Here is a 57671-nt window from a genome sequence, read left to right on the forward strand (position 1 = left end):
AAGCTATAACACCTTGCAAGTTAATACGATACCACTATCTGACGAAACATTTTCCCGGAATGTTGGGAACCTCCCTAGATAGCTGGTTTCCGGTGTCGGTAGTTATATCGTAAGATAACGGTTCCGGTTAGCTACCGCATTCAGTCGTTTCCGGGCAGGTACCTCCACAAAACGATACGTCAGTGAAGCCACTACCAGTACGAGCGCCACGAACACCAGACAGGTTATCAGATTGTCGATCCCATAGTGCACCCCCCTGAGCGCCGGCGGATTCTTCACATGCACCTTGCTGATTAAGTCAACCGCGAGAAACGTAAACACAATCGGAATATGAACCATATAAATGGAGAACGACCAGTCGCCGAGCCGCTGAAAAACACGGGTGTTCAGCAGCCTGGCCAGTCGTCCCTGATTGTAGGCCGTTCCGATAATGAGTAGCGGAAACGACCAGATCGTCAACGCATCCGGCACATTCAGATGCCAGCAGATTAACAGACCGGTTCCAATGGCCGCTAACACCATGCCGTTCCCCAGCAAACCATACATCCACCGTTCCCTGTAGGCATCAAGACAGATCATGCCCGTCAAAAAACCGCAGAAACAACGGATAAAGCTTTTCGGAAATGTAATCGCATCAAAATTATAAGGCAATGTCTTCAGCCACTCCTTATAATCGGGCATCGGGGGCTGGAGGTATGTCAGCAGGATATAGCCAGAAAGCGGTACAAGCAGCAAGGCAGCTTTTACGCGCAGGGAAGAGCGGCTGAACAGCGGCACCATAAACGGGAAAAGCAGGTACATCAGCCATTCTGACCCGATTGACCATGAGGGTGTATTCCACGTAGCGGTAATGGCCTGATTAAATCCGTTTAACAGGAGTAAATGCAACGGAACATCCGGGAGTGAAAAAACCATTTCTGCCCCTCCCTGTAGTTTTACGCCGGCATTCATGATCCATACGTACAGACCGAAAACCCACAGAAACGTCAGCAGATGGAGGGGGTAAATCCGGGCGAACCGGGCGCCCATGTACCGCATAAACGATGCCCTGATTACACTAGTCCTGAACCAGTCTCCGTAGACATACCCCATGACAAAACCGCTCAGGATAAAAAAGAAATCAACCATCAGATAGAGGTGACGGATCATTTCTGAATCGGCCGGATTAGTCAGCGGAGCCACAAAAATGTGAAAATGGAAAAACACAACAAGCAGGGCTGCAATGCCTCTGAGTGAGGTAAGGCCGGTCAGATATACAGGTTTCATTGTAAAAAATATTTAAACAACGTATTAGTATATACGTTCGGGCCACATACCTGCGGCCCGAACGTATGCGTGATTAGGTCACAGATCAGCTAAAACCCTAGCTTTAGGGCTTCTTTCACCAACCCGATGGAACTGCGGACGCCTGCTTTTCTAAACAGATTACGGCGATGGGTCTCGACAGTCGACACCGTAATGCCCAGTTCATCAGCAATCTGCACAGTAGTCATTTCCTTAAAAATCAGCCGCAAAACCTCCTGTTCGCGTCGGGTAAGTTTTAATTGTGTCATGGATAAAGCCAGAGAAGTAGCCTGACAAAGATGGTGGATCAGGAAAGCAAGTGCCCTAATGGTTTTACATGATATTGCCTCATGGAAAACCATGATTCTGCGGAGAAGCGGCTTCCATGAGGCACATATCAGGCGATGACGCCATGCATTCAGGCGGTTAACTGCGCCACAAAACGGGTATGATCCCAGTCTACTGTCAGAGCGGTAATGCGGTCCTGTTGGTCGAAGTGAAAGACAAAAATATGGTCGCTGTTAAATACCTTACCATGACTTGGCAGGCCCATAAACTCTTTTTGCTGCGTCCCGTAAATAGCCACCCGGCAGGTTACCGTATTGCCGTCCGCGGTAAGTGTGTCCACTGTATTGTCTACATCCGGGAAACAATCCATGATCAGTTCCCAGACTGTTTTACCAAACTCCCAGAACGTACCTTTGCCATTTTCGCCTAATGGCAGAAAGTGTACCGTGGCGTCAGCAGTTGCGAGGTTAATCATCCTAGCCGTATCCAGATCGCTGTAGGCTTCGAAAAAAGCGATACAGGCCCCTTTACGGGTGAGTTCGGAGACAGACTCCTTTTTTAGCGTTTCCATTTGTTTTTCTTTCGGTTTTCTGAGTTTCTGTTTTATTTTTTGCTGGTATCGATACGTTCATAAACTTCATGCAGGTTACCATCTTCACTCGCCTGCACATACCGGCCATCCGTCAGCGTAATCCGGTGGGCGCGCTTAAATCCTTTGCGGGAGCCGTCGGGTGCCCAGGACCAGAACTCGTTGACTTCAGTCAGCGTCTGCCCGTCGTATTGGTACCTCACCCCGCCTGCACCCACAAATGCTTTCGTTTTCGGATTGAAATAGGCAAACACCGCCATCGGATAGCTGAATAGTTTGATTACTTCCACATCCTTGTATTTCCCTTCGCCGAGTTTTGAGTTTTTCCAGACTCCTTCCTTCATTCGCCATACGCCTTCGAGGCCTTTGTTTTTCAGCGGATCTGTTGCCGTTATCCGCGTACTGACTTCATTAATCGGATAATCCCTGTATTTTTCAGAGTTCATCTTACCAAACTGATGGTATTCGGCCGGGGTTACTTTGTAATCAAATACAAACGTATTCCCCACCGCCGTTGAATCCCACGAATAGTAGTCAACGTGTTCGACATACCGGCCGTTTTTGAGTTCATACGTCCCACCGCATGCCCCGTTGAAGGAAGTATGGCCGTTGCGCTTATCATCGAAATAAGCCCCGAACCAGTATCCGTCCCTGAAGACCTTAATGACCGTAACGGAATCACGGGTTTTCCATTCGGTCATCGTCCCGTATTTATTCCGGACCTGCCGGAATGCACCGTTTAATGTACTGACTGGCTCATCGGCAGTGAGTGCCGCCAGCGTCAGACTCAGCATGACTAGTTGTTTTTTCATTGTACCGGCGATTAGTTACCCCAAAACTAACCGGCAGACCGGCGCCCTGATTGTAAAAATGCGACATTCGCCGCTCAGGTACGCAGGTAGTTGGCCAGCTCGGTATTCGCTTTCAGGTACAGCGACGGCGCTTTTCCGGTAAATTCAGTAAACTCTCTGATAAAATGGGACTGGTCGTAATAGCCACACCGGTAAATCAGGTCGTGCCAGTCCTGCACCTGCCACCGTTGCCCCGCCAGCAGTGAACAGAGATAACCAACCCGCCGGATACGGGCATAATATTTCGGGCTCACGCCAACACGCTGCAAAAACTTTCGCTCAAACTGGCGGCGGCTTAAAAACGACGCTTCGGCAATGGTATCCAGATTGACTATTCCCCGCTGCTGAACAATCAGGTTCGCGGTGTGATCAATCCGGTCCGGAGTAATATCTTTTTTTATCAGCTGAAACAGCAGGAATCGCTCAATAACCGCAATCCGTTCGTCGTAGCTGAGGGCAAGGCTGATCTGCTCCTGCAACTGCCTGCCCACCGGACCGAGTACATCATCAAGGCAAATCCGTTCGTCGGCAAATTCAATCATGGGTAACCCGAAAAGACTGCTGATGCCCGCCGGTTTAAACACAACACCGACCATATCGATGCTATCCGACAGGTAAAGCCGGTACTGCCGGGTAGACTGACCGGTAATAAAAGCAGCCGGTACTCCCTCAATGCGGTCGCTCAGCCTCGTCTTAACCGAGTAGGGCGTTCCCGGATTAAACACGATAGACCCGAATCCGGAAGGCGGAGACTCAATTTCCATCCCGGACAGTCCTTGCCCGGCACCGGAGAGCCGCTTATTTTCCCAGATATAATAACACTCAATAAACGGGTGCAGTAGCGGATGCGGGGTATATTTTTTGTAAAACATAAGCCATGCTGTTTGCTACAGTAAAGGTTTAGAAAACAGTTTGGTTTTTACATCATGGTAAACCATGATATTTCACTGACAATTTTGCCGGTTTTAGTAAAAAACAGTTGATTAGAGCTACTAATCTGTAAATCCGATGGCAAAGTACCTTCTCTGCGTTCTGACTGCCTGCCTGACGGCCTTAACCACAGTTGCCCAAAAACCAGCCACCCTCAAGTCAGACTCGCTGGCTATACGGACTTACCTGGCAACTGCCGCCACGTTTGGGCCCATGAAACGGGACTCTTGTTTACTGGCAATCAATAAAGGATTACAACTTGCTCTCAAAAATAAGCATAAGCGGCTGGAAGCAGTATGCTATCAGGCACTCGGCATGTACTCGGCTGCCTATGGGGTCCGCTTCGACAATCAGATGAAGGCACTCCGTATCTACGAGGAGCTGAACGATCTGAACGAAACCGGTAACGTAAACATCGCACTCTGGGACCTTGTCCGCCTGCAATCCAACAATAAATATCCCCCTGAGGTAGCACAATATGCCGAGCGGGCGCTCGACGCTTTTGAGCAGACTAAAAACCAGACGGGCATTATCCAGGCCACTAACAGCCTCGGTATTTACTACGCCATGACCAGCCAGCCCGCTAAGGCGCTGACTTATTTTGAAAAAGTCAGGGACATGATGGTCGCCCTTAAGCGGGATTCAAGCCAGATTTACAACATTGAGTATAACATGGCCAATCTGCTGTCGAAAACCAACCCGCAGGAATCCCTGCGGCGGCGGCTGATCATTTATGACTTTTTCAGGCGGCACCCGTCAACCAATACCGGCATCCACTTCAGCCTGCTCGAAGCGTTCTGCCAAACCTATAGCAACCAGCCCTATACCAATCCCGATGAAGTAATCCGGTATGCTACCGAAGGGCTGCAGTTCGGTGAAAAGCTCAACAACCTCGGCCGGCAGTTATCCTTCCACCGGCACCTGCAGTGGGCCTACAAAACCCGGCAGCATTTTGATAAGGCGCTGCGGCACGCCGAGCAGGCCCGTGCCCTGTCCGACTCGATTTCGAAACAGGAAGATGCGCGGCAAATTGCGGAAGTGCAGCAGAAATACGATAACGAAAAGAAACAGACCGAAATCGAGCGGCAGCGTCGGGAATTACTGGAGAAACAGGTACTGCTTGAACAGTCGTCACGACAAAAGGCACAATCGGATCATGATCTCCGGATGAACCGGCAGCTACTGGCTACACAGCGCGTTCAACAATTACTGAAGGAAACAAAACTGACGCAGCAGTCTCAGACCCAGCAGGCTAATATCCAGCGGCTTAAGCTTGAAAAACAACAGGCCGAAACAAACATGCAGCTAACCCGCGAAGAACAGAAAACCGCCCGCAATCAATTATGGGGGAGCGTTGCCGCAGGGCTGATTATTTTGTTACTGGCGGGGCTGCTATGGCGGAACCAGCTGCTGAACCAAAAGAATACGGAATTACAGGCAGCACTGGTCAGAGGGCAGTCCATTGAGCGGAAACGGGTGGCGGCAGACCTGCACGACAATCTGGGTTCGGCCTTGTCGGCCCTCCAGTGGAGTATTGAAGCCATCGACCACAATAAGCTGTCAACCCCTGAACAGGCAATCTGGAGCAGCCTGCAGCAGCAGGTCAGCAAGGCCTATGCCGATGTCCGGCTGCTATCCCATAATCTGCTGCCCGACGAACTGACGCTGCATGGCCTGTTCCCCGCCCTCCGGACACTGACAGACCGGCTTAACCGGAATCAGCACGTAGTATTTTCGCTGGAAGTACCCGGGGTATTACCGGTAATTCCGCCCTCTACGGCCTTTGAGCTTTACAGCATCTGTCTGGAACTCTGTACGAATATTCTCAAACATGCCGGTGCAACGGCGGCCACAATCCGGCTCGAACACACTGGACAACAGCAGCTGCGGCTCACCGTTCAGGACAACGGCGTGGGGCTGGCGGACCCTTCAGCAAAAGGCTTCGGTCTGAACAGCATTGACTCCCGCATTCAGGCACTGCATGCCGTCAGGGAGGTAGCAAGTGCCAGGCATCAGGGAACGACACATGTCATTACTGTACCGCTGAACCAGCCGGTGACTACGTAGACAGCCCGAACCGGACCGCGTACTTAACCATCCCGACCACATTTTTGACATTCAGTTTTTTCATCAGGTGCCGCCGGTGAGTTTCGACCGTAGGTACGCTGATAAACAGCTTATCGGCAATTTCATTCGTCGAACACTCATCGGCAATGAGCTTCAGCACATCCAGTTCGCGGTCAGTGAGGTAAGCCATCGGGTTTACATCGCCCGACAAATCCGCCTTCACGTTAGGGAAACCGCCGGTTATGTCCTCTGCAAAGTAGTGACGCCCCTCCATCAATTCGTTTATAGCGTGTTCCAGCTCCTTGCGGCCCGACCGTTTGAGCACATAGCCGTGCGCTCCGGCCTTTAAGGCATCAAACAAGGCGTGACTGTCTTCGACCATGGTCAGCAGCAACACTTTAACCGAAGGATGCATCTTTTTCAACTGAATCGTCAGTTCAATGCCATTGAAGTGTGGCATATTGAGGTCACAAATCACCATGTCTACCTTATGCTCCCGGAGAAAACCATCCACACGACGGCTGTCGTTCAGGCACCCGACAACCTCGACATGACGGAGGGTAGAGAACAGTAAGCTTAAACTATCTGTCACGATCTGGTGATCATCGACGAGGAGAAGTCGGGTATAATGTGGCTTCATAATCCGGACAGTTATGGTGATGCACGAACTTTCTTCCGTTAATATAAAGCATTATACCATGACGTAAGAATTGATTTTAATTAAAAGGTATAAAATGTTGTATCGTTGATATTATTGTAAACTACCATTGTTTTAATAGCGACATAGCAAGGTCAGCAGTGGTCTTGTCCGTACTGGCTGCATAAGTCTCTATAAATGCACGGACGTCTTCGCTTTTAAACCGGGCAAGAACGCTTAAATAGCATTGAATGAGGTACTGTTTGTCTGCTGATTCGTTACGGCACACCGCTATCAGGTCATTAACGGAAGCCTTATCATGTAACAAACCCAGTCCGATAGCAGCTTTCATTCTCAATAGCTCATGCTGACTATGCAGTTCTTTTTTATATACCGTCACATAGCGGGCCTTCGGAAAAGCATTATAGTAAGTAAGAGCACTTTCTTTCCAGTCCCAACCGAGGTACTCGTTATAGAGCCGGTCAAAAACCGTATGCAGGTTACCTACCTTATTCTCAATTGTCAGACGGGTGAGCTGAACTGTCCGGAGCGCCGGATCATTCAGTAAAACCGGTAACAGAGGTTTAAGTTTTGGGGTATGATTTCCGTATAAAGCCACTGCGGCAGCGCTTCGGATACTTTTATCATCATGTTTCAGCAGATTGAGGCAAATGGCTGTAGACCGTCGATCGGTTCTGTTCTCAAGCAACCTGACCAGTTGATTTAATATCCCGGCATCCGTAACTTTTTCCAGCGCCAGCTGAACATCAGGAAGCAGTTCATCACGCCTGAAATGTTCCGGAAACGGCTGATAAATTTCATAGTTGCCAAATTCAGCGTTAACTTTTTGTTCCGTTATGAGACGAAGTAATAGCCGGCTGTTTTCGGTTACCGACGAGTATAAAAGCGCTGTAACCAAGTCCCGGTTAAGTACAGTTTGCCGGTTAATATAATCGGTTAGAAGCTGGCGGTCTGCCGTAAATGAACTGGCAACAAGTGCTTGTAATGCCGATGATTTCGTCTTATTATCTTCCAGAAGTGGTTTCACGTATTCACCGATCGCGCTGATTTTCCGGTCCGCGATTACGTTTAATACAACGGGTTTTTCCGCATTCTCCCAGCGGTTAAAGGCATTCCATAATACAGTCTCAACGTCTTTATTGGACGGCGTAAACCGGAGGAGCTGCAGGGCACACATCCGCTCCGCCTGCTCATGGCTGTTGATATAACTGAATGCCGTTTGCCGAAGTGAATCAATCGGTTGCTGTAGGAGCATTGGCAGTATATACAGGAAAGCAGCCTGATGCTTTGGCAGCGTCAGTACCCGGAACGCGTCGTTTGTCGCCGGAATTTTCAGATACAGTACCGAACACACTAATGTCAGCTGACTGACATCATTCTGCTCCTGCGGCAGTTGTTTTTTCAGATAGGCATCATACGAATGATCATTCGCTGCAGCCAGCATGGCATAGCCAATGGAGCGCCTCCATGGATTATCCGCATACACCAACCTGATGATGTTGTTTACATACAAGGTATCCTCTTTGAATGAAGCCAGCGGATAATTCGAAAGGTTTTCACCGATTGAATTATTGGAGATGTTAAAATACGGACTCAGAATTTCGTGGTTTTCCTCGTAAAAACGGCGGATTGCGGAATCGCTAACTGTACTTTGTTCAACAAAACGGCGGAAATCAGTCCGGAACGTTTGTAGTGACTGCGCCTTTACCGAATATGACGCCAGTCCGGTAATGATAAAAAGGATGGTGCGGATATACATGTCTTTGTCTGTTGCCGGCGCTAAAATAGGCCGGGCAGCAGATAAAAATCTTAATCTATATCAAGAAATCTGAGTTTTAATCTGCGGGAACATTTTACGTGCTCCGCTCCCCGAATTCGTCCTTCCGCAACCCAAAAGGGCTATTCGGCAGAATTGATTGGCTTCAGGCGGTGGTTTGGTATACTTTTGTCCGTACATGCGTGAGTCAACCACATACCGTTTAACCCTCCGGCAAAGCGGCGCTCTGGCCCTTAGCCTGGCGCTGATTTTTGACCCGATCATCGTTTATGTCAATGCACCCGCACGCTCAGTGGCGTTCTTGCTATCAGCCTGGCAGTTTCTGGCAGTCGAATTCCTGTTTACGTTTCTGATCTTTTTTGCCTGGATTGTTTTTTCAGAATGGATTCTCGACGTGCTGGCAAGGCGATTCGGTGAAGACTTTCTGACCGGCTTTACGTTATCGGGACAATTCCTGCTGCTCACACTGGCCATCGGCGCCGCCCTGAGTTTCAACGCGGCAAAATCGGAAACACTCTTCAAGCACATTGGCCCGATGCTCTGGCCCCGCACCGACCGTCACGTAAACAAACCACGCCCCCGACCCGAACACGACGGCCGGTGGGATTATTTCGAACGGTCCAACAACGGCCTGGCAACGGTAATGATGCTGGCCATCTTTTATGTCTCGGCCAACCGCAGGGCTAACCGTCGCTTAAATGACATTCAGGTGCAAAAAGCCAGCCTTGAAAAAGAGGCCGTGCTGGCCCAGTTTACCGCGCTTAAAAATCAGGTCAGCCCCCATTTTCTGTTCAACAGCCTCAGCATTCTCTCGTCGCTGGTGCATGTTAACCCCGATTTATCCGAAAAATTTATTGACCAGCTGTCGCGCGCTTATCGCTACATTCTGGATCAGAAAGACAATGACCGGGTAAGCCTGAAAACAGAGCTGACATTTATCAAATCCTACCTGTTTCTGCTTAAAATCAGGTTTGAAGACAGTTTCGATGTACGTATTGAGCTCCCTGACGGCTTCGGCGATCAGTACAGCATTGCGCCCCTGACCTTGCAGCTGCTGGTCGAAAATGCCGTGAAACACAACCGCATGACACCCAAAGATCCGCTTCTCGTTACGATTACGACCGAAGACGGCTACCTGATTATCCGGAACCGGATGCAGCCCCGCGAACAACTGGAAACCTCAACCGGAGTCGGGTTACAGAATATCATCAACCGATACCGCCTGCTAACCGATCAGCCAGTACGGGTTAGCGAGCAGGAGGGCGCATTTGTTGTTAACATTCCGCTATTACCATGAATGTAGTCATTGTTGAAGATGAACGACTAACGTCACAGCGCCTGCAGAGTCTGTTGCTGAAATATGATCCGGCCATGCAGATTGCGGCGATCCTGCCGTCGGTCGAACTGGCCATCCCGTGGTTCAGGCAATACGAAGAAAGCGGCCGGCAACCGCTCGACCTTGTATTTATGGATATCCACCTACAGGACGGACTGGCATTCCGGATCATTGAGCAGTTGCAGCTTACTACCCCGATCATCTTCACAACGGCCTACGATGAATACATGATTCAGGCGTTTAAGGTCAACAGCATCGACTACCTGCTTAAACCGGTTGCCCCTGAAGACCTCTCCGCCGCCATTGACAAATTCAAGGCCTTCCGGGACCGGTTTACCAGAACGGCGGAATCAGCCGTACACTACCAGCAGCGGGAAATTGACGCGTTACTGCAACGGCTGGGCAGACTGGAAGAGACAACCTATAAAAACCGGTTTATGGTCACAATAGGGCCGAAAATATACAGTATTCAGACCGCTGATACGGCCTATTTCTACCTCGCCGACCGTGCCACCATGCTTGTCACCCATGAGGGCCTGTCGCTGCCGGTTGAATACAGCCTTGAAAAGCTTGGTCAGCTCCTGAACCCCGACGAATTTTTCCGGATTTCGCGCCAGTTTTTTGTCTCCCGCAAGGCGATTCAGTCCATTCTGGCTTATTCTGCCGGAAAACTTAAACTCGAACTGCTGCCAAAACCCCAGACTGACGTATTCGTCAGCGGCGAACGGGTAACCGATTTCAAGGAATGGCTCGGCAAATAGACGACAGGCATTCACACCCCTAAAAACCGGTTTCTACCGGTAAAACAAGGCATTCTGCATCTTTCATTTAGCCGGCTGACGTGATCCTCCCAATTTTGCAGCGTACACTAATGATCAAACACGCTGCATGAAAACTCTACCGGTCTCAACGTTTACGTCACTCCTTACCACTGTACTGATTGCAGGCAGTCTGTCCGTTTCCTATGCGCAGATGGGTCCGGGAGGCGGAGGGCCTCCGGGTTTCGGCGGTCAGCAGGAGCGACAGAAAAAGGAGTTTGTTCCCGGCGTTTCTGATGATACGCCGAAAGGCAACGCCAGAATTTCCGGTATAATCGTTGATTCGTCGGCAACCACCCCCGTTGAGTTTGCTTCTGTTGCCCTGATCAGCCAGAAAACCGGCAAACCGATTGACGGTACCGTTGCCGATGCCAAAGGAAAATTTACCCTCAGCAAGATTGCCGCCGGAGACTATCGCCTGCAATACACATTTATCGGATACAAAACGATCGAGTCGAAAGCCATCAAACTCGACAAAAATTCCGATCTGAACGTCGGCACCATAAAACTCCCGGCGGATATAAAAACCCTGAATGAGGTAACCGTCACCGGCCAGAAAGCACTAATCGAAGAGAAGGTTGACCGGCTGGTGTTCAATGCAGAAAAAGATATTGCCACCAAAGGCGGCGATGCCAGCGACGTTCTGAAACGGGTACCGATGCTGTCTGTTGACCTCGATGGCAATGTGAGTCTGCGGGGCAGCCAGAACATCCGCGTACTGATCAACAATAAACCCTCAACCATTGTGGCGGCCAGCGTTGCCGATGCCCTGAAGCAGCTACCGGCCGATATGATTAAAACGGTAGAGGTCATTACCAGCCCCTCAGCCAAATACGACGCAGAAGGCGCAGCCGGTATCATTAATATCGTCACCAAGAAAAATACGCTCCACGGCCTGACGCTGAACATCGACGCCGGGGTCGGTCTGCGGGCCTCCAATCTTGGTCTCAACGGGACGTACCGGCAGGGCAAACTGGGTATTACCCTCGGCGGTTTCGGCCGGGCGATGTACAACCGCCAGTCATCTTCGTTTATTCAGGAAACCATCGTGAATAACCAGCTCCTGAAATCGACCCAGGAAGGGTCGGCGTTTGACAAACCACTTTTCGGACAATATACGCTGGGTTTTGACTATGACCTGTCCAAAAATCAGTCGCTGTCGGCGAACGTACGGTTTGGCACCCGCAACTTTATCCAGTCACAGAATCAGCTGACAAACTCGTATATGAACGGGTTGCTGTCGAATACAACCAACCGCGATGTTGACCGGAAAGACCTGTCCAATTCAGTGGATGTGAATGTGGATTACATCCGGACGTTTAAGCCGCAGCAGGAGTGGTCAATTTCAACGCAGTACAGCCGGACGGGGCTGGTCAATAATTTCTATGCTGATCTGCTGAACGGCAGCAACGAGCTGACCGGCCGCCAGCGGAACCTCAACAATAACACCAACGGCGAACTGACCCTGCAAACCGACTACCAGACACCGGTCAAAACTAATCAGTTGCTGGAGTTCGGCGTGAAGGCTATCATGCGGCAGGTCGACAGCCGGTTTGAGTACCAGATTGCCAACGGTTCCGGCTCCCTGTATCTTGACCCGAAAAATCCGGCCGGTTCGCTGAATTATGAGCAGAATATCGGAGCCGGTTACCTCTCCTACACCTACGCGACTAAAAACAAGTACACGTTTAAAGTCGGGACGCGGTATGAACATACCGGCATTACGGCGAAAGCCAATGATACAAAACCGCTCGGCATTCCGGCATACAGCAATCTGGTTCCGAGTATCAACGTATCTAAATCGCTGAACAGCAGCACAACCCTGAAGGCGGCCTATAACCGCCGGATCCAGCGGCCGGGGCTGCAGCAGCTGAACCCGAACGTAAACGCAGCCAACCCGCAGCAGATTATGGTCGGTAACCCGACGCTGAGACCCGAACTCACCGATAACGCAGAACTAAGCCTGAGTACCAGCATCAAAAAGACCTACCTGAACGCCTCGGTATTCGGCCGGCTGACCAACAATGCCATTACGCAGATCCGGTCGGCAAACGATACGCTGGCCGGCGGCATCATCACCTCGTTTCAGAACATCGGCGTGCAGCGTACTATCGGCACAAATATCTTTTTTAATACCAACATTACCCCGAAATGGAGCCTGAACGGTGGCTTTGACGGCTATTATGTCTACATGCAGGGCACTACGGCCGGCACAAACGGGCAGTCGGTAATGATCTCCAATACGGGTTTCAGTCTCGGCGGCCGGATCATGAGTCAGCTGCAGATGAATAAAGGCTGGAGTGCGCAGGTATTCAGCTTCTTTCGCGGGCCTATGCCGCAGTTACAGGGCCGGATGGGCAGCTTTTATATGTACTCGGTCGGGATCCGTAAAGACGTGGCCAATAAACAGGGTAGTATCGGAATTGCTGCCGAAAATTTCCTCGGTGGCGGTGTAAAGATGCGGACAGAAATAGCCTCGCCGACCCTCTACCAGATGAACGTCATGCGGTTGTATAACCAGAATGTCAAGATCACGTTTACCTACCGTATTGGCAAAATGAGCTTTGAGCAACCAAAGAAAAAAGGTCGTTCGGTCAATAACGACGACGTTAAAGGCGGCGAAGGCGGTGGTGATAGCGGCGGCGGCCAGGCACCCGCAGGCGGCGGTCAAACCGGCGGAAACCGGCCTAAATAGTTTTATTTCCCTTTTTCTCCTATCTTGGACAAGTTAAACCAACTCTAATCACATGAAAAAGCTTGCATTAACTGTAGTAACACTGCTTAGCCTGACAACCGCATTTGCCCAAAACTGGACTGTTGACAAATCACACTCACGCGTTGGCTTCACAGTTACTCACTTGATGTTAACGGATGTTGACGGAAACTTTAAAACATTCGATGCCTCAATTACCTCAAGCAAACCCGATTTGTCGGATGCCGTAATTGAACTGTCGGCTGATATCAACAGCATTAACACGGATAATGAGCGCCGCGACGGTCACCTGAAAAGCCCTGATTTCTTCGACGCTGCTAAATTCCCGACGCTGACATTCAAGAGCAAGTCGTTCCAGAAAGTTGACGGTAAAAAGTACAAACTGACCGGCGACCTGACCATGCACGGCGTAACGAAGCCGGTAACCCTGGACGCCATTCTGACCGGCCCGGTAACGATGGACAGCCCGCGTGGCAAAACCGAGAAACTCGGCCTTAAGCTGAGCGGCACCATCAAGCGTACTGATTTCGGCGTGGGCAGCAGCAATACCAGCGTTGTCAGCGACGAAGTTGAAATCAAAGCGGCCGGCGAATTCGGCAAGGCTCAGCCTAAGTAATTTATTGCCCTGCAAATGCTTGTAAGCCGTCTCACACGAGACGGCTTTTTTTATTCGGACACCGATGAGGTTCCGCTTATTACAACAACCTGCCAGGGCTCAAGTGAAAGCTGTTTCCGCTTAACACTGACGTCTTTATCGCCTGAGTGCAGCAGAATCGCCGGCTCTTCTATCCAAGCCGGTAACTTCGCAGTAATCATTTTCCTTGACAGGTTAAAAAACGCCAGAATATGATACAGGCCGTGAATACACTGCCGGTGCAGTACAAAACCGACGTCGTCCAGTATCGAAAAACGGATGTCATCTTTGCGGACATTCTGCAACGCCGGTTCTTCCCGCCGCAAGGTTAGCAGGGCTTTATGCCAGGCCAATAGTTCCGCGTGTTTACCGCTGTGCCGGCAGTCCCAGTTCAGTACCGATTGCCGGTATACGTCTTCATCAAAAGGGTCTTTGTAGTCACTGTTCCCAAACGCAGCAAAGTCACTTTTCCGGCCTTCCTGTACCGCTTTAATCAGATCGGGGTCCGAATGATCAACGAAATAGTAAAAGGGAGCTTCATCGCCGTACTCTTCACCCATAAAAAGCATTGGCACATAGGGAGAGAGCAGCACCGCTGCCGCAGACAGCTTCTGTAGCTTGTTATTCACCAGTTTAGATAACCGTTCTCCGCCTACCCGGTTGCCTACCTGATCATGATTCAGGCTGAAGACGACAAATTTATCGGCATCCATACCTGCCGTTGACCGGCCAAACTTCCGCTTCCGGAACGACACAAACTCCCCGCTTACCACAAAGCCATCCGTATAGGCTTTGGCCAGTTGTTCGATGCGCCCGAAATCACGGTAGCGGTCGCGGCCGGCCGGGTCAACCAGCACATAGAGCGCATGATGAAAATCGTCGAGCCATTGTGCCGTAAACCCAAAGCCCCCCGTTTCCGGATGCTTCACTACCTTCGGGCTGTTCAGGTCAGATTCAGCAATCAGGTAGAGCGGGCGCCCCAGCGTTTGCCGAAGCTGCTCCGTTTCATCGTGAATCAGTTCCCAGATGTGGGTCGCACTGAAATCATAGACCTCATGGATCGCATCAAACCGGAGTCCGTCCAGATGAAAGGTCTCAAACCAGTACCGGACGTTGCTGACAAAATAGTCCCGCACCCCATCGGCCCAGGTACCGTCAAAATTCAGAGCGTTCCCCCAGGGCGTGCAGTATTTCTGCGTAAAGTAGGGGCCAAACTCACTAATGTAATTCCCCTCAGGCCCGAAATGATTATAGACCACATCCAGAATCACCGAAATGCCTTTGGCATGGCAGGCATCAATGAGGCGTTTAAACCCATCGGGGCCGCCATAGGAATGCTGGACCGCAAAGGGATAAACACCGTCATATCCCCAGTTCCGGTTGCCGGGAAACTGGGCGACCGGCATGATTTCGAGTGCGTTGATACCGGTTTCCTTAAGGTCGGCAAGGCGGGGAATAATCGCTTCAAAGGTGCCTTCGGGGGTAAACGTACCCACGTGCAGCTCGTAAATGATCAGGTCCCGGAATGCCTGCCCTCGCCAGCCGGCATCGCTCCAGTGATAGCCATCCTGATCGATAACCGCCGAAGGCCCGTGAACACCCTCGGGCTGATAGGCCGAAGCCGGATCAGGGAACTGCTTTCCGGGTGCAGGGCTTACCTTGTATAACGTCCCCGGCGGAATTTCATCCGCTTCGGCTTCAAAATACCCCCACTGCTGCTTTATAAGCGGTATCGTCCGCTTTTGGGAACCGGTAAGCTGAATAGCAACCGCTTCGGACTCAGGAGCCCAAACGCGGAACCGGCACCGGTTGTTTCCGAGATATGTTGCGCCTGGCTGTTTCATGAATGTTGATCTGCTTTTAGCCGGACAATGATGCCTTCATCACCGTTCAGGTTTATACGTCCGGAAACGACAATGCCTTCCAGCTCGGGATAGGTGGCCAGCTCAACGGTTCCCTGCAGCTGTTCATCGGCAAGCCGGATGTAGGCGGGCCGGTGGCTGAGGTTCAGTAAAATCAGAAACGCATCGGCCCCTCCGGCCTTCCGCATATAACCGATCACCTGTTTATCAGCATAAACCGGTGTATACTCACCTGTCATGAGCGCTGGTTCCTGCTGCCGCAACTGAATCAACCGGCGATACAGGGTGAGCATGGTGCCGGGATCGTTCTGTTGCGCGGAAACGTTTTCGCGGCTGTAATTCTGCGCGATCCGAAGCCAGGGTTTTGCCTCCGAAAAACCGGCATAAGCTGAGTTATCCCACTGCATCGGTGTCCGCGACGGATCACGGCTCAGGTTTTTGTCGGGCATGTTCAGCCCCTGCGGATCCTGCACCTCTTCGAACGGGATGGCCACATCGCGCATACAGATTTCGTCACCGTAGTAAATGGTGGGCGTTCCGCGTAGGGTCAGCAGCAGCATGGCCGCCACCCGTGCCTGCTCCTTGCCAACGCGGCTGGTAATGCGGGGCTGATCGTGATTACCCAGCACCCAGTTTGGCCAGCCACCGGCCGGCAACACCCCTTCGTACTGGTCAATAGCGGCCGCAATCTGTTGAGCATCCCAGGGCAGCTGTAATAATTGAAAATTAAACGGCAGATGAGCGCCCTTGCCGTCAATGCCATAGTAGGTAACCAGTTGCTGAATCGGCAGGTATATCTCCCCGATCATCATCCGTTCGGGATACTCGTCGAGGATGTGCCGCATCTTCATGACCAGTTCGTGCACTTCCGGCTGGTCGGTCGAATAAACGGGAAGCAGTTGCTCGTAGGTTGCCATATGGGGCTGGTAGTTCGGGTTAACAGGATTATCCCTGAACCGGGCGTCTTTGACCATATGCCACATGACATCGACCCGGAAGCCGTCTACGCCTTTATCAAGCCAGAAACGCATAACCGAAAACATGGCTTCCTGCACCGCCGGATTCCGCCAGTTCAGATCGGGTTGTTCCTTCAGAAACGCATGGTAATAATATTGCTGCGTTGGTTCGTCCCATTCCCAGCCAGACCCGCCGAAAACACTCAGCCAGTTATTCGGTAAGCTGCCGTCAGGTTTCGGGTCGCTCCAGATGTACCAATCCCGCTTCGGGTTATCGCGGGAGGATCTTGATTCAAGAAACCACGGATGCTGATCAGAGGTATGGTTAGGGACCAGATCAAGGATTAGTTTCATACCGCGCCGGTGTACTTCACCAATCAGGCGGTCAAAATCCTGCATGGTTCCGAATAAGGGATGAATCCCTTGATAATCGGATATATCATAGCCGAAATCGGCCATCGGTGACGGATAAACGGGCGATAACCAGACAGCCGTTATGCCGAGCCATTGCAGATAATCAAGCCGTTTAATGATGCCTGACAAATCACCGACACCATCCTGATTACTGTCCTGGTATGAGCGCGGATAAATCTGATAGATCACACCCTCCTGCCACCAGAGGTGTTTTGACAGAGTCGTTTCCATACGTTGCGTATAAAGTGATAATCCTGTTTCCCGTTATCAGGCCTGAAGGAGCTGATCAGCACGGTTTTTACGGCGGGTCGCGCCCGCCTGTAGCATAAGGACCGGAATACGGGAAAGAATCGGAATGGCCTTCAGCTCTTTAAGCAACGTAAAGCCTTCCAGACAGGAGCTGATAAAAATAAGGTAAGGTATCGTCTGCGGAGAACCGCTTTTGAGTTCATCTACCAGACCATAATCGAACCGGCGGAACATCAGTTTTGCCAGCGGATTCAATGTCAGCAGGCTGCCTTTCAGTTCGGCTTTGGTTTCCTGCTCCTGGTCCGTGATAACGAGGATGGTTTGCACGCTTTTCTTTGGTTTAGGAACAACACTACACCCCTAACCATTGTCAAGCGAAATGTATACAAAACAGGTAGTTTAAATGAGTATACGGCCCGCACCCTAGCCGGCGAGCTGGCGTTTCAGCACTCCGCCGATAAAGCTACCGATAAAGGTTAAGGCAATGGACCCGTAAAGTCCGAACAGAGCGAGCTCACGCTGGCCGCTGGCCTGAGGTTGGGTGACAAAAAACGTGTAGCAAATCCACAAGAAAGCAGCCTGACAAACGGCCAGTACCCAGCCCCGCCGCGGCTCAAAAAAACCGATGGCTGCCGCCGTAACTGCTGCCCACAGATAGGGTAAATGAATCACCGACGTTTGCTGGATGATGAACAGTAAGGCAGCCGCATTCAGTAATACCGCCACTACACCGAGACCGAGGCGGATATCGAAAAAAGATTTTCTACCGCGTTGACTTACATTCTTACCTGCTGCCTGCATTTGTTTTATCCGTGCTTCCTGTTGAAAATCAGCTTGTGCCTGGTCAGGCTGATGGAGGTGCTCATTGGCTACGCCGCGCCAGTGAAATGCATCCGCATACTCGCCCTGACCATGAAAAATTGCCTTGTCAAAATCCCGCCAGGCGGTCTGGTACTCCTGCCGCTCAAGATGCGCCATGCCCAGTGCAATGTGCACCTCAGGTATGGTCGCGTCAAAACTGGCAGCCTGCCTGAAGTCAGCCAGTGCGCCTTCGATATCGCCCAGAGCTGCCCTGCTTTTTCCGCGGTAAAGATAGGCAATTGGTGACCGGGGATGTGCCGCTACCTGTTCAGAAAAATAGGTCAGCGCTTCCGTTACTTTGCCCGAGGCCAGGAGCACAATACCCTCGTTCATGCGGTCCTGCTCTTTTTCCCAATCTGTCCGGAGGTCTGCATAATAATTCAGATAAATAATGAATCCGATCAGACCGAGCGTTGTGAGTACTTCTAACATGACTTTTTTATTAATACTGCGCGGCTAACGGCTTACTACCAATTCTCTTTTTGTAAACAAATTACGCGACACGCTGTACAAATGATACATCGGGATGAAATCGGAAAGTTCCTGCACAATCGATTGCACACATTTCTTTTTGCGGCCTGTATAAAATTTCCATTAGCTTTCCGGCCAGCCATTGCTTTTCATTCTGATCAGCCAATAAGCTGATGACCAGCACCTTACTTACAAATTTATCAAAGATGTTCTCCGGTAATCCTATTTTTAACACCTGGTAAATCAAAAAAACATATCGGATTATTATCAATTTGTAAACTTTTATTCTGCGTTAAAAGATTTATAGACAACTAAATTTCGAAAATCAGTTAGTTGGCAATCGACAAATTTCTAATTTTGACAGACTCAACATTGTTTTCGGTCTGCCATGGACTATAAAAAAGGCCCTTCATCCCATCACGACGATGCCTATTTATGGCAACAGCTCATTGCCGGAAATTATCAGGCTCTCGGGTTGATTTATCAGCAGCATTGTAGTGCATTAATTCAGTATGGCCGCAAATTAACCACCAATGATGATCTCGTTAAAGACAATGTTCAGGATTTGTTTGTTGAACTCTGGAACCGGCACGAACAATTGAACAAGGATGTTGAGCAGGTTAAACTATACCTGTTAGGAGCCCTCCGGCATAAGATTGCCCGGTCAGCTAAACTACAGGACCTGACTATTACCCTGGAAACGGCGGATGAAAGTAGTTACGCCGAACAGTCATACGAATCGGTACTTATTACGGCTGAGCAGGAAACCGAGCGGTCGAACCGGGTACGGGAGGCTATTTCGGACCTTGCTCCGCGTCAGCAGGAAATCATTCATCTCCGTTTTTATCAGAACCTGAATCACCGGCAAACGGCTGAAGTAATGAATATGCGGGAACAGTCGGTCCGGAATCTGCTGCATGTTACGCTTACCCAGCTCCGGAAAAAGCTTGATTTTGCCATCCAGATACCGCTGATCTGCCTGCTCAGCCTCTACTGCTAACTTTTTTTTCCTTTTCTACAGTACAAATTCCCTGAATTCAGCACTTCCCTACAGAGGCAGTCAAACTGGATTGTTCATGGATTATCAGCGTTACACCGTTCACGATTTTTTACAGGATGATTACTTTGTTCAGTGGGTACTGAACCCGACTGATTCAGGTGATCGGTACTGGCAACGGATACGCCGGAGTTTTCCTGAACTTGACGAAACCATGGCCGAAGCCATGGTCATTATCCAGCAGCTGCATGCGAATGAACATACGCCGGTTACTCAGGATACGGTTGATACACTCTGGGCGCAGATTGAGCAGCAGACGTCTCCGGATATGGCTGCAAAATCCGCCCGCTGGTATATCCCGATCGGGGTACTGACCGTGTTACTCGTTGTTTTTGCCGTTTGGGGCGCACGGCACGACCTGCTGCCGTTTCATTCAGGCACCAAAGAGTGGATTAGCCGGACCAACCTGACCGATAAACCGGTCTGGGTGAATTTGCCGGATAGTTCCTGGGTTTCGCTTCTGCCCGGCAGCCGGATCGAGTATGCCATTGACCCCGACTTCCCGGTTCGGGAGGTAACGTTGCATGGTCAGGCGTTTTTTGATGTAAAACGTAATCCGGACTGGCCGTTTCAGATTCTGACGGGTAAAACCCAAACCCAGGTTCTGGGGACCAGTTTCTGGATCAAAGAGCATACGGACCAAAAGTCAATCGAAGTTGATGTAGTATCGGGAAAAGTATCCGTCTCTAAAACGACAAAGCCGGTGCTGTCCCTGAAGGAACCGGCCATGGAGGATGTTGTTATTTTACCCAATCAGCGGGTTCTCTACGATGAAGCAGCCAACCGCCTTACTGTCAGTCTGGTTGACCATCCGGTACGGCTACAGACCGGCGCCGGCAAAGAAGAACTGCAGTTCCGCGATACGCCGCTCAGCCTCATTGCCCCGCATTTAAGCCGGTTATACGGCATTAGCGTAATAATCGCAAACCCGAAAGCAGGCCGGTGCATGTTTACCGGCGATGTGAATGGAATGGCTTTGTACGATATCCTTAACCTGGTTTGCCGGTCTATCGGCGCTGCCTATCACATTCAGGATACCCGGATTGTGATCAGCGGTAAAGGTTGCCGGTAAATTCGCTGGATCAGATAGTCTGTTTGATGAGCAAAATCGTATAGTAAATAGTCAATTATTCACTTAACCCGGTCTCTATGGTATAGAAAACACTATACACTACACAAACACAGAAAAGGCCGGTCGTGCGTCACCACGGCCAGCCTCAGGAATGCTGATTTCTCCGGAATCTATTATCTGCCAGGATAATAACAGGAATTTTTTTGTCCTATTTTTTACCGAAAAAACCGTGCAAATGTATGAAACTAATTTTAAATGGCTTAAGGCCGTTTCGCGCATTCAGTAGAATTTCCCTGCTCCTGACCCTGGTTCTGATGGTCATGCTGCAGCCGCTGTTTGCCCTCGACGGCTCTACTCAGAGTATTCTCAACCGCCGAATTTCCCTGAAAGTTGAAAACAAGGAACTCAAATCGGTACTGGACCAGATTGAAACCTCGGCTAATGTTAAGTTCGCCTATAGCCGGCAGGTTGTGAACCCCAACCAGCTGGTTTCGTTAACGGCTAATCAGCTGACGTTATCAGAGGCGCTGACCCGTCTGCTGAAACCAATCGCTTTAACGTTTGACATTGTTTCGGGCCGCATTCTATTGATGCCGGCTGAAACTGATAAAATCTCAACCAATAAATTCAGTCAGGCAGCAGACCGGCCGCTCGATATTACCGTTACCGGTAAGGTGAAAGACGCGCAGACAAACCTGCCGCTCCCGGGGGTTAACATTACCATCAAAGGGACAATGCGGGGTACAACTACTGATGCCAACGGCTTTTATAAGGTATCGGTCCCGAACAGCAGCGATGTCCTGATCTTTTCGTTTATCGGGTATACAACCAAAGAAGAAGCAGTCGGCAACCGTACGGAAATCAATATCAGTCTGGCGGATGATCAGAAACAGCTGGACGAGGTAATCGTTACGGCCCTCGGGGTGAAGCGGGAAGAACGCTCACTGGGTTATGCTGTACAGAAAGTAAGCGGCAATACCCTGCAAACCGTAAAAGGCGTAAACGTTGCTACGTCGCTGACCGGTAAAGTCTCCGGTCTGTGGATCAAAAACAGTACCGAATTTAACGAAGCCCCAAGCCTCTCGCTCCGTGGAGAAACCCCGTTGCTGGTTATTGACGGTGTTCCTTACGGCAACATGAGTCTGAGCAACATTCCGCAGGATGATATCGAAAGCATTGACGTACTGAAAGGCCCGACGGCAGCCGCCCTCTATGGTTCGCGTGGCGGCAGCGGTGCCGTTATTGTAACGACAAAACGCGGTGCCGGTTCAAAAGGCCTGACCGTAACGGTGAATTCCAACAACATGTTCAACGCCGGTTTCCTCATGCTGCCGAAAGTGCAGACAGGTTACAGTGCCGGTCTGGGTGGTGTTTACGATCCGACCGACTACGTTTGGGGTGCAAAACTCGACATCGGTCAGAAAGCCATGCAGTGGAATCCGCTGACGAAACAAATGGAATTGGCCGAACTGACCTCACGAGGTAAAAACAACTTCAACGACTTCCTGGTACCGGGCATGGTGTCAAACAACAACATCAGTTTGAGCCAGTCGGGTGAAAACGGCAGCGTCCGGGCGTCGATTACGCACATTTACAACAAGGGCCAATATCCGAACCTACAGGCGAATGCGCTGAATTTCAGCCTGAGCGGCGAAATGAAAGTGGGCGATAAATTCTCGCTCAACAGTCAGATCGGCTATAACCGCAAAACCGCCCCCCAAGTGTTTGGTTCAGGGTATTCGGCCCAGGGCTATATCTATAACATCCTGATGTGGATGGGTCCTGAATTTGACCTGAGCCAGTACAAAGATTACTGGCTGATTCCGAACGAACGGCAGAACTGGCACTACAAGGCATGGTACGACAACCCGTATCTGATGGCCTACGAAAAACTGAACGGGATTGAACAGAACAAAATGAACGCCAACATTACGGCCACATTTGCACTGTTCCCAGGTGCCAAAATGTTAATCCGACCGGGCTTTGACTGGTACCAGAACGACGAAACGAAGCGCAACCCGCCAAATATTCTCTCGACGCGTGGCTGGGATGCAGCCGGTCTGTACTCAATGGATAAGCGCACAGGTTACAGCTTCAACGGTGACGCCTTACTGACCTACAACCGGACGTTCGGGCCTCTGGCGATTGACGCCCTCGCCGGCGGAACCATCTACAGCTGGACCGATGCTGATTTATACAGTGCTACCCGCGGCGGGATTCTGATCCCCGGCTTTTACTCGCTGAATAACTCAGTTGAGCGTCCTAACGTAAGTACCTTCACCAACCGCAAACAGGTAAATAGTTTGTTTGGTAAGGCAACGCTTTCGTTCCAAAACCGGATCTTCCTCGATGTCACGGGCCGGAATGACTGGAGCTCGACCATGCCGAAGATCTCGCGCTCTTACTTCTACCCATCTGTCGGTGGAAGTATTGTAGTGAGTGAATTTGTAAACTCGCTGCCAAGCTGGCTGGATTTCGCAAAACTGCGTGGCTCCTGGACTATGTCGAAAAGCGATCTTGGCGTGTATGCCACGAACCAAACCTATACCACGGTTTTAGCCGACTGGGATAATCTGAACTCAGCAGCCTACCCGACAACGATTCGTGGTGGTGCGGTAAATCCGGAGACAAACCGTACGTGGGAAGTGGGTATGTCGGCCTATTTCCTGGGCAAACGCTTTAAGTTTGATGCCGCTTATTTCAACAAATACAATTATAACATCCAGCGAAGCGCCAGCATTTCGTCGGGTTCAGGTTTTACGACTACCCTCATCAATATCGACGAAACTTATGTTCGTCGCGGGGTTGAACTTAGTCTGGATGCCAACATCATGAAATCGGCTAACTTCCAGTGGGATGCGGTTGCCAACTATTCGTACAATCACCGCTATTTTAAATCGCTCGATCCGGTTTATTCAGCCAAAAATGCATGGACAGTGGCAGACGGACGGGTTGATACTTACACCGGCCGCATCTGGGTGACGGATCCCCAGGGTAGTGTCGTTCACCGCACTAACGGACTGCCCCTGCAAAGCGATTACAGCTATCTTTACGGCTACACTGATCCAAAATTCATCTGGGGTCTGTCGAATAACTTCCGGTATAAGGATTTCCGGATCGGTATCAGCTTCGATGGCCGGGTCGGCGGTGTGCTGAACAACTATTCTTCGTATAAAATGTGGGATACCGGTTCACATCCCGACTCAGATAACCAGTGGCGGTTTGACGAAGTGGTCAATAAAAATAAATCATACGTTGGCCAGGGTGTTGTCGTGAAATCAGGCGAAGTTAAGTACGACAGCTATGGTGCTATTACCAGCGATACCCGGACATTCGGCCCGAATGAAACCAAAGTTTCGTATCAGGACTACGCCCGTTTGTATGGCGACGGTACACGCGGTGTGACGAACGCTACATTCCTGAAGCTGCGCGAAATTTCAATCGGCTACACCATTCCGTCATCGTTTGCAAAACGGTTCGGGGCGCGGGCGGCATCGGTATCGTTTACCGGTCAGAATGTGTGGATGTGGGCTAAAGCCTTCCGTTTTGCCGATCCCGACAAGGCTGATGATACGCAGCTGACTTCGCCTTCGGTGCGCTATGTAGGCGCTAACCTGCAACTGACGTTTTAATTAACCGAAAACGACCTTCCAATGAACACGACGAAACGCTATATACTCCTCGGTTTGAGCATGCTGACACTGGGAAGCTGTTCTAATTTTGACGAGATTAACTCAAATCCGGATGCGGCGGTGAAGGCCACGGCTCCGATGCTGGCGACCACCCTGATCCTGAACATCACAGACAATACGATCAGCTCCGGCAAGTCTTTTCTGTCGCCCCACTTCCTCGACAAATCGGTGATTTACACTGAATTTGCCGAAGACCTGCAATATAACTACCTCGGCCGTGCCAGTTTTGACGGACTTCCGGTGCTGACAAACATCGAAAAGATGATTGCCTATTCACCGGCAGACGGGTATAAAAACGCATACACGGCACTCGGTAAATTTGTGAAAGCATGGAAATATTTTGACCTGACGATGCGCGTAGGAGATGTCCCCTACTCGGAGGCACTGAAAGGCGAAACGAATATCATCGCCCCGAAATACGATACGCAGAAACAGGTGATCGCCGGCATTCTGAATGATCTGGATGAAGCTGACAAGCTGTTTGCGGCGGGTACTAAATTTGACGGGGATCCGATCTACGGCGGGGATATTACAAAGTGGCGGAAAATGGTAAACACCTTTGAGCTGTATGTATTGCTCAACCTCTACAAAAAAACCGGCGAAGCTGATCTGAAGGTAGTTGACCGCTTTAAGGAAATTGTTGCCAGCCGCCCTGTTTTCCAGAGCAACGCCGATAATTTCCAGCTGGTGTATTCGGACAAAGCCGGTCAGCGGTATCCGTTCTACAAGCTTGGCAACCCGTCGGTGATTTATCCGATGATGTCTGAGGTGGTAGTGGGTAAACTGAAAAACCTGGACGACCGCCGGTTATTCTATTACGCTAACCCGTCGCCGGTGGCGGTGGCTGCCGGTAAAGCCATCAACGACTGGACGGCTTACAAAGGTACTGATCCGTCAATGATCTATTCGTCGATCACGACCATATTCGGGACCAAGGACTATTCACCGCTGAACAGCCGCTATACCGAATTACCGGGTTCAGAGCCGGTATGGCTGATGAGCTATTCGCAGCTGAAGTTCATGCTGGCGGAAGCAACCATCCGCGGGTGGATTTCAGGTACGACGGCGTCAACCTACTACACAGACGGAATCAAGGCCGCCATGCAGTTCACGGCCGCCAATACACCCGACAACTCGTTGTATCACCACAATATGAAGATTACTGACGACTACATTAACACCTACGTGGCGTCGGATAAGGTGAAGCTGACGGGTACAACTGAGCAACAGATCGAGCAGATTCTGACTCAGAACTACCTCGGGTCCTTTTTGCAGGCGCCGTACCTGATGTTCTTCGAAAACCGCCGGACCAACTATCCGGCCTTCCCGATCAATCCGGCGTCGAACAGCAACATTCCGGCCAATAAAATGCCGGTGCGCTGGTTGTATCCGCAGAAAGAACTCGATTACAACACGGTTAATGTAAAAGATGCTATCAACACTCAATTTGGTGGTAACGACGACGTTAACCAGCCGCTATGGATTCTGAAATAAAGAATCGCTGCCGATAGTACCAATACCTTTCGACAGTCGTATCTTTAATAATCCGGTTTCCCGCTCACCCCATCCGGTTGGTGAGCGGGAGCCCAAGAGGTGAGTACAACACAGATTTTGACGAAAAACCATTGGTTTCGCAGTAATGGATTCAAGAAGAGATTTTCTTAAAAAAGCAGCGCTACTGTCGACGAGCTTCAGCGAATCGATGCCTGCTGCTATCCAGAAAGCATTTTCCATCGACCCTAAGCCAGGCACCACGTTTATGGATGCCGAGCACGTGGTGATTCTGATGCAGGAAAACCGTTCGTTTGATCATGCCTATGGCACGCTGCAAGGCGTCCGGGGCTTTAACGATCCGCGGGCCATTGACCTGCCTAACAAGCGGAAGGTCTGGTTTCAGACCAATAAAGCCGGTCAGACGTTTGCGCCGTTCCGCCTCAACATGAAGGATACGAAAGCGACGTGGATGAGCGCCCTGCCCCATTCCTGGGAAAACCAGGTTGATGCCCGCAATGGCGGAAAGTATAACGGCTGGCTGGATGCCAAGCGGTCGGGCAATAAAACGTATTCCGAAATGCCGCTGACGATGGGGTATTATGACCGGGAAGATATTCCGTTTTATTATGCCCTCGCCGATGCCTTTACCATCTGCGACCAGAATTTCTGTTCGTCTCTGACCGGCACCACACCGAACCGTCTGTTTCTCTGGACCGGCACCGTCCGCGACCCCCGCGACCCGAAGGCGATGGCCAACGTCCGTAACGAAAACGTTACCTACGAGCGGGAAGCCAGCTGGACGACCTTTCCCGAACGCCTCGAAGACAACGGCATTTCGTGGAAAATCTATCAGAATGAGCTTAGCCTCGACACCGGCCTGACCGGCGATGAAGACGGCTGGCTGAGTAATTTTACCGATAACCCGATTGAGTGGTTTTCGCAGTATAAAGTCCGTTTCCACGGCAAATATTACCCGTACATCCAGCGACAGCAAAAGGAACTACCCGACAAAATCAAAGCAGCCGAAGCGCGGCTGGCCGCCCTGACGGAAGGGCAGCCCGAGTATGCCAAAGCCAAACGGGAGCTTGACACCCTGCGCTACTATGTAAAAATCGTGGAGCGCGATCTGGTAGACTATGCCCCTGAAAAATATAAAGACCTGCCGCAGCGGACCAAAAATCTGCACGAAAAGGCATTCTCCACCAACGTAAACGATCCGGATTACCGGTCTGTCACGACACAGACCTACCGGGACGGCGATACGGAACGGACAATGACCATTCCGAAAGGCGATGTCCTGCACCAGTTCCGGACCGATGTGCAAAGCAAGAAACTCCCGACCGTTTCGTGGATTGTGGCTCCGGAAAACTTCTCGGATCACCCTGGTGCTCCGTGGTATGGCGCCTGGTATATCTCGGAGGTCATGGACATTCTGACCAAAGACCCGGAGGTCTGGAAAAAAACGATCTTTATTCTGTGCTACGACGAAAACGACGGCTATTTCGACCACTTCCCGCCGTTTGTACCGGCCCACCCGAATCAGCCGGAGACGGGTCTGAACAGCAAGGGTCTGGACACAACACTTGAGTTTGTCACAACCGAGCAGGAATCGAAGCGCAGCAACGGCGGCCGGACGGGTCCGATCGGCCTCGGCTTCCGGGTGCCGCTGGTGATTGCTTCGCCGTGGAGCCGCGGCGGCTATGTGAACTCCGAAGTGTTTGACCATACGTCAATCCTTCAGTTCATGGAGCAGTTCCTGTCGAAAAAAACCGGCAAGACAATTAAAGAAACTAACATCAGCGACTGGCGGCGGACCGTCTGCGGTGATCTGACATCGGTGTTCAGGCCGTATAGCGGTGATAAGATGCCCCTGCCGTCACCGGTGCAGAAACAACCGTTTTATGAGGGTATCCACAAAGCGCAGTTTAAAAAACTGCCGGAGGGCTTTAAGCCATTGACCGAGCAGGATGTTGAGGCACTAAAAACGAAAACGGCCAATGCACCTTTTTACCAGGAAAAAGGCATCCGCCCGTCGAATGCCCTGCCATATGAGCTGTATTCGGACGCAAAACTAAAAGACGGTAAACTACAGCTTTCGCTGTCGGCAAAGAATAAAACGTTTGGTAAAAAGGCGGCAGGCTCTCCTTTCCACGTATACGAAGTGCACGACAATGATGTCAGCGTCCGGCATTATACCGTTGCCGCAGGTGATACACTCACGGATTCATTCAGCGCAGAGTATCCGATCCGTGTCTACGGACCTAACGGTTTCTTCCGCGAGTTCAGAGTGAATAAGGCCAAAAACCGGATTGATGTTTCGTGTCTGTATAACCGTGGCCTGCTCAATAACCTGAGCGGCGATATCACCCTGCAACTGGTTAATGCCGACGATGCGCGGAGTTATACGGTGCAGATTATTGATAACGGATACGGCGCTCCGACTAAAACCATCACCCTGGCAAAGGCCGGCACCAAAGGAGCTGAGCAGCTGGTTGAACTGGACCTTAAACGGTCACATAACTGGTATGACGTCAGCATTAAAATCGACGGTATCGACGACGTTGAATTCCGGTATGCCGGCCGCGTCGAAACCGGCAAAACCGGTTACACCGACCCACTCATCGGCCAGGGCCCCGAAACGTTGACGGTCCTCTCATAGGCCAATTGACAATCAGGGCGGGAATCGGTACATTTACCGGTTCCCGCTTTTCAAAACTTCGTCCGGCTGCGTATTTCAGCCAGGCACAGACCAATATGACAGAAGAAGTTTCGTTAAAAAAAGCATTAAACCCCATTCACATCTGGGCGATCGGCGTCGGGTTGGTTATCTCGGGAGAATACTTCGGCTGGAACTACGGCTGGGGAGTTGCCGGGACAGTAGGGCTGTTAATCGCCACGCTCCTGATTACCGTACTCTATTTTACCTTCATCTTCAGCTTTACCGAATTAACAACCGCCATCCCGAATGCAGGCGGCCCCTTTGCGTATGCCCTGAAAGCTTTCGGCCCCATCGGCGCGCTGATTGCCGGATACGCTACCCTGATTGAGTTTTTATTTGCCGCTCCGGCCATTGCCCTGGCCTTAGGCAGTTATATCCATTTTCTGTACCCGTCTGTGCCGATTCTGGTGGCGTCGATGGTATCCTATGCCCTCTTCACGGTCATTAACATGCTGGGGATTAAGGAAGCCGCCTGGTTTTCGCTCATCATGACGGTACTGGCCATTGTGGAGTTACTGCTGTTCATCGGCGTGGTTGCTCCCCATTTCAAAATGGAAACCTTCCTGAACAACCCGATGCCGTTTGGCTGGGGCGGGGTGTTTGCCGCCTTACCGTTTGCCATCTGGCTCTATGTCTGTCTGGAAGGTGTGGCCATGGTAGCCGAAGAGGTGAAAGACCAGAACAAGGCTATCGCCAAAGGCTATATTTCAGCGTTGTTCACCCTGATGGTGCTGGCCTTGGCCGTGATGGTCTGCGTTGGCGGCATTGCGCCCTGGGATCAGCTCGATAACCTCGACTATCCCCTGCCCGAATCCATCGGTATCGTTCTCGGGCGCACTAATCCGCTGACCAAGCTTTTTGCCAGTGTCGGGTTGTTTGGGCTGATTGCCTCCTTTCACGGCATTATTATCAGCTATTCACGACAGATGTATGCCCTGGCCCGTAGCGGGTATTTGCCGGCTCAGTTAGCATCTGTCAGTCGGGGACAGCAGGTGCCTTACCTTGCCCTGGTCGTTGGCGGGATTTTAGGTATGATTGCCCTGACGATGCTGGATACCAGCAAACTCGTGATTCTGTCGACGATTGGCGCGGTCGTAGTATATATTGTCAGTATGCTGGCCCTGTTTGCGCTGCGCCGGAATGAGCCGATGCTCAAGCGACCATTCAAGGCTCCGCTGTATCCTTATTTTCCGGCCATTGCCCTGATCACGGCAGTAATCGCGCTGGCAGCAATGATTTATTTTTACCCGTGGCTCAGTCTGCTGTTTTTCAGCGGCTTAGCGGGTATTGTGACCTTATTTTTCCTGTCGGGCCGCCACCGGACCATTGCCGGACGGCTTCATCTCGACACCAAAGGCAAACACTGATTCGTATGGCCTACCACTGTACCATCCGCGGATTTACCTACGTGTTTCATTCATTGAAACAGCTGTTGGCCAAAGCCAGCCCCCTGCGGTCGGGCGATATGCTGGCGGGGTTAGGCGCTGAAACGTACGAAGAACGGATAGCGGCCCAGATTGCCCTTGCGGATGTCAGACTAACGGATTTTCTTAACGAAGCTGTCATTCCTTACGAGGCCGACGAAGTTACCCGGCTGATTATTGACACTCACGACAAGGCCGGCTTTAGCCGGATCAGCCACTTTACTGTCGGGGAACTCCGCGACTGGCTCCTGAGCGACGAGGCCGACAATACCGTAATTGCCTCTATCCGGCAGGGACTTACCCCCGAAATGGTGGCGGCCGTATCCAAGCTGATGCGGAATCAGGACCTGATCTTGGTCGCCAAAAAATGCGAAGTCGTAACCCGCTTCCGGAACACCCTCGGGCTTAAAGGCCATTTGTCGGTCCGGTTACAGCCGAACCATCCCGTAGACGACATGCGCGGGATTGCGGCCAGTATGCTCGACGGGCTGATGTATGGCAGCGGCGACGCAACCATCGGCATCAATCCCGCTACCGACAGCCCTGCCATCACAGGCCGGTTGCTGCACATGATTGATGAGCTACGCGAACGATTTGAGATACCGACCCAGAGTTGTGTCCTGAGCCATATTACGACCACCATCGAGCTGATCAATCAGGGAATTCCGGTTGATCTGGTGTTTCAGTCAATTGCCGGTACGGAGAAGGCCAATGCCAGTTTCGGCGTTAGCCTCGCAACGCTCCGGGAAGGCTACGAAGCCGGTTTATCGCTTAACCGGGGTACCGTCGGTCAGAACCTGATGTATTTTGAAACGGGTCAGGGCAGCGCCTTATCGGCCAACGCTCACTACGGCGTTGATCAGCAAACATGCGAAGTGCGCGCCTATGCCGTAGCGCGGCAGTATAACCCACTGCTGGTCAATTCAGTAGTCGGTTTTATCGGACCGGAATACCTGTTCGACGGTAAACAGATTACCCGGGCAGGACTCGAGGACCATTTTTGCGGTAAATTGATGGGTCTGCCGATGGGTATGGACATTTGTTACACCAACCACGCCCAGGCCGATCAGGACGATATGGATAACCTGCTGACATTGCTCGGCGTGGCAGGTATTAACTTTATCATGGGTGTTCCGGGAGCCGATGACATCATGCTCAACTACCAGTCAACGTCGTTCCACGATGCATTGTATGTCCGGCGTGTGCTTGGCCTGCGACCTGCACCCGAATTTGAGCAATGGCTGATCCGCCAGAGCATCATGGATGAACACGGCAAACGGCTTTTTTCAGGAACCCAGAAACGCCTGTATGCAGGTCTGTTTGAAGCATGAGTGAACTACGGAAAACCTGGCTTGACCAGGATGACTGGGCATCGCTGAAGACGTATACAGATGCCCGTATAGCGCTGGGAAAAACCGGCGTGTCGATGCCCATGCGCGAATCACTGGCCTTTAAGCTGGCACATGCCCATGCAAAAGATGCCGTTTACTCGGCTTTGTACAAAGACTCTTTGAGGCAGGCACTGACTGACCTTGGACTGCCGGTCGTGGACGTTCATAGTCAGGCGCAGAACCGCGACCAGTATCTGCAGCGGCCGGACTACGGGCGCCGGCTTTCGGCAGACTCTGTAACACACCTCAGGCAGCTGGCAGCACCAGCCACCGATCTGTCCATAATTCTGGCCGATGGGTTATCGGCCGAAGCCATCAACCAGAATGCTGTTCCGGTAATTGACCTGTTGAGCCGAACAGCCGTGAAAGCCGGCTTTACGCTGGCGCCTGTTGTAATGGTGGAACAGGGACGGGTGGCCATTGCCGACGAAATCGGGAGTTTGCTCAACGCCCGGATGACCATCATGTTTATCGGCGAACGGCCGGGGCTCAGCTCTGCCGACAGCATGGGGGCTTACCTGACCTATGCACCGCAGGTTGGCCTGACGGACGAACGGCGTAACTGCATCTCGAATATCCGCCCGCAAGGATTGTCTACTGTGCTTGCCGTTGATAAAATCATGTATCTGGTGCAGGAAGCATTCCGGTTGCAACTGTCAGGGGTACAGTTGAAAGACAAGGATGACACAAATCGACAGCTCAGTTAAACATGGTCCGATTCAGGTATTGTTTCCTTTTACTCCTGTTTACCGTTTCGCCGTTGTTGCGGGTATCGGCTCAACAACCTTCAAAGCCAAAACCTAACATCATCGTGTTTATGGTTGATGATATGGGCTGGCAGGATACGTCTGTACCTTTCTGGAAAGAAGCCACCCCGCTCAACAAACGATTCCACACGCCCAATATGGAACGGATGGCCAGAGAGGGAATGAAGTTTACCAATGCCTATGCCACGCCCTTGTGTACCCCTTCCCGTGTTAGTCTGATGACGGGCCTTAATGCCACCCGCCACCGGATCACCAACTGGGTGTCGCCCAACGTGGATACCAATACTGATTACCCCGATCCGGATCTTCAATCCGTCGACTGGAACATTAACGGATATAGTCCGGTAGGCGGTGTCCGGCACACGGTTACCGCCAGGGCCCTGCCAGCCATTTTAGCCGGAAACGGCTATCAGACTATTCATTGCGGGAAGGCCCATTTCGGGTCTGCACAAACACCCGGGGCCGATCCGCTGAACCTTGGCTTTGCCGTTAACATTGCCGGCAGTGAAATCGGCCACCCTGCCAGCTATCTTGGGACCGACAATTATGACCGGCCCGTCAATGGCAAACGCAACCGGAATGCAGTGCCTGGACTGGAAAAATACCACGGTACAAACACGTTTTTGTCGGATGCGCTGACCACCGAAGCCCTCAAAGCCGTTGACGCTTCGGTGAAAAATCATCAGCCGTTTTTCCTGTATCTGGCGCACTATGCTGTACATACGCCGATTATGGCCGACAAACGGTTTGTCGATAAATACCTGAAAGCAGGTCTCCCGGTAACCGAAGCAAATTATGCGTCATTGGTCGAAGGTATGGATAAAAGTCTCGGGGATGTAATGGATTATCTGGACGCCCATCAGCTCTCGGAAAATACCCTGATCCTGTTCATGTCGGATAACGGTGGCCTGAGCACCGTACCTGCCAGGAGTGCCCCCGCCCATACCCACAATCTGCCGTTGCGGGCCGGAAAAGGCTCCGTGTATGAAGGCGGAATCCGTGAACCGATGCTGGCCCGCTGGCCGAAAACGATTAAAGCTGGTAGTCAGACGGAGGTTCCGGTGATCATCGAAGACTTTTTCCCTACGTTACTGGAGGTAGCCGGTATCCGGAATGCGGTTCCGCAGAAGGAGATTGACGGTCAATCTTTTGCTACTCTGTTCCGCAAACCAGCCGGAGCCCGGCAGCAGAAACGCGCCTTTATCTGGCATCATCCAAACCACTGGATTGCGGAGGATGGCCCTGCCATTTCGTGGGCAAGTGCCATGCGGCAGGGCGACTGGAAGCTGGTGTATCAGCACAAATCCGAAACGCTGGAACTCTATAATCTGGCAGATGACATCGGAGAGGCGAAAGACCTCATTTTTGCCAACCCGAAACAATCCGAAGCGCTCGTCCGTCGCTTTTCCGTCGAGCTTGCCCGTTTGCAGGCACAGTGGCCGGTAGTTAAACGCACGAATCAACCGGTGAAAACACCAGCCGAAGCCTGGGATCAGATGCTGGCGGGTAAAAAATAAACGATCACCAATACAACCCCTGCACGGTTTCAGGGGTCTGTACCGGTGACCTTAAACTACATCGTTATGATTCGCTTTATCCGTTTTACGGTTCCGGTTGCCTCTACTGCATTGCTGGCGGCAATCCTCTTGTCCTGCGAAAAAAATGACTGTTCAACTCCCGCCGGACAACTGACCGGCTCCGCCCTGAAACTACTGGACGACCGGTATATTGCATTAGACAACGGCGAAGACCTTGGCCGGTTCGGCGTCCGTGTTGCCACACAGTCCGATTATACCCGCCTGTTTAAAAACTGTTGTGCTGCCAAACCGGATACCATTGATTTTACAAAATACGACCTGCTTGGCCTTTCAACCGTGAATCACGGAAGCAGCAGCACCTATACACACGATGTAAAACGGGATGATGCCGCTAAGAAAATAGTCTACACAGTGACTGAAAACTATTGCAGCAAAGCCTCTCCGGTGGACGGCCGCGGCAATTTTGTGCTCGTCCAGAAAATCCCTGATTCGTATCAGATTGAGTTTGTCCGGAATCAGTAGCAGGTCTTAAATCATATAGCCGGGCAGGTCAATGAACAGTTTCATTGGTATGGACAACCCTGAACTCAGTTGAAAACAACACAGCATCGGCTCTGTCAGGATCGGCTTGTTGCCGGATAGTCAATTCCTTCCGCAGGGATTGATTTACCTGATTCAGCAACTCGGCAATAACAAATTCATGCAGGATTGAGGCCGGAATCCGGCCATCTGTATCTGCTTTTTTCAGACTGATTGTCGCTTTGATATGCATCTTATACAGAACATTCCCCCTCCGGCGAACTGGTAGCCAGAGGGGGAACGGGGCTTTTAGATTAACTCACTAACTGACTCACGAACAACCTGTGCCGCCTGAACCATGTTCATCAGGGCTTGTTTAGTCTCGGCCCAGCGGCGGGTTTTCAGGCCACAGTCCGGATTCACCCAGAGGTTCCGGGCGGGCAGTACCGCCGAAGCTTTCTGCAGCAGTTCTACCATTTCGGCGACCGCCGGCACACGCGGGCTGTGAATGTCATATACGCCCGGGCCGATTTCGTTCGGATAGTTATATTCCGCGAACACATCAAGCAACTCCATCTGCGAACGGGATGTCTCGATGGTAATCACGTCGGCATCCATCCGCGCAATGTGTTCAATGATGTCGTTAAACTCGGAATAACACATGTGCGTGTGAATCTGCGTATGATCCTGCACACCCGATGCCGACACGCGGAAGGCGTCAACCGCCCAGGTCAGGTAGGCTACCTGATTTTCGCGCCGCAACGGTAAGCCCTCCCGGATGGCTGGCTCGTCAATCTGAATAACATGGATACCGGCCGCTTCAAGGTCAACGACTTCATCGCGGATGGCTAATGCAATCTGTAGGCAGGTGTCGCGGCGGGGCTGATCATCGCGCACAAACGACCATTGCAGAATCGTAACCGGTCCGGTTAACATACCCTTCACCGGCTTTTGCGTAAGAGACTGTGCATAGGCCGACCAGCGCACGGTCATCGGGGCAGGGCGTTCCACATCGCCGAAAATAATCGGCGGCTTCACACAACGGGATCCATAGCTCTGCACCCAACCGTTTTCACTGAATACGAAACCCTCCAGCAATTCGCCGAAATACTCAACCATGTCGTTGCGCTCAAACTCGCCGTGGACCAGCACATCAAGCCCGATGGATTCCTGAAACCGGATGGCCGCTTCGGTCTCGGCTTCAATAAAGGTGTCGTAGTCAGCTGCCGGTATCTGTCCTTTTTTCCGTTTCGCCCGGTAACTGCGGACCGTATCCGTCTGCGGGAATGAGCCGATGGTTGTCGTCGGGTAAAACGGTAACTGAAGTGCCTGCTCCTGTAGCTGCTGACGAACGTTGAAACTGCTTTGACGCGCAGCATGCGCAGACGTAAGGGCAGCTACCCGATCCTTAACGGCCGGTTTATGGATAATGGCGGCTTGTTTACGGGCAGCAATAACCTGCTGATTCCGGCCAAGCGTTTCATTGGCAGTCTGGTCTTCCGGATGTCCGAAGAGGGTGACGAGGGTTGTGACTTCAGTTAGTTTCTGCTTTGCGAAAGCCAGCCATTGCCGGATTTCCGGATCAATCTCCGTTTCGGCGTCAAGGTCACATGGTACATGTAGCAGCGGGCACGAGGGTGCAATCAGGATGCGGTCGCTACCGAATGCATCCACAGCCCGCTGAATCAGGTGTTTCGAGTTAGTCAGGTCATTGACCCAGACATTGCGGCCATCAACTACCCCCAGCGACAGCTGTGTTTTTTTACCGGCAAAATCGGTTTGCAGGATGTCATCCAGCTGGTTCGGGCAACGCACCAGATCGAGGTGAATCGCGGCGACCGGCAGCGCCAGCACGGTGTTAAGGTTGGCACCGTAGCACTCAAAATAGCTGGCAAGCAGGAATTTAAGCGCCGGAAACTGTTCATGTAGCCGGCCATACACCAACTGGATGGCCGCTTGTTGTTTACTGGTCAAGTCAAGGGAAAGCACCGGCTCGTCGAACTGAATCCAGTTGGCGCCCAGTGCCTGTAGCCGGCTCAGTATCTGCTCATAAACCGGCAGTAACCGGTCAAGCAGATCGAGCCGGTCGAAGCCGGCTTCTTTTTCCTTACCCAGGAGCAGAAACGAAACCGGACCCAACAGAACCGGCTTAGCCGCTTCGCCGACAACGCCCCGGGCTTCGGTAAACGCATCGAATACCGTTTCCGATGTCAGCGTAAATGGCTGACCAGCCGTAAATTCCGGAACGAGATAATGGTAGTTGGTATCAAACCACTTGGTCATTTCCATGGCCTTAAGGTCAAAGCCCTGCTGCTGATAGCCGCGGGCCATGGCAAAATAAAGGTCGAGGGGGCCCGTTTGCGGCAGGTCTGCCAGTGGTTGGTAACGGGCGGGAATGGCCCCTACCGTCAGGCACATATTCAGTACCTGATCGTAGAACGAGAAGTCATTACAGGGAATCAGCGAAATCCCCGCTGCCTGTTGTGTAAGCCAGTTTGCCCGGCGGATTTCCCGGCCGGTCGCCTGAAGCTGGTTTACATCGATGTTGCCGGCCCAGAATTGTTCACAGGCCCGTTTGAGTTCGCGGTGGCTACCGATTCGTGGATAGCCAAGGTTTTGTGCGATCATGTGTTTTACTGAAAAAAGTGATTGATCGCGTTCGTTGCCGAACTCCATACGCCAACCCGATTCCGGTTTCATACGACATGACACACCTGTCCCGCTCCGCAGGGAGAAGAATAAAAAGAGGTCAATCGTGACGAGCCTGGTATCGTGTAGGCGTAATCAGCAAGGTTAAGGCAAGTCTCCTGGCTTGTGACGGTATCTGTCATCCTTCTCACTACTTCAGGGGTAGCAATGGACATTGAGGACAAACCCTTTTCGATGGTCACATACAGTAGCAACGTCTGCTCGTGATTTTCACACGATTCCTTTTTCATCTTCTGAACCTCTCAGAAGAACCGTTAACCCGTTTGACAGAAAGCAAAGAACGTTGGAACAAACTAACCGGTAAAATTTCAGAATGACAAATGCCCGCCAAACCGAGGCTTCCGGCTTAACGGGCATTTTTATTGATTTACAATCAGTTAAAACAGTAAAATAAAGTATCCCTTATTTTTTCTGTTGCGACAGGAAAGTAACTAAAGAAGCAAATTCATCGTACGACAGCGCATTGGCCAGTCCGGCAGGCATCATGGATGTTTCGAGCTCTTCGCGCTTGATAATATCCGATGCCTTGATGGTATAGACCTGACCGGTAATGTCGCGCAGCACCAGCCGACTGGCCGATTCTTCGGTCACGAAACCGGTATAGCTTTTCTTGCCTTTGGCCGTAATCATCACCGTGGCAAAACCCTGTGAAATCGACGCATTTGGTTTCAGCACCGATTCAGCAATCTGCTCACGGGTCATGATCGAACCGATCTGTCCCATAAACGGCCCTTTCATCGGCTCGTTGCGGCTGAGGCTATGGCAGGCAATACACCCTTGCTGGGTAAACAGGGTTTTACCCAGTTTTGCATCGCCCGGAAGTTTGGCTATGGCCAGCATCACATCTTCAATCGACGACTCACCGATCTGCCCTTTTTTGCTGCGGATTTTCTCAAGATCAATCTTCGTTTCTTCTTTCACGGCTGCCACTTCCTCAACACCGAATTCCGGAATATCAAGCCGCAGGCGGCTGTTCAGGTCAACGAAAAACTTCTTGTCGCCGGTCGCTTTTGACTCGTCCAGCAGGAACGACTTAATGGCCGGTGACGCTGACCACTCCACAGATTTATAGTACGGGCCATGGGTATCCGGACGGGTACTCCACCACCACGAACCGTCGTAATCCGCTTCTTTTTTGTAGAGTCGGGCCAGCGTGACCAGAATCTGCTGTTTCAGTTCAGGTTTTGCCGTTTTCTTATACGCTGCCATCAGGCCGTCAACGGCCTTCTGCTCGTGCATATAGCGCAATGCCCAGAGAGCCAGCGTACTGTTTGGTGAGTCAATGGCTTTTACACAGGCATCAACCGCGTTCAGGCTAACCAGCGAACGAACTGCCAGGTGCGGCAGAATGATGGCTGAGTTCGGCGTAGCATGCGGTCCTTCTGTACCCAACGCCGGGGCGGCAAATGACGATGGCACCTTTACCTGTAACAGGGCAGTTGTTGCTTCCTGTTTCCCGATCCGGCCAAGGCTGATAATTGCCGCCATCCGGACCTTATCGCTCGGGTCCTGCATGGCTTTCAGAAACAGGTCAACCGGCGCTTTCTCAGCAACGGCCTTGCGGTCGGTTAACGCCCGAAGCGCATAGGAGCGCATGCCTTCTTCCTGCAAAAGCGTCACCAGATTATTGATTCCTTCAGCACCCGTCAGTTGGGCGTAGGTATACATAGCAGCTACCCGTCCGGCCGGTGAGACTGACTTATCAGCCGCGATTTTCCAGGCCAGTTCGGTTACTTTTTTAGCATCACGGGTCAATAGCTCCTGCTGCGCTGCCAGACGCGCCGCCGCACTGCCCGATACCAGCCAGTTGCCCAGCTCCTTCAATGATTCTTTCTGCGGGTTCGGGAATGCTTTATAGGCCCACTTCTTCGGAACCACCCGGACCACAAACCCTTTTGACGGGTTGCCCGAATAACCGGCACCATCCCAGGCGGCGAGATAAACCCTGCCCGATGCATCGATGTCAACATCGGTAATCTGCGCCAGTTTAATAAACTCTTCTTCGTTCTGCGTATAGGTTGGGCCGTCGGCTGTAACGCGGTGAATATATAATTGATTGCGGCCCCAGTCGGCCATCATCGGTACGTTGTTGAACTGAGCGGGCCAGGTATCGTCGCTCATGTAGAGAGAGCCCGTTCCCGAACCACCCCCGACATCAACCAGCGCCGGTATAATTTCGTCTGTAAAATGCTTGAACAGAATCGGATAGCCATACTCACCCGACTGAATCTGGTGACTGAACCGGATGTTCCAGCCGCCCCCGTCGTTAGTATTGTCGCGGGTAAAGACGTTCATAAACGGATCAATGGCTACGTCATAAATATTACGCAAGCCATGGCTGAATACTTCCATCTCAGTACCATCGGGCCGGACCCGCAGGATACCGCCGCCGAGCATCGTCAGCTTTTTGCCACTGCGGTCAACGGCATTATGGAACCCGAAATCGCCGACAGCAATGTAAATCCAGCCGTCAATACCCATCCGGATACCATTTGTAGCGTGGTCAGTACCACGACTTTGCAGGAACTTCGGGTTACTGATGTGTTCAATCAGCGGACGGGACGGGCCATCTGCCACGCCGTCCTTGTTTTTATCATCAAATACGACCAGGTCCATGCCAGTAGCAATCCCGTTCTCCTTCGAAAACACGGTATGGAGTACATATACCTGATCGCCGCGGGTGATGATACCACGCGGATTATCGACCATGGCAAAGGTCGTATGCTGGTCAACTTTACCATCATTATTGGTATCTACCAGCCGGACAATAGCGCCCTGGCCGGGCTTTTTGCCCAATGAGCCAATCTTGTCGACACCCACGTATACCTCACCGGTGGGGGCAACCGCCAGACAGGCCGGGCTAGGGGTCAAATCGGCACTGGCAAAGTTTGTGACGGATAAATCAGCCGGCCAGGCAGCTGCGTTCCGTAATGAATCGGCCCTCTGTGCGCGCTGATAGGTTCCTGAACCGTTATTGGTATCGATGCTTTTCCAGGAGAGCAGCAGAAAAGCAGTTAAAATTGGTAGGGTAACTTTTATCATTTGACGTTGATCTGATACATGCGGAGTAAGGCAAACAGTATTGCAAGAAATAGTCATTCCACGTCCGAATATACTCATTCAACGGCCAGAATCAGCCAAATACCCGAAAACTCATTTATAAAAACAGATCAGCGGGTATGATTAACCTTCTTTCATGCCGGTTGTTTTGTGGGTAAATGAACGCTCAATCGGTATGGAGAACAAACTGAATCCTGTAAAAAAAGAAGTAGACGCCCTCCTTGGTGATGCTGTTAAACAAAAAACATTCCGGGAAGAACAGACGTTTGCGAATGACTTTCAGGCCAAGCTGGCTTTTCAGGCGGCAGCAGGCCGGTTGTTCGATGTAAACCGCTGGTCGACAATTTCTGTACTTACCGCTGATTTTGTGCTGTATAGTAGTAACGGAAAGCCAAAACCGGTTATGCATCCGCAATCCGGCGATTATATACGGATACAGTTGCCGGGGCCGGTACCCGAAAACTGGGTGCGTATTTTTGATGTAAATCAATCCGGCGACCATGCCGAATTTTCGGCTCATCCCTGTCAGCATCCGCTTTCCGACACGAAGGCCCAAACCGATCATTTTTTCAAACATTCTACCGTCAGCACATTCCGGATTGAACGGCTGGGCAATACCCTTATCGGTTCGCAGATTGGTAAAGATGAACAGATTAATAACCAGCAACCCGAAGCCGGTGACCGACAGGTTATCAATACGGTCATTGCTGAGGCGGGCTGGCTGTTTTATCAGTCTCTACAATGGAATGCCCTTTGCCGCTATTGGGTTAACGGATAAAAAAAGGCAGAAAGCGATGTGCTTTCTGCCTTGCTGTATGCGGCAAACCGGTCTGATTACTGTACGTTAATGGTACGGGTTGGCTCCACAAATTTCGGGGTGGCCAGCTTTACTTCCTTAACGGTTACGTCCTTGCCATTTGTCACTTCAACCGTGTATGTACCGTCGCTCAGCTCGCTCAGGTTGAATTTTGTCCAGATACGTTCTTCCTTGCCGTTTAATGACTGGGTCGCCAGTATTTTACCTGAATCATCCTTGATGCTTACTTTTACGGTACCGCCTGCTTGTTTCTCAACCATTACATTTACGGTCGATGTATTTTTTGATACGTACATCCCTACATTGTAGGCAGCCGGTGCTGCTTTTGCTGTTTTCAGATTGTCGTCAGCATGAGCAGCTGAAAAAGCAGTAAAGGTAGCAGCAATGGCCAGGGTGAAGATGTTAGTTAACGCTTTCATGAGAATGTTCTGTTTAGTAGTTGTTGTCTGTTTTTGTTGGCAACCGGCGTTCTGTGCCTGATTGTTGATTCAAAGATACAGGCTAAAACCAGTACCTTGCATTACAAACTACTTAAACGGTTCCCTGATTATATGAGCGGAAGCTATGTATGACGACTGAGCCAGCGGGCCGGATAACAAAAACGCCGGACACAATACGGACCGGCGTTTCTCAATTCTCTTTTCTCGTTTATGTAGAAATAATATCTACTGCTTTCAGAAGGCCATGAGATACTCAAGGTTTGCTGATTGCACCGGCAATCTCTTCCGGAAAAAGCGTATTTCAACTACCCATATGGGTAGTTTTTGCCTATCTGTTGGGGTAGTTTCCGGTTTTTTTTTGATTTTTTGCATTTTACGGCGAAAATAACTGTCATTTATCGTCCGCATACAGTATGGTGCTTAGGCCAGTACATTGTGCACATATGCCGGAATCTGCTACCAAAACAAAACCGTTTATAACTATTTTATCACAACCCGGTAACGCCGGACCAGTTTTTCTTGCGTCAATACTTCTTCTTTCCTGGAGGGAATACAATATTTACGAGCCAGATTTTATTCACATGATTGTAACCAGACTGACCAGTGATATTCTGGTTATAGTGATCTGCATCGCTGATACCGGATCTATTCTTCACAAGCCGTCCGGGTCAGAACGCTGAAATAGTAAATCAGGCAATACCTTTTGTGCTTTAACTACTACCAGCTGGCTAAACAGCAAATCACAATAAGAACACCTCACTACTGTACCATTTTATCCGTTCGCCGCTAGTCAGCTGATTTATTTTAATGTTCTGCAAAATTCTCTATAGAGAAATGGGTAATTTAGAGCCTTTTATCTGTTTCTATTTTAGACGGATTAGTTACGTTGTGTCCCGTTGGCTTACTTACAATCGATCCGAGGGTAATTAGACTGCTACATCATCCCGTGGCAGCTCAAACGATATAAATGACTTTGTTTTCTAGGTAATATGGAATGGCCGGTGATTTTATTACCGGTCTATTTTTGTACAATTTCCGGTTTTTCTTTCCATTTATAGGCCTGTTCAGGATACCAGCTAACGAATATCACTTGTTTCCTTTACCTAGACAATTGCGTTTATATACTGACTATCAAATACTTACTTTAAGTATATATAAATATTTCGTTGTAATACCTTTTATAATTCAAAACGGCTTGATTTTTGCTGGATTTCAATGTAGTATACATAATTGTGCATTACAAAGGCCTGGTCATTTTTGAGCCGGGCTTTTTGTTTTTAGCACTGCCGCACAGTATATAGCCGGATTTCCGCACATAGTTAGTCCCCCACTTTTCATGGTTCATGTGACTGACGAACGTGAAAATCACACCATTCCGGCCTGCTTCCGATAGCGGGCAGGCGGCATACCGAAGCGCCGTTTAAATAAGCGCGAAAAATAATAGATATCAGCTATACCCACCTGTTCGGCGATTACCTGAAGTGTTAAACCGGATGTCGTCATCAGAACCTGTGCCCGCTCCATCCGCTTATTGATGATATAATCGACCGGACGCACCCCAAGCACCGCCTGAAACTGGCGGGAAAAGTAATCAACGTGCATCCCCTGCAATGCAGCGAGTTCACCCACCGTAATTTTTTCGTGCAAATGCGTATTAATGTAGGTCAGTACTGTCCGGTATTGATTTGTTATCCGGGAATGTCCGGCACTACGCTGCTGATCAGGCAGTATAAACCGGCTTAGCAACTGGGTCAGAATAGCCTCTGTTTCCAGCAAACGCGCATCGGGCTTCGGGGAAAACGGCTGGTTAAAACTGAGCAGGTTCGCGCGGTTATCATAAACTTTCGGATCAATATTCCGCAGGGATGCATCCGGATTAATATCCAGCAACCGGCTGAACAGAGGCCCATCTACCGGAAAGGCCGCCGTTTCATAGCAAAAAGACAGCTGATTGAAAATCGAAATACCTGTGCTGGTATCGTCCAGAAACGTCAGGTAATATTGTTCCATTTCGGTTTCGCAGCGATAGCGGCTTAGCGTAAAGCTCGGAATCAGATAAAGAAAGCCGGGCTTGAGCAGAAAGGTCTGCTGCTGGTGATATACCATGGCTTCCCCCTCAATAATCAGGTACAGCCGTGCAAACGGACTGATCACCTGGTCGAATTTCCAGTTGGTTCCGACCCTGATACGCCCCGCATGCAATAAACTGAGGTGTATACGCTGTATAGTTTCCATATTTGTTTTGCCCAGGCCGTACCATGATTTTTCCCGCCAGTTGGTGCACATACCGTTAAAGTAGCAGGTTATTTTAATTCTGTCAAAATCGAAAAGTCGGATTTGTACAAATTCCGGCTGCTTTTATGCATTGTTAAGGCATAACGGATGCGCTATTTTTGTTCTATCTGATCTCAAAATAACCATACGATTAATCCGGCGTTATGACCCTGACTGACTTTACCGGCCAGTTTCATCCTTTACTAGTCCACCTGCCCATCGGAATCCTGTTTTTCGCCATGATACTGATGGTCTACGGACGAGTCCGCAACGTCGATGTTGCCGCAACCGTTTCGCTGGCCTGGTTACTGGGAGGTTTGTCAGCCCTGTTTTCATGCGTAACCGGCTGGCTGTTGTCCCGTTCCGGCGATTACGACATATCACTTGTTACAGTGCATCAATGGACGGGACTGGCTACCGCCGGTTTGAGTTTTCTGACCTATGCCCTGCCTCGTCACCGCTGGGTTCCGGCCATCGCTACCCTGATTTTTTTAACCATTGCCGGCCATTACGGAGGTACGCTGACACACGGTGAAGGGTTTTTGTCGTTTTCCGCTAAGCAATCAGACACTAACCCGGTTAATTCAGCAGACAGACCCGCTCCTGTAAACATGGCGCTCCTCTCCGATTCTGCCGGAAAAAACTCCCAACCTATTGTTAAACGCACGTTTTTTTACAGGGATCAGGTGGTGCCGGTGCTCGAAACCAATTGTTATAGCTGCCATTCAGCCAGGAAGAAAAAGGGTGGTTTACGGCTTGATTCCGAAGCCTTTATTAAACAGGGTGGTAAAAACGGAGCAGTGTTGGTAGCCGGAAACCCGCAGAAAAGCAAGCTGTTCAGCTACCTCCTGCTGCCACATGATGATGATATGCATATGCCACCGGCCGGTAAGCGGCAACTGTCAAACCAGCAGATTGCGATCCTGCACCAGTGGATCAAAACCGGCGCTTCGTTTAAGGAATCGGTTGAGATCATGCAGCCACAACAGCCAACTGAGGTTGAAGCCGTGGCCACACTCCCCCTCACGTTCCAGACCGTTCCTCCTGCATCCGACAGTTTACGGACCATACAGGCTGATCCCAATGCCGTCTCTGTTGAAACGACTATTCTCGCACGGCCCGTTGCTGCCCCTGATCAGGCGCTGCAACAGGCATTCCGGAAAGAGCAGATTATCCTGACTCCGATTCGGGAAGGCGCCGGGTACGTCGCGGCCAATTTTGTCAATGTGAAAAGCTACCAGCCCTCTATGCTGTCTGATCTTGGTCAGTTAAAAAATCAGCTGGTCAGGCTCCGGCTATCGAACCAGCCCGTTCAGGACGAAGACCTGAGTCAACTGGCCGGCTGCCGGAACATTAACCGGCTTAACCTTGATAAAACCCGGATTACCGATGCAGGACTGGATATTCTGAAGCAGTTACCAAACCTGGAGCAGCTGAATCTTTACGGAACGGCCGTTACCGACGCTGGCCTTGACAAACTGGCGGCCTTACCGGCGCTGAAAGTGCTGTACCTGTGGCAAACCAACACAACGCCCGCAGGCATCGAACGACTCAAACGGGCGAAGCCCGGCCTGAAAATTGACGACGGTCAACAGCAACTCGTTCTGTCTGACACAAACAAAACCCTGAAAACGCAACGCTAATGCCATGATCCGGTATATCCTTTTTTTACTAACCAGCGCGCCTTTCTGGTTACCCGCTCCTAAGACGATAGATGGCGTAAAAGTACCTGCCGATGTAGCGCTTGCTTATGATAAGTTACCCGCTGAACTGGATTACAATCAGCACGTTAAGCCGGTATTATCGGATAAATGTTTTGCCTGCCACGGGCCGGATAAGGCTAAACAAAAAGCAGGTCTTCGGCTGGATATAGCACAGCATGCTTACGGACAGTTGCCGGAAAGTCCGGGCAAAGTGGCGGTTAAACCCGGTAATCTGGCCAAAAGTGAGCTCGTTCACCGCATACTATCCGCAGACCCGACGTATCAGATGCCGACCCCGCAGTCTCACCTGACGTTAACGGCTGACGAAAAAGCAATCCTGCTGAAGTGGATTAAAACCGGTGCTGTTTATAAGCCACACTGGGCCTTTGTGAAACCGGATAAGAAAGCATTGCCGCCTGTCAGTCAAACCGGCTATAGCGCCACGGTAAATGAGATTGACCGGTTTATACTTAACCGGCTCGAACGCGAAGGTATTTCACCGGCTGCCGAAGCACCGCGTGACCTGCTGTTGCGGCGCTTATCGCTGGATCTGACCGGCCTCCCCCCTACCATTGCCGAAACGGACGCATTCAAAGCCGATCACACCCCCGATGCCTACGAAAAGCAGGTTGACCGTTTGTTAGCTTCGCCTCACTTCGGTGAACGGATGGCCACCGACTGGCTCGACCTGGCGCGTTTTGCCGATTCACACGGCTACACCGTTGACCGGCTTCGGGATATGTCCCCCTACCGCGACTGGGTGATCAATGCCTTTAACCGGAATATGCCTTATGACGCCTTTATTCATCAGCAACTGGCCGGTGACCTGATGAAAGGTCCGGACGGAGGAGCGCCAACCCGTGACATGCTGATTGCCACAGCCTTCAACCGGAACCATCAACAGAATATGGAAGGTGGTATTGTAGAGGAAGAATTTCAGACGGAGTATGTAATGGATCGCACCAACACCTTCGGGGATGCCTTTATGGCGCTGTCGCTTGGCTGTGCCCGTTGCCACGACCATAAGTACGATCCGGTTTCACAGAAAAATTACTACGAGCTTTTCAGTTTTTTCAATAATGTACGTGAGGCCGGTCAAATCTCGTGGAATGATGATTTACCCACCCCGACTCTCCTGCTGCCTACCCCGAAGCAAGAAACGTTGATAAAATACATGCAATCGGCTATTTCTGAAAAGGAAGCAAAACTTTCGGAATCGATTACGGCCTCAGAAACGGCGTTTCAGTCATGGCTGGCGTCAGGTGCCTACAAGACGCTTACCGATCAGGCTATCCCACAGGCCGGACTACAAGGCCTTTACACCTTTGACGACTCGCTGAAAAACAGCCTGAATCCCGCGCAAAAAGGGGTAATGAAACGCGATGCCGGTGATCCGGACAAACCGGTTTTCGCGAAAACAACGCGTGGTCTGGTCCTTGAGCTTAACGGCGATGCCTACGCTGATCTCAGGCCCGTTGGTGTGTTCCGTAAATCAGAGCCGTTTACCATTGGCCTGCGGGCATGGTTCCCCAAAGAGTTTAAAGAAGGGGTTATCTTTCATAAAAGCAATGCCGAGCGGCTTTATAATTTCAAGGGCTATCATCTTTTAGTTAAACACAACCGGCTGGAAATCAGCATGGCGCACACGGCTCCGTCTAATGCCATCACGCGGCAAAGTACACAGCCGGTGCCCCGCGAACGATGGGTGCAGCTGACAATGTCGTACGATGGTTCTTCCAGAGCGGATGGGTTCAGACTGTTTCTTGACGGCGCCGAACTCCCTATGGAAACGGTGATAGATCAGTTATACAAGGATATTATTTTTTACGATAAAAACGCCGAACCAGGCCTGCAAATCGGTGGCTGGTGGCGCGGTCTGGGATTTAAGGGCGGTAAGGTCGATGATGTAGTGATCTATAACCGGACACTTACCCCGTTTGAGATAAAACTGCTGGCCGATAAGGCTACTTGGCAGACTATTGCGGCTAAAGCCCCTGAAAGTCTCAGTCCAGAGGAAAAAAATGTACTGAAAGCGTATTACGTATCAGCGGTCAGCCCGGAAATCAAGGCACGGCGGGATGAGCTGAACCGGCAGCGGACCGCCTTCAGTGATTCGACCCGCCACATTGCAGAACTGATGGTGATGCAGGAAATGCCCGTACCCAAACGCGCCTTCCTGCTACAGCGCGGCCAGTACGACGCCCTGGGTCAGGAGGTATTTGCCAACACGCCCGGCGCTGTCCTGCCCTTTCCGGCAACGCTTCCGAAAAACCGGCTGGGTCTGGCGCAATGGTTGACGGATGCGTCTCATCCGCTGACTGCCCGGGTGGCGGTCAACCGCTACTGGCAGAATTTTTTCGGCACAGGTCTGGTCAAAACAACGGAAGATTTCGGCAATCAGGGCGAACTTCCGAGTCATCCCGAATTACTGGACTGGCTGGCCGTTACGTTCCGGCAGGATTACAACTGGGATGTAAAAAGGCTTGTTAAACTGATGGTGATGTCGGCCACCTACCGGCAGGATTCCCGGACCGCACCGGCCCTCCGCGAGCGTGACCCTGAAAACCGGCTTCTTGCCCGCGGGCCGTCAACCCGGCTAACCGCCGAGATGCTGCGCGACAATGCGTTGCTGGCCAGTGGCTTGTTAACTAACCAGATCGGCGGTAAAAGCGTGAAACCGTATCAGCCGGACGGTCTGTGGGAAATCAACAGCATGACCTATAAAATGGACTCAACCAGCGCTGCATACCGGCGCAGCCTGTATGTGGTTGTCAAGCGCTCTGTACCCAATCCGACACTGGCCACGTTTGATGCCCCGACCCGAAGCAGTTGTCTGGTCCGCCGTCAGCGAACAAATACACCACTACAGGCGCTGGTAACCCTGAACGACCCGACGTTTGTGGAGGCCTCGCGGGTTCTCGGCGAACAAATGGCCCGACAAAAAAACACAGATTCAGCCATTTTACTGGCTTACCGGCAGCTTACAGGCCGGTCACCGGTCGAAACCGAATTGTCGCTGCTCAGTAAGCTGTATGCCGGTCAGTACGCACTGTTTACGGCCAGCCCCGCTAAAACGGCCGGCTGGCTCAAAACCGGTCTGCGAAAAGCGGATGCTACGCTGGATCCGGCACAGGTCGCGGCCTTTGCGGTTGTGGCCAATACTATTCTGAATTCTGATGCAACCCTAACTAAACGCTGAGCCCATGACACCGCATCACGATGAGCCGTTCCGGCTGCATACCCCGGATTTCCGTGCCTTAAACCAGCAACTGGACCGCCGCGATTTTTTGAAGCGAACAGCGTCGGGACTGGGCGCACTGGCACTGGGCAACCTGCTGGGCAATGCTTCCTTCGGAGCTACCCCCCTCCTGCCGAAAGCCAAACGGGTTGTCTACCTGTTTATGGCCGGAGGACCCTCCCAGTTTGAAACGTTTGATTATAAGCCAAAGCTGATGTCGATGCTGGGTTCGGCCCTCCCCGATTCAGTTAGGAAGGGACAGCGCCTTACCGGGATGAGTGCCAACCAGGCCTCGTTGCCCATTGCGCCGAGCGTTTACGGCTTTAAACAGTACGGGGCTACCAAAACCTGGGTAAGTGATCTGTTGCCCTACACAGGGCAGGTTGTTGATGACCTCTGTCTGATTAAATCGGTGTATACCGAACAGATTAATCACGACCCGGCGATTACATTCTTCCAGACAGGGCATCAGCTCCCCGGGCGGGCGGCCATCGGCTCCTGGGTTAATTATGGCCTTGGCTCCGAAAATCAGAACCTGCCGGCTTTTATTGTCCTGGTATCGAAAGACGCATCGAAGGACCAGCCGTTATATGCCCGCCTGTGGGGGAATGGTTTCCTGCCGTCCGAATACCAGGGGGTGCAGTTCCGGTCAGGCAATGATCCGGTACTGTTTCTGAACAACCCAGAAGGCTACGACGGGCATGATCGTGAAAATATGCTGAATTACCTCAATCAGCTGAACCGGCTTCAAAACGAAACCTGGGGCGATCCGGAGGTAAATGCCCGGATTTCGCAATATGAGATGGCGTTCCAGATGCAGACATCTGTGCCGGAGGTGATGGATACCAGTAAGGAACCCGATGAAGTATTCAACCTATACGGACCGGGTAGCCGCGACAAAGGCAGCTTTGCAGCCAACTGCCTCTTAGCCCGCAAACTGCTGGAAAAGGATGTCCGGTTTGTGCAGCTTTATCACCAGGGCTGGGATCATCACGGGTCGCTTCCCAAAAGCATAGCCAAACAATGTAAGCAGATCGACCAGGCAACAGCCGGACTGTTGATTGACCTGAAACGGCGCGGACTACTCGAAGACACCCTTATTGTCTGGGGCGGTGAATTCGGGCGTACGGTCTATTCACAGGGAAAACTCGCAGCCAATGACTATGGCCGCGACCATCACCCGCGCTGCTTTACCATGTGGATGGCCGGAGCCGGTGTCAAGTCCGGAATTTCCTACGGTCAGACGGATGACTTCAGTTACAACATTGTCAAAGATCCGGTTCATGTGCATGATTTTCAGGCAACGCTGCTCCGCTTACTGGGTGTTGACCACGAACAACTGACCTACAAATACCAGGGCCGCCGTTTCCGGCTTACAGATGTACATGGCAAAATTATCAACGGAATTTTAAGCTAATAGCATACATACCGCAAACCGGCTAAACTGATTAACCTGAATCTGATGACATCCCGCAGAGACTTCCTCCGGAAAAGTACCCTGGCGGCCGCAATGGCCCCCGGCTCAGCCGATCTGTTTACACAGGCTTATTCGCCGTACAAAACGGCGCTGGATGACCTTATTATCGGCCATAATGGTTTCCGCTACAAGGTCGATAAAAGCTGGGCTAAAATCAGCGTAAACAGCACCCCGATCTTTAACTGTCATGAAATGGTGCAGGACAGTAAAGGCAGGCTGATTATGTTGGGCGATAATGTCCGCAACAATATCCTGATTTTTGATAAATCCGGTAAACTCCTGGACTCATGGGGAACGGCGTGGCCCGGCGGTCATGGACTGACACTGGCAAAGGAGGGCGGCGAAGACGTGCTGTATATTGTCGATTGCGGCTGGTATCAGGACCGGACCGGTAAGTGGAATCCGCAGGCAGGGCAGGTTATCAAAACCGACCTGAACGGCCGTATCCTGTTTACCATCGGCCACCCGCGCACAATTGGTATCTACAAGGATAATGAGTCATTTATGCCCACCGAAACCGCGGTAGCGCCTAACGGCGACATTTATGTAGCCGATGGTTACGGATCGGATTATATCATCCAGTATTCTGCCAAAGGGCAGTACATCCGGCACTTTGGTGGCCACAACAACCCTAACCCCGACCACAACCTCCGCAATGCGCACGGCGTGGCAGTTGACATGCGGGATAAGGCGAATCCGACCCTGATCTGCACCTCGCGTGACGAGAATTGTTTTAAAGTATTTACCCTTGACGGGAAGTTTATCAAGCGCATTGATCTGCCGGGGATGTATGTTTGCCGGGCGGTAATTTCAGGGTCGCAAGTGTATGCCGGCGTTTGCTGGTCAAAAGATAAAGCCGGTGTCCGGAATGCCAACTCCGGATTTATTACCATTCTGGATAAAGATAATAAAGTGGTTTCCTCTCCGGGGGGGCAGGCACCGGTCTATAAAAACGGCGTGCTTCAACCTACGTTACAAGCCGAAATACCGGTTTTTCAGCATGGTCATGATGTTTGTGTCGATGACGACGAAAACCTCTACGTTTGCCAGTGGAATGCGAATTACACCCCGCCCGTCAAGCTAACCCGAATCTGATCCGTTACCGTCCTATGGGCGACCCTCCGTGGTCGCCCTTTTATTTACCGCATTGACTGCTGGTTAGTCAGTTAGTATTGCCATTGAATTACTTAAATAAGCACAACCCCTAATTGCCGCGCTTCTGTTTCATACCCGGCTTTCAGGCTTGAGAACTCACCGATAAACATTCCCTGCAACACTTCGAGGACGTGGAATTTCAGGGTCATCCCTCCGGTGCCTTCTAAAATCTGCACAAACCGTTCGGTACATACATCGTGATCCATTATTTTTTCCAGCGCCTCCCACGCAACGGTTTCCATAAAAGAGGGTTTCGGCGCATGGGCCTGCTCCCGGATATGCCCGAATAACTGCTCTGCCAGCGAATCCTGCTCATCAAAGAGTGTTATTGCGCGGTTTACTTTAGCCTCCAGGTAGGCCTCAGCCAATGCATCGCGTTTCTGTTGTAGTTCCTGCGATGCCTTAACCCGTTTTTCGGCTTGCTCCTTTTGCTTTTTCTGCGTTTCCTGCTCTGCCTGCTGATCTTTAAAGGCATCAAACAGGCCCGGAGTCTTCACCATCTTATTCAGATAGCCACCTATGTTTTTTACCTGTGTACCCGACGCGATCAGCCGCTCAACGTAATCAATCGTAAATGCAATCTGTTCCACCGTTGATAGCTTCACCCACTCCTGCACCGTCGCTTTGGTTACTTTGTATTTTTTTACGCGGTTAAACAACTCCTCTACCGGATCAGCTTCATAGATTTCCGCTTCCGGTGCGCGGTGCACTTCATAATGATTTTCGCTGCGCAGAATTTCCTCCACGTCAACATCCTGCACAACGCCATCCTTTATTTTCCGTAACCGGATTGGTTTCGACGAATTAGGCGCAATTTCCAGTCGGGCAGGCTGTTTGTTCTCGAGATGAAAAATGACCGCATATACTGCTCTTCCCTGCTTTTCTTCCTCCATCTCGCTAATCCGCAGGTCAGTGTATGCCTCAATATCCGTTTGTGCCTTCTTGAGAATTTTCTGCTTGAAGTTGCCGTAGAGCGGATACTCATCATCGCCGACAGTCATAATTTGCCGGAGCCTGGCCAGCGTGTACTTAACTTTTGTATTCCCTAATTTGATCTGATGCTTTAAAACAAAATATAGCTTTACTGAATACGGACTCTGAATATCGACTATATTCCTGACATCAACCGTCAGGTATTCTTTCTGAAGCCTGAGCAAATAAGGTTTCAGATCAGGATGGAAGGTAACTTTTATGTGATTCTGGTACTTTTTGCTCACCGGTGTTTTTACACTTGCCAGCATATTGATCTTGTTTTCATACTCAATACCATCCTCATTAATTTCGTTGATGATAAATTTCCGGTCCAGCAGTTTATCAGCAGCCGAACGTACCATATCATAAAGCTGTCCGCTTTTCGACAGATTAAACAACCTGATAATATCTGTCACGCTAATCACATACTCTGTAAAATCCTGATCATCAGGCAATACCATAGTCAGCATGGTTGCAAAGATCCGGAATTCCATGATATCCATTTTATAGGATGCTTCTACAAGGCCATGCTTTCCACCCTGTATTCTGATGCTGTATTTTTCAGATATATCCTTCTTAGTCCTTGCTGTTTTTCCTTTCGCCATGTGTCCGTCAGCATGCTGTTATGCGCTTATAACAAAGCTACTAATTACTATAACTTACGCAACTTTTTTTTTATAGTTCAGCTGGTTTACCCATTACTTCAGCCTCGGCAATAAAGTGATAAGTTGGTTATAGCAGCTTTTTTCAGCAGTACCTCGACTGTGGATAAGTCTGTGATTCCGGCGTGATAGTCTGGTTATACTCGTGATAAGTTGGTTATAGCTCCGTGATAGTTTGGTTATAGCTCCGTGATAGTTTGGTTATAGCTCCGTGATAGTTTGGTTATAGCTCCGTGATGGTTTGGTTATAGCTCCGTGATAGTTTGGTTATAATTACCTCTACAATAAATTGTATATCAACTAGTTACAGAGCCCTAAAAACATAAAAAAACAAAAAACATAAAAAAATTAAAAAAAACATCAAAAGGAAATTGTTGTTGTTGTTTGATTTTGTTTTCTGTTTTAATGTGTGTTTGTAAAGCTGAAATCTTTATCTGCCTCTGCCATTGAAGTGATTTTTCCGTTATACTTATTTTCAGGTGCCAACACTATCTGATGGTGTTATCCTGAAAATGATTCAATGCGTCGGTGATAGATTGGTTATATGAAAAAAAGTAGTCATCGCCGCTGGTGATAATTTCGTTATATAATCATTGGCCTCTGCCGGTATCCACTTACCCGAAAATAGTCAATTCGTCAACTAACACGTACGATATTCTTAGGCATTGTTGTTTACGTGGTGATATAATCGTTATACTTTCTGGATTTCTTATTATACGTTTGTTGATAGCCTGATTTCTGAAGTGATACATTGGTTATAGGTAAGTACAAACCGTTAGTGATAGAAACGTTATAGTTACTGTAACGTATGTATTTTGACGAGTGGGGGACTTGTACTGTCCGAATAGGGCTATCAGATCCTTTTAGGTATAAATGAGTCTGTTTTTTCAGGCAAAATAAGTAGATTTTTTGTTTCTTGTCTTAGCTTTATGGCGCCAAACATAAAATCGTATGCTAACCCATCAGGAGGCTGTTCTCTTTTTTTCTAAAAAACCAGCCTTATCCGTTTCTGCCATTGAAAAAGAAGCCGGACTACCGGCGAGTACGATGACCAAAGCGATGGCCGGACAACGGACACTTAATCAAAAACACCTTACAGCATTAGAGCCTGTACTGGAGAATTATGGTTTATCGGCTTTCCGGAATCGGAAAGCACACGTAGTATCCGTTGTTAATCACAAAGGAGGCGTTGGTAAAACTACGACAACGATCAATCTGGGGCGTGCGCTGAGCCTGGCCGGTAATCGTGTACTGGTTATTGATATTGACTCTCAGGGCAACTTGTCGCAAAGCCTTGGCCTCGATCAGCCGGAGCAACAGCTTTATGAGTCCTTAATCCAGAATCAGCAACTACCGGTGGTATCGGTTACGGACAATTTTGATCTGGTCCCCAGCAACCTGGAGTTGGCAAAATATGAGCGCGATCTGACCCACTCTCCTAGCGGTGCACTGCGCCTTCGTGCAGCACTGGCGCCGTTGCTGCCGAATTATGATTTTATACTGATTGATTGTCCGCCCGCGCTGAACGTCTTTACCAATTCGGCCCTGATCGCTTCAAATGCCGCTCTGGTTATTCTTGAGCCCGAAACGTCAGCAGTAAAAGGTGTAAACAACCTGTTTGAGCTGATCGAGGAAATCCGCCAGTTCTTCAATGAGCGGCTGCGGATTGATGGTATTGTCCTGACGCGCGTTGATCGGCGGTTGGTACTCCATAAGGAGATCATTCAGACGGTGCGGCAGGATCTGGCTAATTTCAATGTGTTTCAGACCGAAATCCGCCTGAATGCGGCGCTCAAAGAATCACAGTATGCGCAGATGGATATTTTCCGGTATAACAACGCATCGCCGGGCTCGGTTGATTACAGGCAGCTGGCTAATGAGTATATGGCTACGGTCAGCAATTAGATAGAATGCGTATGAAAAAGACACTTAGCCAATTCGCCCAGAAGCCGCTGATCCGCAAGGAAACCGGATCGTTGGTCCAGCAGGAATCGATTAAAGAACAGATTACCATTATTCCTGAGCTGGAGGCATTAATTCCGCCGCTTACACAGGAAGAATATGAACAACTGGAGGCCAACATTATCCGTGAGGGATGCCGTGAGCCGCTTCTGCTCTGGAGTACTACCCAAACTGTACTGGATGGACCAGGAGAGGATACACCCCTCTACGTACTGATTGACGGGCATAACCGGTATGGAATCTGCCGGCGTAACGGACTGGACTTTAAAATATCCCTGCGCGAGTTTACTGATAAGGAGGCCGTTCGCGGGTTTATGATCGATAACCAGCTGGGCCGCCGTAACCTGACACCTGAGCAAATGGCTTATCTGCGCGGGCAGAAGTACCTCAATCTGAAGCGCAAGCCCGGACGTCCGAATCAGCCCGATGAAGCGTTTCCGGAGACAGATGCCCCGAAGATGCGTACCGAAGAACTGCTGGCTGCTCAGTTTAATGTCAGCCCTAAAACAATCCGTCTTGATGCACAGTATGCCAAAGGCCTTGACCGGCTGGCTGATCCGCTGAAAAAGGAGGTACTGTCCCGCAAGGTAAAAGTCCGCAAGAGTGATCTGGTAGCACTGGCCGATACACCTGAATTGGCAGAGCCAATTCAGACTGAAACGGCGTTGCAGCAGGTACTGGCAGCTGATAATACAGGGGCTTCAGCGACTGAATCCGCCGATATGCGGCCTATCGACCCGGAACTGACCAAAAAAATTGATCAGATTATGCAGTTAACAAAACAGTTGACTGATAGGACAATACCATTGACGACAACCTGTCAATCATTAATAAATGGATTACAGGAGTTGCTGGTAATACAGGGAGGAGAGTCTTAACTAATGTGGTAAATTTTACCACATTAGTGCGGGTTTGCTGAGAACACAAAAACGTGGTAAAATTTACCACATTAGTGCGGAGTTTATTGCGAACAGAAAAACGTGGTAAAACTTACCACATTAATCTGTAAGCTTTTGCATACTTAAAATGTGGTAAATTTTACCACATTACAGTAACTGAGGGATCAGAAGAACCTTTTGTGCAGTAGTAGTCAATAAATCCGGAAATCAGCTCTCCTGAATCCTACAAGAGCATACCATGATAAAATCCATTATACGTTTCCTCTTCTTAGTTAGCCTTTCGTATCATGCGGTAGCCCAGAAGGCCGTCCGGTTTTACATCGGGTCCCTGACCCCGGGACCAACGTCACTGATTACGTTATGTGAATTAGACGATAAACAGTGCATCATCACACGCAAGGATACCTTTAACTATTGCAAAGGACCGGGCTATATAGCGCTTTCACCTGACAAAAAGATATTGTACGCGGCCACGCAGAGCAATGAACTAATGTCTTTTTCAATTGATCAGCGCGGGGCATTAAAGCCGGTAAGCAGCCAGCCAACCGGAGGATTGAACCCCTGCCATGTAGCCATTCATCCGGCAGGGAATCTGGCCTTTCTGGCCCATTACACAGGTGGTAGTCTGTCGGTTTTACCCGTTCAGCAGGGAAATCTCTCAGCGCCGGCCTTTACAGATCAGTATACGGGCGAAGGCCCGAATAAACCGCGTCAGGATAAATCCCATGCGCACTGTTCAGCACTTTCACCGGACGGCAAGTATGCCTTTGTAACGGATCTGGGCACAGACCGCATCATGAACTATGTGGTAGAAGCCCGGAAAAACAGTATCCGCCCGAATCCGGAGCAGGCATTTTTGACCACAAAACCTGGCGTCGGGCCGAGGCATATGGTTTTTCATCCATCGGGCAGGTTTATGTATGTCATCAATGAGCTGGATGCAAGTGTAACAGCCCTGACTGTTTCGGAGAAAGGCGTATTGCAGCCGGTACAAACGATAACGTCCTTACCGGCATCGTTTACGGGTGCGAATACAGCGGCAGCAATCCGTATGCATCCCAACGGAAAATTCCTGTATGTATCGAACAGAGGCTATAACGGGATCACGGCTTTTGCTATCGAGAAATCAGGGCTGCTCCGGGAAGTTGATTCAAAAACCGGGCACATCAATACACCCAGAGATTTTAACATTGATCCGTCAGGTAAATACATGGTAGTGGCTAATATGGGGAGTGACGACCTGAGTCTTTATGAGCTAAATGACCGGACCGGAAAGCTAACGTTTAAGTCGTCGGGTATGCCGGTATCTAAGCCGACATGTATTGTTTTTCTGTAAGTATGTATGAATGAGTATGTACTTTGATAATTGTACTATTCTTCTATTATATAGCTTACAGTAAAATAAATAAAAGAAACAGGTTAATTAAATGAAGGCAAAAATAAGAATGTAAATAAAGAAATAGTAAACTGATATTTTATATCGGTACATTATTATAAGCTATTTGCCTCTTAACTATCCCAGTAGTATATGAATTGATAAAAAGCCCGGTACTTTAAGAGCCGGGCTTTTTTTTGTAGTTTGCAGTCGATCAAGCTTACTGCTTGCTTATTTATGTACTTTGATGGAAAACGCCCGGACAAATTGATTCGGGCGTTTCTGTTTACTACTCCTTTGTGACGATAAGCTCAGTTTATTGTCACAAAAGTTTCTGTTTTTCATATAAATAAACATTTGTTGTTGCATTTTGTTGGCTGAATGATAAAGTTATTTACGGAAAGCAGTTCAGGTATGCTGAAGAACGAACAAACGCAATAGGAAAATTGATCAGAACGTTTACCGGATACCGTTAACAGGCAAGTCAGCTTGCCTGT

General features: G+C 50.4%; 41 protein-coding genes and 1 riboswitch. Of the genes, 23 read left to right on the plus strand and 18 right to left on the minus strand.

Features of this window, described 5'->3' with window-relative positions:
- Positions 1-102 precede the first annotated feature (102 nt).
- The 5 genes from AC23NW_RS15830 to AC23NW_RS15850 all read right to left on the minus strand — a co-directional run bounded on the left by AC23NW_RS15830 (position 103) and on the right by AC23NW_RS15850 (position 3884).
- On the minus strand, positions 103-1266 hold the full coding sequence (locus AC23NW_RS15830) for an acyltransferase family protein (protein WP_487450606.1): 1164 nt from the start codon (positions 1264-1266) through the stop codon (positions 103-105).
- Between the two features lie 89 nt (positions 1267-1355).
- Positions 1356-1553: a response regulator transcription factor gene (locus tag AC23NW_RS15835; protein WP_487450607.1), complete on the minus strand. Its 198-nt coding sequence runs from the start codon at positions 1551-1553 to the stop codon at positions 1356-1358.
- Positions 1554-1702: 149 nt separating this feature from the next.
- Entirely contained in the window at positions 1703-2143 is a 441-nt protein-coding gene (locus AC23NW_RS15840; protein WP_487450608.1) for a nuclear transport factor 2 family protein, read from the minus strand.
- 32 nt (positions 2144-2175) lie between these two features.
- On the minus strand, positions 2176-2973 hold the full coding sequence (locus AC23NW_RS15845; RefSeq protein WP_487450609.1) for a hypothetical protein: 798 nt from the start codon (positions 2971-2973) through the stop codon (positions 2176-2178).
- Between the two features lie 74 nt (positions 2974-3047).
- A complete protein-coding gene (locus AC23NW_RS15850; RefSeq protein ID WP_487450610.1) occupies positions 3048-3884 on the minus strand; it encodes a DUF6597 domain-containing transcriptional factor in 837 nt (278 codons plus the stop codon).
- 136 nt (positions 3885-4020) lie between these two features.
- On the opposite strand from AC23NW_RS15850, the gene AC23NW_RS15855 reads away from it, so the two are divergent.
- Positions 4021-6009, plus strand: coding sequence for a sensor histidine kinase (locus tag AC23NW_RS15855; RefSeq protein WP_487450611.1), 1989 nt, complete (start codon positions 4021-4023; stop codon positions 6007-6009).
- On the opposite strand, the gene AC23NW_RS15860 is transcribed toward AC23NW_RS15855, so the two are convergent.
- Both AC23NW_RS15860 and AC23NW_RS15865 read right to left on the minus strand, forming a co-directional pair.
- Positions 6002-6649: a response regulator gene (locus AC23NW_RS15860; RefSeq protein WP_487450612.1), complete on the minus strand. Its 648-nt coding sequence runs from the start codon at positions 6647-6649 to the stop codon at positions 6002-6004. The two genes, AC23NW_RS15855 and AC23NW_RS15860, sit on opposite strands and share 8 nt — an antisense overlap.
- Before the next feature lie 121 nt (positions 6650-6770).
- Positions 6771-8426, minus strand: coding sequence for a hypothetical protein (locus AC23NW_RS15865; RefSeq protein WP_487450613.1), 1656 nt, complete (start codon positions 8424-8426; stop codon positions 6771-6773).
- Between the two features lie 196 nt (positions 8427-8622).
- On the opposite strand from AC23NW_RS15865, the gene AC23NW_RS15870 reads away from it, so the two are divergent.
- The 4 genes from AC23NW_RS15870 (at position 8623) to AC23NW_RS15885 (ending at position 13927) form a co-directional block, all read left to right on the plus strand.
- The gene (locus AC23NW_RS15870) at positions 8623-9741 is read left to right on the plus strand and encodes a sensor histidine kinase (RefSeq protein ID WP_487450614.1); all 1119 of its coding nucleotides are present in this window, start codon (positions 8623-8625) and stop codon (positions 9739-9741) included.
- A complete protein-coding gene (locus tag AC23NW_RS15875; RefSeq protein ID WP_487450615.1) occupies positions 9738-10541 on the plus strand; it encodes a LytR/AlgR family response regulator transcription factor in 804 nt (267 codons plus the stop codon). The genes AC23NW_RS15870 and AC23NW_RS15875 overlap by 4 nt, the downstream gene beginning before the upstream one ends.
- A gap of 127 nt (positions 10542-10668) precedes the next feature.
- A complete protein-coding gene (locus AC23NW_RS15880; RefSeq protein ID WP_487450616.1) occupies positions 10669-13293 on the plus strand; it encodes a TonB-dependent receptor in 2625 nt (874 codons plus the stop codon).
- A gap of 52 nt (positions 13294-13345) precedes the next feature.
- Positions 13346-13927, plus strand: coding sequence for a YceI family protein (locus AC23NW_RS15885; protein WP_487450617.1), 582 nt, complete (start codon positions 13346-13348; stop codon positions 13925-13927).
- A gap of 50 nt (positions 13928-13977) precedes the next feature.
- Here AC23NW_RS15885 and treZ read toward each other — a convergent pair whose 3' ends face one another.
- The 5 genes from treZ to AC23NW_RS15910 all read right to left on the minus strand — a co-directional run bounded on the left by treZ (position 13978) and on the right by AC23NW_RS15910 (position 19005).
- Positions 13978-15789: a malto-oligosyltrehalose trehalohydrolase gene (treZ, locus tag AC23NW_RS15890; RefSeq protein ID WP_487450618.1), complete on the minus strand. Its 1812-nt coding sequence runs from the start codon at positions 15787-15789 to the stop codon at positions 13978-13980.
- Positions 15786-17408, minus strand: a complete 1623-nt coding sequence (locus AC23NW_RS15895) for an alpha-amylase family glycosyl hydrolase (protein ID WP_487450619.1) — start codon at positions 17406-17408, stop codon at positions 15786-15788. Before AC23NW_RS15895 ends, treZ begins: the two co-directional genes overlap by 4 nt.
- Positions 17409-17444: 36 nt before the next feature.
- The gene (locus AC23NW_RS15900; protein WP_293836033.1) at positions 17445-17753 is read right to left on the minus strand and encodes a hypothetical protein; all 309 of its coding nucleotides are present in this window, start codon (positions 17751-17753) and stop codon (positions 17445-17447) included.
- 96 nt (positions 17754-17849) lie between these two features.
- Positions 17850-18719 (minus strand): tetratricopeptide repeat protein, encoded by an 870-nt coding sequence (locus tag AC23NW_RS15905; RefSeq protein ID WP_487450620.1) that lies wholly within the window; start codon positions 18717-18719, stop codon positions 17850-17852.
- 61 nt (positions 18720-18780) lie between these two features.
- The gene (locus tag AC23NW_RS15910) at positions 18781-19005 is read right to left on the minus strand and encodes a hypothetical protein (protein WP_487450621.1); all 225 of its coding nucleotides are present in this window, start codon (positions 19003-19005) and stop codon (positions 18781-18783) included.
- Between the two features lie 141 nt (positions 19006-19146).
- Here AC23NW_RS15910 and AC23NW_RS15915 point away from each other — a divergent pair, with 141 nt between their 5' ends.
- From AC23NW_RS15915 to AC23NW_RS15960, 10 genes are all read left to right on the plus strand, one after another.
- Entirely contained in the window at positions 19147-19758 is a 612-nt protein-coding gene (locus AC23NW_RS15915) for an RNA polymerase sigma factor (protein WP_487450622.1), read from the plus strand.
- Positions 19759-19834: 76 nt separating this feature from the next.
- Complete coding sequence (locus AC23NW_RS15920; RefSeq protein ID WP_487450623.1) at positions 19835-20887, plus strand: FecR family protein; 1053 nt, start codon at positions 19835-19837, stop codon at positions 20885-20887.
- 239 nt (positions 20888-21126) lie between these two features.
- Positions 21127-24519: a SusC/RagA family TonB-linked outer membrane protein gene (locus AC23NW_RS15925; RefSeq protein ID WP_487450624.1), complete on the plus strand. Its 3393-nt coding sequence runs from the start codon at positions 21127-21129 to the stop codon at positions 24517-24519.
- A gap of 21 nt (positions 24520-24540) precedes the next feature.
- Complete coding sequence (locus AC23NW_RS15930; protein ID WP_487450625.1) at positions 24541-26073, plus strand: SusD/RagB family nutrient-binding outer membrane lipoprotein; 1533 nt, start codon at positions 24541-24543, stop codon at positions 26071-26073.
- 145 nt (positions 26074-26218) lie between these two features.
- The gene (locus AC23NW_RS15935) at positions 26219-28732 is read left to right on the plus strand and encodes a phosphocholine-specific phospholipase C (RefSeq protein ID WP_487450626.1); all 2514 of its coding nucleotides are present in this window, start codon (positions 26219-26221) and stop codon (positions 28730-28732) included.
- A 95-nt stretch (positions 28733-28827) separates the two neighbouring features.
- Complete coding sequence (gene eat, locus AC23NW_RS15940) at positions 28828-30159, plus strand: ethanolamine permease (protein WP_487450627.1); 1332 nt, start codon at positions 28828-28830, stop codon at positions 30157-30159.
- 5 nt (positions 30160-30164) lie between these two features.
- On the plus strand, positions 30165-31547 hold the full coding sequence (locus AC23NW_RS15945) for an ethanolamine ammonia-lyase subunit EutB (protein WP_487450628.1): 1383 nt from the start codon (positions 30165-30167) through the stop codon (positions 31545-31547).
- Positions 31544-32314 carry an ethanolamine ammonia-lyase subunit EutC gene (gene eutC, locus AC23NW_RS15950; protein ID WP_487450629.1) on the plus strand — a complete coding sequence of 257 codons (771 nt, stop codon included), beginning with the start codon at positions 31544-31546 and terminating at the stop codon, positions 32312-32314. Before AC23NW_RS15945 ends, eutC begins: the two co-directional genes overlap by 4 nt.
- A 110-nt stretch (positions 32315-32424) precedes the next feature.
- On the plus strand, positions 32425-33891 hold the full coding sequence (locus tag AC23NW_RS15955; RefSeq protein WP_487450630.1) for a sulfatase: 1467 nt from the start codon (positions 32425-32427) through the stop codon (positions 33889-33891).
- Positions 33892-33957: 66 nt separating this feature from the next.
- The gene (locus AC23NW_RS15960; protein ID WP_487450631.1) at positions 33958-34434 is read left to right on the plus strand and encodes a hypothetical protein; all 477 of its coding nucleotides are present in this window, start codon (positions 33958-33960) and stop codon (positions 34432-34434) included.
- Positions 34435-34462: 28 nt separating this feature from the next.
- Here the strand turns inward: AC23NW_RS15960 and AC23NW_RS15965 are convergent, their stop codons facing one another.
- The 3 genes from AC23NW_RS15965 to AC23NW_RS15975 all read right to left on the minus strand — a co-directional run bounded on the left by AC23NW_RS15965 (position 34463) and on the right by AC23NW_RS15975 (position 40182).
- Positions 34463-34684, minus strand: a complete 222-nt coding sequence (locus AC23NW_RS15965) for a hypothetical protein (RefSeq protein WP_487450632.1) — start codon at positions 34682-34684, stop codon at positions 34463-34465.
- Positions 34685-34740: 56 nt separating this feature from the next.
- On the minus strand, positions 34741-37059 hold the full coding sequence (gene metE, locus AC23NW_RS15970; RefSeq protein ID WP_487450633.1) for a 5-methyltetrahydropteroyltriglutamate--homocysteine S-methyltransferase: 2319 nt from the start codon (positions 37057-37059) through the stop codon (positions 34741-34743).
- Between the two features lie 152 nt (positions 37060-37211).
- Positions 37212-37411: riboswitch (cobalamin riboswitch) on the minus strand.
- A 131-nt stretch (positions 37412-37542) separates the two neighbouring features.
- Positions 37543-40182: a DUF7133 domain-containing protein gene (locus AC23NW_RS15975; protein WP_487450634.1), complete on the minus strand. Its 2640-nt coding sequence runs from the start codon at positions 40180-40182 to the stop codon at positions 37543-37545.
- A gap of 193 nt (positions 40183-40375) precedes the next feature.
- Between AC23NW_RS15975 and AC23NW_RS15980 the strand changes: the two genes are divergently transcribed.
- Positions 40376-40978, plus strand: coding sequence for a hypothetical protein (locus AC23NW_RS15980; protein ID WP_487450635.1), 603 nt, complete (start codon positions 40376-40378; stop codon positions 40976-40978).
- A 56-nt stretch (positions 40979-41034) separates the two neighbouring features.
- On the opposite strand, the gene AC23NW_RS15985 is transcribed toward AC23NW_RS15980, so the two are convergent.
- A complete protein-coding gene (locus AC23NW_RS15985; RefSeq protein ID WP_487450636.1) occupies positions 41035-41436 on the minus strand; it encodes a T9SS type A sorting domain-containing protein in 402 nt (133 codons plus the stop codon).
- A gap of 1386 nt (positions 41437-42822) precedes the next feature.
- Positions 42823-43692, minus strand: a complete 870-nt coding sequence (locus AC23NW_RS15990; RefSeq protein WP_487450637.1) for a helix-turn-helix domain-containing protein — start codon at positions 43690-43692, stop codon at positions 42823-42825.
- A 203-nt stretch (positions 43693-43895) separates the two neighbouring features.
- Between AC23NW_RS15990 and AC23NW_RS15995 the strand changes: the two genes are divergently transcribed.
- The 4 genes from AC23NW_RS15995 to AC23NW_RS16010 are packed head-to-tail and all read left to right on the plus strand — an operon-like array spanning position 43896 to position 51244.
- The gene (locus tag AC23NW_RS15995; protein ID WP_487450638.1) at positions 43896-45374 is read left to right on the plus strand and encodes a c-type cytochrome domain-containing protein; all 1479 of its coding nucleotides are present in this window, start codon (positions 43896-43898) and stop codon (positions 45372-45374) included.
- Between the two features lie 4 nt (positions 45375-45378).
- Positions 45379-48633 carry a DUF1553 domain-containing protein gene (locus tag AC23NW_RS16000; RefSeq protein ID WP_487450639.1) on the plus strand — a complete coding sequence of 1085 codons (3255 nt, stop codon included), beginning with the start codon at positions 45379-45381 and terminating at the stop codon, positions 48631-48633.
- Between the two features lie 4 nt (positions 48634-48637).
- Complete coding sequence (locus AC23NW_RS16005; RefSeq protein ID WP_487450640.1) at positions 48638-50089, plus strand: DUF1501 domain-containing protein; 1452 nt, start codon at positions 48638-48640, stop codon at positions 50087-50089.
- Between the two features lie 45 nt (positions 50090-50134).
- On the plus strand, positions 50135-51244 hold the full coding sequence (locus AC23NW_RS16010) for a twin-arginine translocation signal domain-containing protein (protein WP_487450641.1): 1110 nt from the start codon (positions 50135-50137) through the stop codon (positions 51242-51244).
- Positions 51245-51336: 92 nt separating this feature from the next.
- Here the strand turns inward: AC23NW_RS16010 and AC23NW_RS16015 are convergent, their stop codons facing one another.
- Positions 51337-52881, minus strand: a complete 1545-nt coding sequence (locus AC23NW_RS16015; protein ID WP_487450642.1) for a RepB family plasmid replication initiator protein — start codon at positions 52879-52881, stop codon at positions 51337-51339.
- A 1008-nt stretch (positions 52882-53889) separates the two neighbouring features.
- On the opposite strand from AC23NW_RS16015, the gene AC23NW_RS16020 reads away from it, so the two are divergent.
- The 3 genes from AC23NW_RS16020 to AC23NW_RS16030 all read left to right on the plus strand — a co-directional run bounded on the left by AC23NW_RS16020 (position 53890) and on the right by AC23NW_RS16030 (position 57135).
- Positions 53890-54843, plus strand: a complete 954-nt coding sequence (locus tag AC23NW_RS16020) for a ParA family protein (protein WP_487450643.1) — start codon at positions 53890-53892, stop codon at positions 54841-54843.
- Between the two features lie 11 nt (positions 54844-54854).
- Positions 54855-55778 carry a hypothetical protein gene (locus AC23NW_RS16025; RefSeq protein ID WP_487450644.1) on the plus strand — a complete coding sequence of 308 codons (924 nt, stop codon included), beginning with the start codon at positions 54855-54857 and terminating at the stop codon, positions 55776-55778.
- A gap of 259 nt (positions 55779-56037) precedes the next feature.
- The gene (locus tag AC23NW_RS16030; protein WP_487450645.1) at positions 56038-57135 is read left to right on the plus strand and encodes a lactonase family protein; all 1098 of its coding nucleotides are present in this window, start codon (positions 56038-56040) and stop codon (positions 57133-57135) included.
- Positions 57136-57671 lie beyond the last annotated feature (536 nt).

The sequence above is a fragment of the Arsenicibacter sp. R0_47 genome, assembly GCF_057652235.1.

Bases quoted from the DNA above. Each gene is read 5' to 3' on its own strand.
- AC23NW_RS15830 (WP_487450606.1), bottom strand. From the start codon at position 1,266: ATGAAACCTGTATATCTGACCGGCCTTACCTCACTCAGAGGCATTGCA.
- AC23NW_RS15835 (WP_487450607.1), bottom strand. From the start codon at position 1,553: ATGACACAATTAAAACTTACCCGACGCGAACAGGAGGTTTTGCGGCTG.
- AC23NW_RS15840 (WP_487450608.1), bottom strand. From the start codon at position 2,143: ATGGAAACGCTAAAAAAGGAGTCTGTCTCCGAACTCACCCGTAAAGGG.
- AC23NW_RS15845 (WP_487450609.1), bottom strand. From the start codon at position 2,973: ATGAAAAAACAACTAGTCATGCTGAGTCTGACGCTGGCGGCACTCACT.
- AC23NW_RS15850 (WP_487450610.1), bottom strand. From the start codon at position 3,884: ATGTTTTACAAAAAATATACCCCGCATCCGCTACTGCACCCGTTTATT.
- AC23NW_RS15855 (WP_487450611.1), top strand. From the start codon at position 4,021: ATGGCAAAGTACCTTCTCTGCGTTCTGACTGCCTGCCTGACGGCCTTA.
- AC23NW_RS15860 (WP_487450612.1), bottom strand. From the start codon at position 6,649: ATGAAGCCACATTATACCCGACTTCTCCTCGTCGATGATCACCAGATC.
- AC23NW_RS15865 (WP_487450613.1), bottom strand. From the start codon at position 8,426: ATGTATATCCGCACCATCCTTTTTATCATTACCGGACTGGCGTCATAT.
- AC23NW_RS15870 (WP_487450614.1), top strand. From the start codon at position 8,623: ATGCGTGAGTCAACCACATACCGTTTAACCCTCCGGCAAAGCGGCGCT.
- AC23NW_RS15875 (WP_487450615.1), top strand. From the start codon at position 9,738: ATGAATGTAGTCATTGTTGAAGATGAACGACTAACGTCACAGCGCCTG.
- AC23NW_RS15880 (WP_487450616.1), top strand. From the start codon at position 10,669: ATGAAAACTCTACCGGTCTCAACGTTTACGTCACTCCTTACCACTGTA.
- AC23NW_RS15885 (WP_487450617.1), top strand. From the start codon at position 13,346: ATGAAAAAGCTTGCATTAACTGTAGTAACACTGCTTAGCCTGACAACC.
- treZ (WP_487450618.1), bottom strand. From the start codon at position 15,789: ATGAAACAGCCAGGCGCAACATATCTCGGAAACAACCGGTGCCGGTTC.
- AC23NW_RS15895 (WP_487450619.1), bottom strand. From the start codon at position 17,408: ATGGAAACGACTCTGTCAAAACACCTCTGGTGGCAGGAGGGTGTGATC.
- AC23NW_RS15905 (WP_487450620.1), bottom strand. From the start codon at position 18,719: ATGTTAGAAGTACTCACAACGCTCGGTCTGATCGGATTCATTATTTAT.
- AC23NW_RS15915 (WP_487450622.1), top strand. From the start codon at position 19,147: ATGGACTATAAAAAAGGCCCTTCATCCCATCACGACGATGCCTATTTA.
- AC23NW_RS15920 (WP_487450623.1), top strand. From the start codon at position 19,835: ATGGATTATCAGCGTTACACCGTTCACGATTTTTTACAGGATGATTAC.
- AC23NW_RS15925 (WP_487450624.1), top strand. From the start codon at position 21,127: ATGAAACTAATTTTAAATGGCTTAAGGCCGTTTCGCGCATTCAGTAGA.
- AC23NW_RS15930 (WP_487450625.1), top strand. From the start codon at position 24,541: ATGAACACGACGAAACGCTATATACTCCTCGGTTTGAGCATGCTGACA.
- AC23NW_RS15935 (WP_487450626.1), top strand. From the start codon at position 26,219: ATGGATTCAAGAAGAGATTTTCTTAAAAAAGCAGCGCTACTGTCGACG.
- eat (WP_487450627.1), top strand. From the start codon at position 28,828: ATGACAGAAGAAGTTTCGTTAAAAAAAGCATTAAACCCCATTCACATC.
- AC23NW_RS15945 (WP_487450628.1), top strand. From the start codon at position 30,165: ATGGCCTACCACTGTACCATCCGCGGATTTACCTACGTGTTTCATTCA.
- eutC (WP_487450629.1), top strand. From the start codon at position 31,544: ATGAGTGAACTACGGAAAACCTGGCTTGACCAGGATGACTGGGCATCG.
- AC23NW_RS15955 (WP_487450630.1), top strand. From the start codon at position 32,425: ATGGTTGATGATATGGGCTGGCAGGATACGTCTGTACCTTTCTGGAAA.
- AC23NW_RS15960 (WP_487450631.1), top strand. From the start codon at position 33,958: ATGATTCGCTTTATCCGTTTTACGGTTCCGGTTGCCTCTACTGCATTG.
- AC23NW_RS15965 (WP_487450632.1), bottom strand. From the start codon at position 34,684: ATGCATATCAAAGCGACAATCAGTCTGAAAAAAGCAGATACAGATGGC.
- metE (WP_487450633.1), bottom strand. From the start codon at position 37,059: ATGATCGCACAAAACCTTGGCTATCCACGAATCGGTAGCCACCGCGAA.
- AC23NW_RS15975 (WP_487450634.1), bottom strand. From the start codon at position 40,182: ATGATAAAAGTTACCCTACCAATTTTAACTGCTTTTCTGCTGCTCTCC.
- AC23NW_RS15980 (WP_487450635.1), top strand. From the start codon at position 40,376: ATGGAGAACAAACTGAATCCTGTAAAAAAAGAAGTAGACGCCCTCCTT.
- AC23NW_RS15985 (WP_487450636.1), bottom strand. From the start codon at position 41,436: ATGAAAGCGTTAACTAACATCTTCACCCTGGCCATTGCTGCTACCTTT.
- AC23NW_RS15990 (WP_487450637.1), bottom strand. From the start codon at position 43,692: ATGGAAACTATACAGCGTATACACCTCAGTTTATTGCATGCGGGGCGT.
- AC23NW_RS15995 (WP_487450638.1), top strand. From the start codon at position 43,896: ATGACCCTGACTGACTTTACCGGCCAGTTTCATCCTTTACTAGTCCAC.
- AC23NW_RS16000 (WP_487450639.1), top strand. From the start codon at position 45,379: ATGATCCGGTATATCCTTTTTTTACTAACCAGCGCGCCTTTCTGGTTA.
- AC23NW_RS16005 (WP_487450640.1), top strand. From the start codon at position 48,638: ATGACACCGCATCACGATGAGCCGTTCCGGCTGCATACCCCGGATTTC.
- AC23NW_RS16010 (WP_487450641.1), top strand. From the start codon at position 50,135: ATGACATCCCGCAGAGACTTCCTCCGGAAAAGTACCCTGGCGGCCGCA.
- AC23NW_RS16015 (WP_487450642.1), bottom strand. From the start codon at position 52,881: ATGGCGAAAGGAAAAACAGCAAGGACTAAGAAGGATATATCTGAAAAA.
- AC23NW_RS16020 (WP_487450643.1), top strand. From the start codon at position 53,890: ATGCTAACCCATCAGGAGGCTGTTCTCTTTTTTTCTAAAAAACCAGCC.
- AC23NW_RS16025 (WP_487450644.1), top strand. From the start codon at position 54,855: ATGAAAAAGACACTTAGCCAATTCGCCCAGAAGCCGCTGATCCGCAAG.
- AC23NW_RS16030 (WP_487450645.1), top strand. From the start codon at position 56,038: ATGATAAAATCCATTATACGTTTCCTCTTCTTAGTTAGCCTTTCGTAT.